The organism is Streptomyces sp. NPDC088766, from assembly GCF_044750845.1.
Taxonomy (GTDB): domain Bacteria; phylum Actinomycetota; class Actinomycetes; order Streptomycetales; family Streptomycetaceae; genus Streptomyces.
On sequence record NZ_JBIVKQ010000019.1, the window covers coordinates 57,672 to 113,111 of the forward strand.

Genomic DNA, 55,440 nt, shown 5'->3' on the forward strand with positions numbered 1-55,440 from the left:
TTGGTCAACTTCCGCAACGGACGTATGAGCCGAATCGCGATGATCGCGGTGATGGCGATGGTCACGGTGAGGACCAGGCTGGTGGTCCCCAGCACGCGCAGGGTTCCGGCCCTGGACAGATCGAAAACGGGAGTGGCTGTCTGGGAGGGGCTGGTGACGAACAGCAGTGCTGCCGGGGCGACATGGGGTGCCAGCTGTTCGCGCCGGCCCTCCTCCACGCAATCGTCGAGGCGGGAGGAGCCCTGCTCGAAGCCGGCCTGGCGCAACCGGAACCGCGTATCGATGGTCAGGGGTTCTTCGATGCGTATGCGGTTGCGGTCCGCGCAGGTTCGGACGAGCGCGGTGAGTTCGGTGAGAGCCTTCGCCTCGGTCGGGGTGGGGGCGGACAGGTCCTTGGTCGCGCAGGTCTGCGGGGTGACCGCTCCGGAGGGGACAGCCCGGATGGCGGGCCTGCCGCTGGGTTCCTCGACGATGTGCGTGCGCAGCCCGTGTGTGTCGTAGAGACAGGAGACCTCCTGACGGGCGAGTTGCCTCAGCTTCTTCCGTTCCGGGGTGGGAAGCAGGTAGGGGCCGACCGCCCGTGGGTCGATTCGGGAGACGTCCTCCGGCGGGCCGGCACCCTGGTCCGGGAGCGGACTGAGGTGCAGAGGATCGATGACAGCGCTCGCGTTGAGAGGTAGCCGGTCGGCGGCTGACCGGTCCGAGGCGGTGATGACCTCGCGTGCCCGCGTGGTGATGACGATGCCGCGCCCGGTTCTGCGGGCGAGATCCCGGACGGTGCGTTCGGCTCCGTCCCAGTTCGGGTGCGAGGCCGCGAAGCCTTCGAGCGTGTTCTGGATGGTGGTGTCGTCCGCCAGGATCTGGCCCCGTTCCTGTTTGAGGGCGAGCGTGGTGCTACGTGCCGTGAGCCAGGCTGTGGCGGCGATGGAGACCAGGGAGATCGCGAAGGAGGCGATCAGGAGGCGGAGCAGCAGGCTGTTGCGCAGCGGCACTTCAGGTGCCATGGTCGCCGCTGGCCAGTTTGTATCCGATGCCGTGGACCGTGAGTAGGTGCTGGGGTCTGCGGGGTGAGGTCTCGATCTTCTTTCGCAGGTTCAGTATGTGTACGTCCACGGTGCGCTCGGAGACGGGTCTGCCGTGATCCGTCAGCCAGTCCAGCAGTTGGGATCGGGTGAAGACCCGATCGGGTGAGGCAGCCATTGCGCTCAGTATGCGGAATTCGCCAGGGGTGCAGTTCACCGGGCGATCGTGGACGAATACCTGGTGCTGAGCCGCATTCACGGTTAGTCCGCCGACCGTGAGAACTGCTGGGCTCTCGGGCGCCGCAGGAGATACGGCGGCTACGGAGGCCGGACCGGCCGAGGGGCGGCTGCGGCGCAGCAGGGTGCGGATGCGTGCGACCAGTTCGCGCGGCCTGAAGGGTTTTGTCATGTAGTCATCCGCTCCGAGGTCCAGGCCTCGAAGGAGGTCGTCCTCGGTGGAGCGGGCGGTGAGCATGAGGATGGGCAACTCGCTGGCACCCCGCAGTCGCCGGCATATCTCCAGCCCGTCCAGGCTGGGGAGCATCCAGTCGAGGACGAGCAGGTCCGGTGGGCGGCGGGTGGCTTCCCCGAGCGCTGTCCTGCCGTCGTGCACGACGGATACCTCATGGCCGTCGTGCGCAAGGTAGCGGCGGATCAACTCCGCCTGCTTCCGGTCGTCTTCCGCCACCAGTACGTATGTGGACATGGCCAGATCATAAGCCTGTGGTGCACGGGTGGAAATGGAGGCAGTGGATCGGTTTCCCTGACAACTTCTTGACAATTGCGTGCTAGAGGCCGGCTCGCACGCAAGCGTTGATATTTTCCTGACAATCTCATGCCAGTCTGTGCCGCATGAGAACAGATCTGAGCGGTACCGGCTTCCGTCCGTTGCGCCTTTCACGTGAGAAGTTCCAGCTCGTTTTCGGCGCCGTGGTGGCGGTGATGCTGCTTGCGGGCTGCTCCGGCGCCGGTGGAAACGAGGGGCCAGGTGTTGATTCCGTCGAGGGGTCCACCGGAACGGCAGGCAAAGCGGAATCACAGACGGGGGATGGATCGGACGCGAAGTCGGATGACTCCGAGTCCGGTCGTCCTCAGCGCCGGATGGACACGTCGGCTGCCGAGGAGGTGCGGATGAGTCAGGGGTATTTCCAGTGCCTGAAAAGTCATGGTGTGAAAATCGGCGAGATCGGCTCAAAAGTGGAGGGAGTGGACCCCGACCTTCTGGGATGGGCCGGCGTGGACGTGTCGGTAGAACATCCGGACGCGGAGAAGAAGTGTCTGGGGAAGAAGCCTCTCCCGCCCGCGGAGACGGACCCGGAGAGAAATCCCAACTACATGTCTGATTACGCTGAATATATCCAGTGCATGAATGAGAAGGGGCTCAAAGTGGACCCCCTTCCTAATGGTGAGGGTTGGAACTACAAAGCGGGCACGACGCCACCCAGAAACGCTGATCAGATTGACCAGGAATGCATGATCGAGGCGTTCAGTGAATAGTGACCGCGATCATGCCGAGACGATGCCGCTGCGCGTGGCCGTTCAAGAAGAAGGCGGCGAGGTCCTTGACAATGAGGCGGACCTCTCTGAGCCGGCGGCGCGCGGCCGGAAGAAGGCGGTAGTTCTCAGTGTCGTCGCCGTGCTCCTGGTGACAGGAGTGGGAGCCGGGTTGCTGTGGGCGGGCGGTGGCGGAGACACCCCTGAACCCGAGGCCGGTCCGAAGATACGGCAGGTCGCCGTGGTCAAGACCGATATGTCCGGGGTCAGGGAGATGGAGGGCACGCTCGGCTACGACTCCGTACGCGCCATCCGGGGCGCCGGCGAAGGAGTGGTGACCTGGCTTCCGAAACAGGGTGCGACGGTCACACGAGGTAAGCAGCTGTATCGGGTCGACGAGCGTCCCACCGTGGTCTTCTACGGCAGTACCCCCCTGTACCGCAGGCTCGACACTCCCGGCAGTGTCGGCCGTGACATACGGGTCGTGGCCGACAACCTGAAGGCCGCCGGCTACGACATCGGGCAACAGCCGGCTGTGGGCACGGTCGTTCAGCAGCGGGCACCAGTGGATCAGCAGACGTCGGCGGACGCCGGTACTTCGACAGCGACCGGAGCGGATCGGGAGACCGCCGAGCCGGGCTCCGGCCCGCCCCCGTCGGCTCAGGGCGACGATGCCGGCCAGGAGACCGGAGCCGGCCAGCCGGCGGAAGACCGGACGGGGGCGGGCCAGTCGCCCACGCCCGTCCGGCAGGCCAAGGTCAAGGAGGGCGACGGTGTGCTCACGGAGAGCCTGATGGCCGCGATCAAGCGCTGGCAGAAGTCCGTCGACATCGAGCCGACCGGTGTTCTGGAGAGCTCCGACGTGGTGGTGACACGGTCGGCGGTCCGCGTCTCGGAGGTTTCCGCGCAGACGGGGGATGCGGCGGCGAACGACTTGCTGTCGGTCACCGCCACCACCAAGTCCGTGCGCATTCCGGTGGAGACGCTCGACCTCGGGACCATCAAGGCAGGTCAGACGGTCACCGTGATGCTTCCGGACGGGACCGAAACCGGGGGTGAGGTCGCCACGATCGGTACGACCATCAAGGCGGACCAGGAAGGAGAGAGCGGCGCGGGAGTATCCAAGATCAATGTCACCGTCTCGGTCGACGACGCGGAAGCCGTCAAAGGCATCGACGCCGCTCCCGTGCAGGTCAGGTTCGAGGGCGAGGCCAAGAAGGGGGTACTCGCCGTTCCGGTCGGGGCTCTGCTTGCTCTGCGCGAGGGAGGCTACGCGGTGCGTCTGGCCGAAGGCCGTGCCGCTGAGGGGCGTTCCGCCGGGGGCCGGCTCGTTCCGGTGGACACGGGCATGTTCGCCCGGGGACTGGTCGAGATCAGCGGCGAGGACATCGCCGAGGGCATGAAGGTGGAAGCCACGGCATGACCGAGGTCATCAGCGTCCTGGAGGCGAGCGTTGTCTACCCGCCCGAGGTACGGGCCCTCGACCGTGTCTCCCTGTCCGTCGCGCAGGGCGAGTTGCTCGCGATTCTCGGCCCTTCCGGCTCGGGCAAGTCCACCCTGCTCAACATCATGGGCACACTGGCCCCGCCGACCAGTGGGAGTGTGATCCTCGAGGGCTGTGACGTGGCGGAGCTGTCCGACCGTGAACTGTCCGCCCTGCGCGGGCGCCGCCTGGGCTTCGTCTTCCAGCATTTCCATCTGACGGACGGACTCACGGCGACGGAGAACGTGGCGACCGGTCTGCTGTACGCCGGCGTGCCGCGCAAGTACCGCAAGCGGATGGCCGTAGAAGCCCTGGCCCGTGTCGGTCTCGCACACCGCGCCGACCATCTCCCGCACCAGCTCTCCGGCGGCGAGCGCCAGCGGGTTGCCATAGCCCGCGCAGTCGTCCACGAGCCGGCCCTCGTCCTCGCCGACGAGCCGACCGGCGCGCTCGATACGGCGAACGGCGAGGCGGCGCTCGCCCTGCTGACCGAACTCAACGCGGCAGGCACCACGATCGCGCTCATCACCCACGACCGGGACATCGCGGACCAACTGCCGCGCAGGGTCCATATGCGCGACGGCCACAAGGTCGCGGACACCGCACTGACCGAGAGCCTCACATGACAGCCACCCCCTCCCGACACTCCCGTTCCAAGCGCTCCCGCTCCGAGCCGTTCCCCACCCAGCGGTCGACTGCCGTCTCCCCGCGCTCGCGCGGGTCCGCCACGAGCAGTGTCAAGCCCGTACGACTGGCCTTTCTGGATCTGTTGGGTCTGGGCATGCTCGGCCTGCGGACCCGCAAGATGCGCGCCATGCTGTCGGCGCTCGGCATCTCCATCGGTGTCGCCACGATGGTGGTGGTGACGGGGATCCCGGCCTCCAGTCACCGGGCGTTGATCGAAGAGATATCGGCATTGGGCCCCAACATGCTGCGGGTACAGCCCGTTGCCGGGCAGTCCAAGCCAATCCTGCTGCCCGAGGAGTCGGTCGCCATGGTGCGCCGTATCGGGCCGGTCACCGGGGTGAGCGCGGTGGCCAACACCAATACGGAGGTGCAGCGTTCCGATGTCACCTCGGGGGAGGACTTCTCCAGTGCGGGGCTGAGTGTTCTGGCGGCCCGGCGGGACCTCCTGGATGTCGTGGGGGGCAGGGTCCTGTCGGGAAGGTTCTTCAGCAGAGCCGATGAGGAGTTTCCCACCGCGGTCCTGGGTTACCAGGCGGCCAGCCGTCTCGGTATCGGGGAGATCCCCGCGGACGAGCCGGCTCCGGAGATACGGATCGGCAGATCGTGGTTCACCGTCGTCGGCATCCTCCACTCCGTACCCCTGGCCGAGGAACTCGACGTCGCCGTACTGACGGGATGGACCGCCGCCAAGAACACACTCCGGTTCAATGGAAACCCTACGGTGATCTACATCAAGGCAGGCGAGGAACACCTCGAAGACGTACGGAAGGTACTGCCCGCCACCGTGTTCCCGGAGCAGCCGGGACAGGTTCAGGTCAGCCGGCCGTCCGATGCCCTGGCCGCCAAGCGCGCAACGCAGAACTCCTTCTCCTCGCTCTTCCTCGGGCTGGCCGGTGTCGCCCTGCTGGTCGGTGGAATAGGCGTGGCCAACACCATGGTCATCTCGGTCCTGGAGCGCCGTAGGGAGATCGGGCTCCGTCGAGCGCTGGGTGCGACCCGGGGTCATGTACGGGTCCAGTTCTTCACCGAGTCGGTGGCGCTCTCGCTGCTCGGTGCCCTCGCCGGAACAGCGCTCGGCGTGCTCGCCGCTGTCGGCTACGCGACCTATCAGGGCTGGCCATCCGTCATCCCGCTGACCTCGGTCGTAGCCGGCTGCCTCGGTGCCGTGGCCGTCGGCATGGTGGCTGGGGTCTACCCCTCGGTCCGTGCGGCCCGGCTCCCCCCGACAGAGGCGCTGGCCTCGGCATGAACGACCTGCGGTCGTCCGAGTGACTGCGGGCGGGCCTGATGCGGGCCACCGGCCCCGGCGGGTCGTCCCGGTGGACCGTTTCCCGAACCACGGTCGAGCGGGGTCGGTGGGAACGGTTCCGCCGATGGCGCAGGCCGATCGTGTGCCGTGCGGAGCGAACCGCCCAGCGGTGTCTTATCGCGCCTCGCGATCACCGAGTGGGACGCTTGCGCGGCGGATTCACCGCCAGGCTGCACTCGGCCGTCGAGCAAGGTCAGGAGCCCACGCCGGTCAGCGCGGCTCCGCCGGGCGGGCGCCTCGCAGGAACTGTGTCACCGCTGTGCCCACGAGTCCTTCGAGCCGTGCGGGCTCGATCATGCCGCTGTTGATCATGGAGGCGATTCCCAGGACGGTCGCGTAGATGACGAGTCCGGTCTCTTCCGGGTCATCCCCCTCCAACTCGCCGCGCTCCTGGCCGTCTTCGATCAGGTCGCTGATCTGGCCGAACGCGGCTGCGGCGGCCTCGGTGACCGCCCCAGCTCCCGGGCGGTGCTTGCTGGAGTGCATCAGCCCGGTCAGCGCGGCGTTCTCGGTCGCGAACCGGACGTAGGCCGACGCGAACGCGTGCAGGCGGGCGGGGAGGTCGTCCTCGTCGCCGATCTCGTTCACCGCGGCCCGCAGCTGCTCGCCCAGGCGCTTGAAGCCCGACTCGGCGAGGGCGTCGAGCAGCGCGCGGCGGTCCGCGAAGTGGCGTCGGGGCGCCGCGTGACTCACGCCGACGTCCCGCGCCAGGTCCCGCAGGGAGAGCTGCTCGGCCCCGTGGGCCCTCAGGCTGCGCTCCGCCGCGTCGAGCAGGTCCGTGCGGAGATTCCCGTGGTGGTAGGGCCGCCGCCCGGTGGTGTCAGGCATGGGGGCAGCCTACCCAACTGAATGTTTTCATTGACAACAATGTTGCCAGTGCCTACTCTCGCGGTGTGTCCAGATCCTCTTTCGTCGGCCTGCCCGACCTGACCGGTCGCACCGCTGTCGTCACCGGCGCGAACAGCGGCATCGGGCTCGTCACGGCCCGTGCCCTCGCCGAGCGCGGAGCCCGGGTGGTCCTGGCCGTACGCGATCCGGAGAAGGGGGAAGCCGCGGCGGCGACCATGAAGGGGCCGGTCCAGGTCCGCGCCCTCGATCTCGCCGACCTCTCCTCCGTACGGGCCTTCGCCCGCGACCTCCCGGGCTCCGTCGATCTGCTGGTCAACAACGCCGGTCTCTCCCTGGGGCCGCTCTCCCGGACCGCGGACGGATTCGAGTTGCAGTTCGGGACCAACCACCTGGGCCACTTCGCCCTGACCAACCTGCTCCTCCCGCGCATCAGGGAGCGGGTCGTCACGGTGGCCTCCCTCGGGCACCGGATCGGCTCCCTGGACTTCACCGACCTCCAGTGGGAGCGCAGGCCCTACCGGCCCAACGCCGCCTATGCGCAGTCCAAGCTGGCCAACCTCCTGTTCGCCGCCGAACTCCAGCGCAGACTCACCCGCGCGGGATCACCCGTCATCTCGACGGCCGCGCACCCAGGCATCTCCTCGACAAACCTGATGCGAGCGGAGAAGAAGCCCTCCCTCGGTTTCCGCGTCGAGAAGTTCCTCGTCGGACTCGTCGCCCAAAGTGCCGAGGAGGGTGCTCTGCCCACTCTGTACGCCGCCACCGCGGACCTTCCGGGCGACAGCTATGTCGGCCCCGGCCGGCTCTGGGGCATGCGCGGTGCGCCGACGCCGGTCGGACGGTCCGCCCGAGCACGTGACGGCTCGGCGGCACGGCGGCTGTGGGAGGTGTCGGAGGACCTGACCGGCACGCGCTTCCCCCTGGATGCGCCCGCGACCCCCGCCTCGTGAAAGGACCCGCCCTCGTGATCCATCCCCCCGAAGACTCACGGAAAGACCAGCGGAAGAACCCTCGGGAGGCCGACGAACTCGTCGTCGTCTCCGGCGCCTCGTCGGGCATCGGAGCCGCGACGGCCCGTGCCCTCGCCGCGAAGGGCTACCACGTCCTCGCCGGGGTACGCACCGACAGCGAGGCGGACACCGTCCGGGCCGAAGGCATCGAACCGGTCACCCTGGACATCACCGTCCCGCACCATGTGGAGGCCCTCGCCCGGCGGATCGCCGACGACCCCGAGCGGCGCGCCCTGCGCGTCCTGGTCAACAACGCGGGCATCGAGATCAACGCCCCCGTCGAGGTGCTCCCCCTTGCTCTGTGGCGCGAGCAGTTCGAGGTGAATCTCTTCGGGCACATCGCCGTCATCCAGAAGCTCCTGCCCTTCCTGCGGCGGAGCCGGGGCAGAATCGTCAACATCAGCTCGGTGGGCGGGGTGGCCGCGCTGCCGGTCTTCGGGGCGTACGCGGGAACCAAGTTCGCCCTCGAAGCGGCCAGCGACTCCCTGCGTCGCGAGGTCTCGGCGCACGGCGTACAGGTGGTCGTCGTCCAGCCCGGCGGCGTCCGGACCGAGATGGCCGCCCGCAGTGGTGAGATCTCCCTCGATCTCGCCGCCGCGATGAGCACCGAGCACCAGCGTCTCTACAGCCACCTCATCGACGCGACGGTGGCGTCCAACACGGCCTTCCTCGAACGCGCCCTACCGGCGGCGAAGGCGGGGGCCAGGATCGCCAGGGTGGCGACCACGCCCCGTCCGCGCGCCCGGTACACCCTCGGCACGGACGCCGCCTTCATCATCCCCCTCAGCCGATTCCTGCCGGCCCGGCTGATGGACGCCATCCTCACCATGAGCCATCGGCCCCGGAGACCGAAAACCGCGTCCACGCCCGCACCCGAGTCCGCAGGAAGTCCCTCATGACCTTGCGCGCCGACCGCATCGAACTGATCGGACTGATCGGACTGATGGGCCGCTAAGCCGACATCGCCGGCATCGAGTACCTCGACAAGCTTCCCGCCCTTGGCTGCACAGACTCCGTGACCCTCGGCTTCTCCTCGGTCACCGGCCTGCCGCCCATGACCGTGCCGTTCGACGAGTACGTCCAAGTGCCGGGCCGAGCCTTCGCCCCCTTTCCCGCCACCCACCACACCATCACGGGTCACGTCGTCGAGACCGACGGCGACCGCGCGACCCTCCATGCGCACGTCCGCGCCGGACACAGGGTGCCGGAAGGGAGGGCGGGCGGCGGCCCGGACCGATGGATGGTCGCCGGTTTCTACGACAACGAGGCCATCCGGCCACCGCACGGCCGGCGCCTCAGCAGCGTCAGGCTCACCGCCACGCACCAGGAGAACGCCCACCTGTCAGGGCCTGCCCCAGTCATATGAGCACGCCGGCCGGCTCCTGGCACCACTTACACGGCTGACACAATGAGCGCAGTTGCCGGTAGGCGATCGGGCAGCACTCGCAGGGTGTGTCAGCTTGATCGCCCGTCTTGGCTGTTGAGGTTCAGCTGTTGGCCGGGGTGAGCCGGCCTTCGAAGGCGATCTGCAAGGCGTTGAGCGGTGCCTTCCAGCCCATGGTCTACCGCTTGCGGCCCTTGCCCGTCGGGCCCAGGCTCATCAGTCCCATGTAGACGCACTTCAGCGCCGCGGTCTCGCAGGGGAAGTGACCGCGAGCGCGAACTGCCTTGCGGATCCGTGCGTTGACGCTCTCGATCGCGTGCGTACTGCAGATGACCTTGCGGATCTCGACGTCGAAGGAGAGGAAGGGAGAGGAGGACCCGCTCGCCCGGCGGGGCCGACCCCCGTGAGGGGCGCGCCCGGTGGTGGTGCCACGCAGACGCGCCGTCGTCGGCGGGAAAGGGGCGGAATTCCGGGACGGGGCGCGCCGTGTGTGGTCAGCGGGTCACGGTGAACGCCGACGTGCGCGGGGCGAACGTCGTGTCCCCGTCCTTCGCGGTCGCCAGGGTCGCGACGTGCCAGGTGCCCGGCGCCAGTTCGGCCGCCTCCGCCTGCGTGACCTTCAGGGTGTAGGTGCAGCGGGAGGTGTCGGCCGAGGTGCTCCGGCAGGTCGCGCTCTCGACGGACCTCATCTCCGCCTCCGTCGGGTCCAGGTCGGAACTCGCGGGCCAGGCAAGGACCTTCAGGCCCCGGACGCCGGAGTCGTCGCTCACGTCCGCGGTGAAGGTGAGCGAGCCGGCCCGGGCGCCGGTCGGAGGGACGTAGCGGGTCGAGGCGTTCTCGACGGTCGGCTTCCCGGACGTCTGCGTGGAGGCCACGGCGAGACCGGCGGCGGTTCCGCCGAGGACGACGACACCGATGACCGACGACACGATGATGCGCTTGGACATGGAAATCCCCCTGGGATCGGTCGTGCAGGAGAGGTGGACACAGCTGGAGAGGTGCTCGAGCGGGTCGTCCGCAGAGCGCCTTCTCGATGTGATCGAGCCTATGAGCGGGACGACGCGCGGTCCTCGGGCAGCGGGATGATTGCCCGGTCGAACCGGAGATAGAGGCCCGCTCCGCGCCGCCGCCCTTTCTGCATCCCAGGGTGGAGGGCCGCATCCGCCTCCGGCTCGAGGACGCCGTGCGGCCGCGGCCATGGCCTTGGTGCGCCATGAAGCGAACCGACGACCGGCCGGCTCTGGTCCTGCTGACCCGCGTCCAGGCCGTGGTGTGGCCCGGGGCGGAGCTGGTGCGCGGGGACGTGCCGCCCGCGTCCGCACTCCTCGTGGCCGTGCTGGTCGCCGGACCGGTGACGGCCGCCCTCGCGCTCCGTCACGCGTGCCCCGTCGTCGCCCTCCTGCTCGTCTCCGCCGCCTGCGCGCTGGGCGCCGGGCCGTTGCCCGTCGGCGCGATGGCGGTCCTCGGGACCGCCGGCGTCGCGCTGGCCCTGTACACGGTGGCGACCGAGCGCGACACCTTCACCGCCGTCCTGTGCGTGGTCGCCCTCGCTTCCTGGCAGTTGCTCCAGAACATCAGCCTGCACGGACTCGGCGACCGCGACGGGCTCGACCTCGTCCTGACCGCCCTGCTGTACGCCACCGCCCGCGGCACCGGCCCGCTGGTGCGGCGCGTCCGCCGCGCACGGCGGACGGGGGAGCGGATGCTCCGGCGCGCCGAGACCGAGTGCCAACGGCTGCCCGCGGTCGAACGACGTTGCACGGAGAGGGAGTTGCACGAAGTCAGCGCTCATCACCTGACCGCCGTGGTGGTCGCCGGCCGATCCTTTCCCCGCCGGCCGGGCCACGTCCTCACCGACGTCGTCCCCCTCGTCCGCCCCGCGGTCCCCGCCGCCCCGCACGGGTGGGCGGTCGTGGTGAGCGTGACCGATGCCTGCGCGACGAGGAGCCACAGCCGCGACAGTCGGTTCAGCAGTGAGGCCGGGAAGGCGACGCGTTCGCGCAGGGTGACCACGCAGTCGAAGTCGACGAGCACGGCGGCCAGTTCGTCCTCGGTGCCGACATGCTCCGGGAACGGGACGATCTCCACCCGGTCGCCCGGCGGGGACCGGTCGGCGACGGTGGCCGCCGCGTTCTGGAAGTCGTCCAGCACGGCGCACCAGAAGGGCACGGCGGTTCCCTCCGGACGGGAACACGGACGGGGCGTCGCCGGTGATCATCCCCGTCGGCCGGGGAGGAGGGAAGGAGGACGCGGTGCGGACCCCGGCCGTTCACCTCCGCCGACCGGGACCCCCACACGCGTCCGGAACCGGCCACGGCGGCGTCACTCCCCCGAGAAACGCGTAGCACGCGCGCGCCGTCGGGCCGGATTCGATGTGATGATCACATCAAACTCCACCAACGAATCGCTAACATGTGGCCCACGGTTCTCCGTGGCGGCGGGGCCGTCGTCGCAGGTCGGCGGCGTGAGGCCCGCCGGGCGAGCGCGGAGGGCGGCCGCAACGGCGGCGGACTTCCGCGGGAACCGGCAGGGACGGGGTGGCGGAAAACGTCACCGTGCCGGGGCGGTGATCGGCAAGGACGGCGGGGTCCCGCCGGGGGACGCGTCCGGGACGGGCGCGCGGAAGGGCGAGGGTCGGCGTGATGCGGCAGTACGGGCTGCGGTTCGGACTGCTGGGCCCACCGGTCCTCTACGACGGCGACCCGGTCCCGTACGACGGCGACCCGGGCCGCCACGGCACCGCCGCGGACCCGTGCCGTACCGTCCCGGGCCGCCACGGCACCGCCGCTCCCGCCGCCCTCAGCGTTCACGGCGTTCACGGGGTCCGTGGCATCCGCAGCCCCAAGGCGCGCGCGCTGCTGGCCGCGCTGCTCCTCGACGCCGGCCGGACCGTCCCGGCCGAGTCGCTCAAGGAGGTGCTGTGGGGCGGCGCGCCGCCCGCCTCCGCGCAGGCCTCGCTGCACAACCACGTCACGCGGCTGCGGCACGTGCTCGACGACCCGGCGCGGCTGCGGACGGTGCCGCCCGGCTACCAACTGCGGGTCGGGCACGGCGAACTGGACGTCCACGTCTTCGAGTGCCACCTCGCCACCGCCCGCGGCGCGCATGCCGTCCACGACTGGGAGCGCGTGATCGACGCGTGCGCGGCGGCGCTCGCCCTGTGGCGGGGCACCCCCCTCGGCGGGCTCCCCGCCGAACTGGGCGGCTACGCCTTCACCCGGCGCCTGAAGGAGGCGCGTCTGCTGCTCCTGGAATGGCGCTACGACGCCGAACTCGGACTCGGCGAAACGCGAACCGCGCCCGTGTCCGGCCCCGCACCCGCGCCCGTGTCCGGCCCCGAGGTCAGGCCCGCCCCTGAGGGCAGACCCCACCCTGAGGCCGGACCCGACCGCCTCGTACCGGAGTTGACCGCACTGGCCGCGGAGCATCCGCTGCGCGAGTCCTACCACCGCCAGTTGATGCTCGCCCTGCATCGGAGCGGCCGCCGGGCGGAGGCCCTCGCCGTCCACCGTGACCTGCGCATCCGCCTCCTGGAGGAACTCGGCGTCGAACCGGGCCCGGCGGTACGCGACGCCCACGTGGAGATCCTGCGCGGCCGGGGAGCGGACACCCGGACCCCGACCTCGACCCGGACCCTGACCCGAGCCCCGGTCCTGACCCGAGCCCCGTCCCCCGCTCCGGCCTCACCCCACCTCTCACCCCGGCACCCGCCCCTCCACCCGCCCACCGGTCCGCCCAACTCCCTCCACCGCCGCCACACTTCACCGGCCGCGCCGCCACCCTCGGCTCGCTGTGCCGCAGTCTCACCACGGAGCCGCCGGCCGGTGCGGGACCCCTCGCCGTCCTCAGCGGCATGGCCGGCGTGGGCAAGAGCGCCCTCGCCCTGCAGGTGGCCCACACCCTGAAAGAACGTTTCACCGACGGTCAGCTCTACATCGACCTGCACGGCGCCACCCCGGGCATGACCCCCCTCACCGCGGCCCAGTCCCTCACCGCGCTCCTCCGCGACCTCGGCACCGACCCGCGCCACGTCCCCGAAGACCCGGACGCGGCCGCCGCGTCGCTCCGTACCCTGCTCGCTCCGACCCGCACGCTCCTGGTGCTGGACGGCGCCGCGCAGGTGCGCCCGCTGCTGCCGGCCGGCCCGGGCTGTGCGGTGATCGTGACCAGCCGTTCGCTGCTGACGGCCCTCGACGGCGCCCACCGTTTCCCCCTCGCGTCCCTGTCGGACGAGGAGAGCGCGGCCCTGCTGCGTGCCGCGTCGGGGCGCGACGGCCTCGGACCCGGCCATCCCCTCGTCGGCCTCACCGGCCGCCTGCCGCTCGCCCTGCGCATCGTCGCCGCCCGCCTCGCCGCCCGCCGGGCCCTCAGCCCGGACGTCCTGGCGGACCGACTGGCCTCCACCGGGGGCCGCCTGCACCACCTGGAGTACGACGACCTCAGCGTGCGCCGCTCCCTCGCGGCCGCGCACGACGCGCTCGCCGCCTCCGACCGCGAGGCCGACCGCGACGCCGCCCTCGTGCTCCGCCGGGTCGGCGCCCTCGACCTGCCCGCGTACGGCGTGCCGCTGCTGGCCCGTCTCACCGGCACCGACGAGCGCCGGGCCGAGGCCGCCCTCGACCGCCTCGTCGACGTGGCCCTCCTGGAGGAGACGGCGTACGGCCGCTACGCCCCCCACGATCTCGTACGGGACTTCGCGCGCGAGCTGGCGGAGAGCGAGGACGACGGCAGCCCCGGCACCGGTGAGGTCGGCCACGACGGCGCCGGTGCGCCCGGGGCCGGCGAGGACAGCCCCACCGCCCGGAGGAACACCGCCCCCGGGGCTACGCCGTGGGGGAGCTGCGGCACCTGCTCGCCGGGGCGCAGTGATCACTTGGCGTCGGCATAGCACTCCACGACCGCCGTGGTGAAAGGGAACCGCACCGGTGTCGGCCCGAACGTCAGCCGCCCGGCCAGCTCCGAGGCCTCCCGGATCGCGGCGACCACCGCTTCGGCCTCCTCCTCGGGACAGTGCACGATCACCTCGTCGTGCTGGAAGAAGACCAGCTCGGCCGCCATGTCCGCGCAGGTCTGCCGCAGCGCGGCGAGCAGCAGCAGGGCCCAGTCCGCCGCGCTGCCCTGGACGACGAAGTTGCGGGCGAAGCGGCCCCGCGCGCGGGCGTCGCCGGAGGCGTGGCCGGGCACCCACTGCCGGGCCTCGGACGGGGTCTCGTCCCCGGTCGGGATGCCCGCCTCCTCCGCCGCGTCCTCCCCGGCGCCGACCGCGGGCGGGCAGGTCCGCCCCAGCCAGGTCCGCACCAGCCGGCCCTCCTCGCCGGCCCGCGCCGCGTCGTCGACGTACGCCACCGCGCGCGGGAAGCGGCGGCGGAGCGCGGCGAGGTTCTTGAGTCCGTCGCCGGAGGTCTGGCCGTAGACCGCGCCGAGCACCGCGATCTTGGCCTGGGCGCGGTCGCCGGAGAACGCGCGCTCGGAGACGGCCTGGTAGAGGTCGCTCTCCCGGCCGGCTACCTCCATCAGTCCCGGATCGCGGGAGATCGCCGCCAGGACGCGGGGCTCCATCTGGTCGGCGTCGGCGACGACGAGCCGCCAGCCGGGATCGGCGACCACGGCGCGCCTGATCACCTTGGGGATCTGCAGGCCGCCCCCGCCGTTGGTCACCCAGCGGCCGGTGACGGTGCCCCCGGCCAGGAACTCGGGCCGGAAACGGCCGTCGCGCACCCAGTCGTGGAGCCAGGACCAGCCGTGCGCGACCCAGATGCGGTACAGCTTCTTGTACTCGACCAGCGGCTTCACCGCCGGATGGTCGAGGGACTCGATCTCCCAGCGGCGGGTGGACCTGACCCTGATGCCGGCCTGCGCGAACGCCTTGACCACGTCGGCGGGCAGGTCCGGCCGCACCCGGCGCCCGAAGGCCGCCGACACCGCGTCCGCGAGTTCCGCGAGGCGCCGGGGCTCACCCCCGCCCGCGTACCGCTCGCCGAGCAGGTCGTGCAGCAACTCGCGGTGGACGTCGGCGCTCCAGGGCAGGCCTGCGCGGTTCATCTCCGCGGCCACCAGCATCCCGGCCGACTCGGCCGCCGTCAGCAGCCGCATCCGCTCCGGGTGCTCCGCCCGGTCGTGCCGCCGCTGCTGCTCGGCGTAGACCGCGAGGAGGTCGGCCAGGGGGAGGGCGGTGGCCTGCGGCTCGAACAGGGGGGACTGCGCGCCGGGTTCGGCGGCGCGCTGCGGGGGATCCGGCGGGACGGCGCCGCCGCGCAGCCGGGCCAGGGCGGCGGCGGCCGAGCGGGGCTCGCCGTGCCGCCCCTCGTGGCCGAGGAGGAGGGTCTCGGCGTCCTCGACGTCGTAGCACCGCCCGACCCGCACCCCCGCGGCGAGCAGACGGGGGTACACCTCCGCCGTGGAGCGCCACACCCACCGGCTCACGTCCGGCCGCGCCCGGACCGCCGCCGTCAGGTCCGGCTCCCGGACGACGGGGCCCGCGGGCAGCCCGTCCGGACCGAGGGCGGCCAGCTCCGCGCCGCCGCCCTCGGCCGGGGCGAGTGCCCAGCGTTCGGCCATGCTGCGAGTGTCGCAGGCAGGTCTGACAGCAATAGGAGCATCAACGGCCTGAGCCCGGCGGATGCGCCCGTCCCGGTGTGCCCCGCCCCCGGTGTGCCCCCTCCTCGGACCTCGGGCACGTCTTCGGACCTCGGGCACGTCCTGAGACCCCCGACACGTCCTGAGACCTCCGGTGCGTCTCAGGCCTCCGGTGCGTCCTCCGGCCCCTGCGCGTCCCCCCGCTCCCGCAGGTCCTGGATCCGGGCCGGCGTCTCCTCGACGTACCGCTCGACGCCCGCCTTGTCGACGCCGAGCCCGCTGAGGACGCCCGCGTCGTTCTCGAACTCCAGCAGGGCCAGCAGGATGTGCTCGGTGCCGATGTGGTTGTGGCCCAGGCGCAGGGCCTCGCGGAAGGTGAGTTCGAGGACCTTCCTGGCGTCCGAGCCGTAGGGGACGAGTTCGGGCACCCCGTCGGCGGCGGGCGGCAGTGCGGCGGTCGCCGCCTCGCGCACGGCCTCCGGGGTGACGCCCTGCGCGGCCAGCGCCTTGACGGCGAGGCCTTCCGGCTCGGCGAGCAGGCCGAGCACGAGGTGGGCCGGCAGGCCCTCCGAGTTGCCGGCCGCCTTGGAGGCGCCGTGGGCGGCCATGACGGTGTTCCGCGCGCGGGGGGCGTACCGGCTGAAGCCCCGGCCGGGGTCGAGGCCGGCCGACTCCTTCGGCACGAACCGCTTCTGCGCGGCCTGCCGCGTCACGCCCATGCTCCGGCCGATGTCGCTCCAGGACGCCCCCGAACGCCGGGCCTGGTCGACGAAGTGGCCGATCAGGTGGTCGGCCACGTCACCGAGGTGCTCGGCCGCGATGATGGCGTCCTGGAGCTGTTCGAGGGGCTCCGGACGAACCTTCTTGATGGCGTCGATGAGGTCGTCGAGACGGATGGCGGAGGTGGGACCCCGTCGCGAAGTCATATGTCAACCGTAGGTTGACACTCGAGGAGGCCGTCAACTCGTGGTTGACGTTCACGTGCCGCTACGCGCGCGTGGCACGATCCATGGGTGAGCAGCACGCCCAGCACCGTCGAACGCGCCTTCCGGGCAGCCCTCTACGACGACACCGACACCGCCCTCGACACCGGCGCGTCCCTGCTGGCCGCCGACCCCGCCGCGGCCGCCGAACTCGACCGGCGAGGTCAGGACTTCCTGGCGACCGCCTGGCGCCGCGGCTGGCAGCCCGCGGACCTCGTACGGCTCGTGCGCCGCGACCTGGAGGACAGGCACGTACGACTGCTCGCGGCGCTGGTCCGCGCGCAGGCACCGCACGACCGGGCGCGCGGCCGGCGCTGGTCGGCCCAGCTGGAGGAACTGCCCACCGGCCCCGCACCCGGCACCGGCGACCGCTTCTCCCACGCCACGGCGGTCCTGGAGCTGTACCGGCTGCTGCTGCGGCTGCCCACCCTCGAACCCCTCCGGGAAGCGAGCGGACCACCGCGCTCCGACTCCCGCATGCTCACCCGCATCCGCGCGCTGCTCGCCAAGGCGGAGGCGACCGGGTTCCCCGAGGAGGCGGAGGCGCTCACCGCGAAGGCGCAGGAGCTGATGGCCCGGCACAGTGTCGACGAGGCGCTGCTCGACGCGGCGGCTCCGGCACCGGACGCGCCCGGCGCCCGCCGGATCGGCGTCGAGCCGCCGTACGAGCAGGCCAAGGCGGTGCTGCTGGACGCGGTCGCCGGCGCGAACCACTGCCGGGCCGTGTGGAACGAACCCTTCTGCTTCTCCACGGTCGTCGGCTTCGAGACCGACCTCGAGGTGGTGGAACTGCTCTACACCTCGCTCCTCGTGCAGGCCGGGACCGCCATGACGAAGGCGGAGGCGGCACAGCGGGCGGGCGGCCGCCGCCGTACGAAGACCTTCCGCCAGTCCTTCCTGGCCGCCTACGCCCACCGCGTGGGCGACCGCCTGGCCGCCGCGGCCGAGACCCCGGTCGGCGCCGACCTCCTCCCGATCCTGGCCTCCCGGGAGGTGGCGGTCGCCGCGGCCACGGACCGCCTCTTCCCCCGGACGACCACCACCCGCCTGCGCGGCATCACCGACGAAGCAGGCTGGACCGAGGGCGCGGAAGCGGCGGACCGGGCGCAAGTCCACTCACGACCGCATCTCCCGTGACCGGAGGCGCACGCCCCGGCGCGCCCGCGACCCCGTGCGCCCGCCCGGCAGCCTCACGCCCTGCCCGCCACGACCCGCCCACTTCCGAAAACCCCGCGACCGTGACCGCGGGCCGGCGTCGCGTCGTGAGACAGTGCCGCGCGCCGGGCCGTGTCGCCGTACCGAGGCGGCGACCTGTCCGCCCGCGACCTCGCCGTCCTGCCGCCGGGCCCCGGACGCGATCAGTCCCCCGCCGCCTGGAACGCGCTCACCGAAGCGTCCGGCTTGTCGCCGTCCTTGAGGGCGACCGCGCCGTACGACCAGTCCAGGCCCTCGGTGGCCGAGGCGTTCGCGAGGCCGCACTTGAGGGTCTTGGCGGCGAGGCTGCCCTCGCCGTCCTCGCCGCGGACGTAGGTGATCGTGAAGGAGGCGGTGGCCTGTTCGGCGAGAGGCAGCGACTGCGCCTCGGCGGCCTCGTCGTGGGGGACGGAGACGGTGGTCCCGTCGGCCTCCAGCTCGACCTTCGGGAAGCCCTCCAGGGTGCATTCCTTGCCGCCGTTGGTGACCGTGACGGTCACGTTGCCGGTGTCGCCGGCGGCGGGGGCGGCGTTCACGGCGCCGGCCGCCATGGTCAGGTCACCGGCGGCACAGGCGGTGCCGGAGGCGGAGGAGGCGGTGCTCTTCCCGTCGCCGGAGGCGCTGTCGTCCCCGCCGCCGCAGGCGGTGAGGAGGAAGGCGGCGGCGAGGGCGGTGACGGTGATCGGAACGGCGCGCATGAGTGGTCCCTACGGTGACGTGACGGTGCTCGGGAGGATCATCACGCATGAACGCCCTCTTCCGGCGCGCGGCCCCCGCCCCGGTGACCGCTTCGCTACCCCGGACCGGCCGTCGGCAGTCCGGAGGGCCACTGCCCGCCCTCCGCCTTGGTGTACGTCTCCCTGCCGGCCGCCCCGTCCCAGGTGATCTCGAGGCTCTTGCCGTCGACGGAGTCGACCGTGCCGGTCGTCCGGTCCTTCTTCCCGCTCGGGCAGGTGAGCCGGATCATCGTCATGTCCGACTCCTTGCCGGCGGTCCCGCTGCACACGGTTCCGCCGGTCGCGAAGAGGGCGGCCTGCTCACCGGTGACGATCAGGGCGACGGCCCGGCCGTCCGCGGTGGCGAGCCAACTGCCCTCCAGCTCGCCGGAGGACGTCACCGCACCGCCCGTACTACCGCCGCCCGTACCGCCGCCGCCCGCAGCGGACGTGACGCGCGGCGTGGCCGGGGACGAGCTTCCGGAGTCACCGGACCCGCCGTCGTCGCTGCACGCGGTCAGTGCGAGCGCCCCCGCCAGTGCGCCTGCCACGGCGGTGGCCCGCACCCCCCGGCGGGAGGCCCCGCGCGCGGGACGCGGGGTGGGCGAGGGGCGCGAGAAGTTCGCCGAAGTCACTGCGGGCTCCCAAGCTGTAGCCGGACGGCCGGGTCGACCGGAAGTACCGGTGAGAACCGGAAGGACCGGCAGCAAGCTACCAGCCGGGAAACAAGGAGGACCCGCCCGGAGGGAGGCGGGAGCCCGCCCCGACTTCACCAGGAAGCCTTGCGCACCCCCGGCAGATACCCCGCGTGCGCCTGCTCCCGCAGACTCACCCGGGACAGCCCGAACGCCCGGTGGTACCCGCGCGGCCGCCCGTCCACCTGATCCCGGTTGCGCACACGCGTGGCGCTCGCGTCCCGCGGCTGCCGGCGCAGTTCCCGCTGCGCGGCCAGCCGTTCCGCGTCCGTGGACGAGGGCCGGCGGACGATCTCCTTCAGCTCGGCCCGCCGCTCGGCGTACCGGGCGACGACCTCCTGTCGCTTCCCGTTCTTCGCGATCTTGCTCTTCTTCGCCATCAGACCCGCACCCCCCGCGCCCGGATCCGGGCGACGGCCGCCTCGACGCCGATCGCGTCGACCGTCCTGATCCCCTTCGTGCTGAGCCGCAGCCGTACCTGGCGGCCCTCGCTCGGCAGCCAGTACCGCTTGGTCTGGATGTTGGGGTCGAAGCGGCGCGGGGTGCGCCGGTGGGAGTGGGAGATGCGGTTGCCGAAGCCCGGCCGGGCGCCGGTCAGCATGCAGTGGGCGGACATGGGTGACGTACCTCTCCTCGAAGCTTGATGTTAATGGAATTCATTTTCAGTAAGGTAGCAGCATGGCACGCAACGAACTGCGCCCGGTCGTCAGGCTCCGCTCCACCGCGGGGACCGGCTACACGTACGTCACCCGCAAGAACCGCCGCAACGACCCGGACCGTATGACCCTGCGCAAGTACGACCCCGTCGCCGGCCGCCACGTCGACTTCCGAGAGGAGCGCTGACCAGCCATGCGCAAGGAGATCCACCCGCCGTACGGCCCCGTCGTCTTCCGTGACCGCGCCGCGGACCACGCCTTCCTCACCCGCTCCACCATGAGCAGCGAGAAGACGATCGAGTGGGAGGACGGCAACACCTACCCCGTCGTGGACGTCGAGATCTCGTACGTCAGCCACCCCTTCTACACCGGCACCGCCCGCGTCCTGGACACGGCCGGCCGCGTGGAGCGCTTCGAGCGCCGGTTCGGGAAGCGGGGCGACGCGTGAGCCTGCCGGTGGTGATCGTCGGCGGGCTGCACGCCGAGGCCCGCCGGACGACGGTCGCGCGGCTGCTCGCCGACGTCTCTGGCAGCGTGGCGCTCCACCACGACCTGGCGACGGCGGCGGCCGGCACGGTCGTCCGCACGATCAGGGACGCCGAGGGCGTCCTCTTCGCGGGCGAGACGCCGCTGGTCGACGACTGCGCCTGCTGCGCCCTGCGCGAGGACCTCGTGCCCGAGCTGCTCCGCCTCGCCGACGACCCCGCCACCCGACTCGCGGTCGTCGAGCTGTGGGACTCCGTCGAGCCCAGGGCGATGGCCGAGGTGATCGTCGCCGGCGGCCTCACGGTCACCGGCGTGATCACCGCGGTCGACCCGGCGCTCCTGCTGCCGTACCTCGGCAACGGGGACGACCTCGCCGAGCGCGGCCTGGCCGCCGCCGCCACCGACCGGCGCACGGTCGCGGACACCTTCGCGCGCCAGCTGGAGTACGCCCCCGTCCTGGCCGTGGCCGACTCCCCGGAGGCCGACGACGAGGACCACGAGCTGCTGGCCCAGCTCCATCCGACCGCCCGCCGGGTCCCCGTCCGAGGCGGCCACCTCGGGGACCCGGCGGGCACCTTCGCACGTGCAGGTGCACCGGAGACGGAGCCGGAGCCGGAGCCGGGGCAGGAGCCGGGGCCGCGCTCACCGCTCGTCGCCGCCGCCCTCGCGGGCTTCGACGTCGAGGCCGCCGCCGCGGCCCAGCACCCGGCCTGCGCCCTGCTGCCCGCCGAGGCCGACGCGCACGGCGTCACCACCTTCGTCTGGCGCCGCCGCCGTCCCTTCCACCCGGAGCGGCTGTACGCGGCGCTGGAGGACCTGACCTGCGCCGCCGCCCGCAGCCGGGGCAGGTTCTGGCTCGCCGACAAGCCGGACGTGCTGCTCCACTGGGACGCCGCCGGCGGAGCCCTGTGCGTGGAGTCCGCCGGCCCCTGGCTGGCCTCCCTGCCGGACGCGGCCTGGGAGATGCTCCCGCCGGTGCGCCGTGCCGCGGCCGCTCTGGACTGGCACCCCGAGCACGGTGACCGCCGCCAGCACCTGGTGTTCACCTCGCCCGGCCTCGACCGCGACGGACTCCACGAGCTGCTGGAGTCGTGCCTGCTCACCGACGCCGAGTACGCCGCCGGGCGCGATGCCTGGAAGCGGCTGCCGCCCGCCTTCGACACCCTCCTGGAGGTCTGACCCCGTGCCCCGCGAGAGCGAACGCAAGCCCGCCGGGAACCGGCCCAACCCGCTGGATGAGGCCGGGATCACCTACATCGACTACAAGGACACCGGCCTGCTGCGGAAGTTCGTCTCCGACCGCGGCAGGATCCGCAGCCGCCGGGTCACCGGTGTCTCGGCCCGGCAGCAACGCCGTCTGGCGCGGGCCGTGAGGAACGCCCGTGAGATGGCGCTCCTGCCCTACAGCACCCGCTGACACCCCGGCGGACCCCGGCCGCCGTCGTACGAAGGCTCCCCTCGTCGTCGTACGGCCCGACCGCCGTTCGGACGGCCAAAGGTGTGCCGGTCGTCCCGCCGGGCAGGCCGGACGCACCGCCCGGAGGTCCGCCGGTCGGCCGCCTCCGTGGACCTGCCGGAGAGGTGCCGGCCCTCGCCCCCGTGGATGATGCCTGTGTCATCCACGGGGGCGAGTCCGTTTCGCGCGGGGGAGGAGCGGCCCGGAGCCCCGGCCTGCTGGCGGCCGGGGCGGCGACGGCGCGACGGCTTCCGGGGCCCCGGTGCCGGGGCGGCCGGGCGTGTCCCGCGGGCCGGCCGGCGTGCCGAGCGGACGGCCGGCGTCCGCCCGGGCGGGGTTGATCCGGCCAGGTGTCGCGGCCCGCTCCGGATCCGGTATGCCGAACAGCGGCCGGGCCTGCGGAACATCGAGGGCACCCGGTGCGTCTCTTCCTGTGCACAAGTGGTTCGATCCGTACCACCTCTCGTGCCCGCACTGCCGCGGACCACCCGAAGGGGCCGGTGGCGCATGGGGAACGGGCTGTGGGGCAGACGCGGGAACAGGCCCCAGGACTGTCCGGGCTCGGTGAAGCAGGCGTCACAGCTGTAACCGCGTGGGCACCGCCCGTGCACGTGCATCTGCTCATGCAGACGCACGTGAACGGGGCTATGATCCGGAACAGTTGACCATGGCATCTATGGCCACACGAGCCAGTGCACCATCAGGGAGCGACCTGTGGACCACGACGTTGACGGGGGGCACGACGTGTACAACGGCATGGCGGCCACACAGTTGTACGGGGTTGCCTGGCAGAAGAGCCGGCACAGCAACAGCCAGGGGTCCTGCGTCGAGTTCGCGAGGCTGCCCGGCGGGGACGTGGCCGTGCGCAATTCGCGCTTCCCGGACGGTCCCGCGCTCGTCTACACCCGGGCCGAGATCGAGGCGATGCTCCTGGGTGTCAAGGACGGCGAGTTCGACCATCTGATCGCCGGCTGACGGAGGTCCGCTCCGGCGTGCGACACGCCGGGAAAACCGGTGCACAAGGGGCTGTGACGCGCGTAGAACCGCGGCACCGGAAGGCACCGCGGTCCGTCATCCGGCGGGTTTGTGCAGCCGGAACAGCGCCCAGACGACCTTGCCGCCCAGGTTCGGGGAGAGCGGTTGCCAGCCCCAGCCCTCGGTGAAGGAGTCGACGAGGAACAGTCCGCGCCCCGACTCCGCCGCGAAGTCGTCCACCTCGCGCGGCAGGGGGCTGTCCCGGCTGGGGTCGCGCACCGCGCACACCAGTCGCCCGGTCCACCGCAGCAGGTGCAGCCGCACGAGGGGCTGCCGGTCGGGCATGCCCGGAGCGGCGTCGGACGACATCCCGTGCCGCAGTGCGTTGGTCACCAGTTCCGAAACGACCAGACATATGTCGTCGGACCGCTCGCCCACCTCCCACTGGCCGAGGGTTCTCCTGGTGAACCGCCGCGCCTCGCGCACCGCTTCGAGGCGGGCCGGCAGGGCGCAGGAGGCCGCGTCGGACACGGCCGCGGGATCAAGCGGCGGAAGGCCCTGCCGTAACGGCTCGAGCATGGTCGATCCATTCGTCCCCATGCGAGGCACTCCCGGGATTCGCGGTCGTTGCGATGCAGCGGTGGCGCGAGACCATGGTTTCCGATGCGAAGAGCAGATGCAAGGGCAGATGCACGTGCACGTGACCGAAATGGACCTGCCCGTACCGCTTCTTGGCCATTTTTTCCGCCATCTTCTTGCAGTTGGCGGGCACTTCCCTCGCTTTCTCCCACCCTTCCCCGGTGCCGCGCCAGGGGTACCCTTTGGCTTTTTTCCGTCTCTGTAATCGGGCGAGTACTGCTCGAAGTGTTTTAGTGGCAGACTGCGGATCTGAGGACGGCTGGGGAGGCTGGCGAACGTGAGCGCGGGAGAGCCCGGATCGGTGGTGCGGCGGATGCTGCTCGGCTCGCAACTACGGCGACTGCGTGAAGCCCGTGGCATCACGCGCGAGGCGGCGGGATATTCGATCCGGGCGTCGGAGTCGAAGATCAGCCGGATGGAGCTGGGCCGGGTGAGCTTCAAGACACGTGACGTGGAAGACCTGTTGACGCTGTACGGCATCTCGGACGACGCCGAGCGCCAGGCGCTCGTCGGACTCGCCCGCGAGGCCAACGTGGCCGGCTGGTGGCACAGCTACTCCGACGTCCTGCCCAACTGGTTCCCCACCTACGTCGGCCTGGAGGGCGCCGCCGCCCTGATCCGGGCGTACGAGGTGCAGTTCGTGCACGGCCTGCTCCAGACCGAGGCGTACGCGCACGCGGTCGTGCGGCGCGGGATGAAGGGGGCGAGCGCGGCCGACGTCGACCGGCGCGTGGCCCTGCGCCTGGAGCGGCAGAAGTACCTCGTCGCCGAGAACGCCCCCGACTTCCACATCGTCCTCGACGAGGCGGCCCTGCGGCGGCCGTACGGCGACCGCGAGGTCATGCGCGAGCAGCTCCAGCACCTGATCGAGATCTCCGAGCGCCCCAACGTGCGGCTGCAGATCATGCCGTTCAGCTTCGGCGGGCACTCCGGTGAGTCCGGCGCCTTCACCATTCTGAGCTTCCCGGAGTCCGACCTGTCGGACGTCGTCTACCTGGAGCAGCTCACCAGCGCCCTCTACCTGGACAAGCGCGAGGACGTCGCCCAGTACGAGCAGGCGCTGAAGGAACTCCAGCAGGACAGTCCCGGCCCCGACGAGAGCCGGGACCTGCTGCGCGGACTGCTCCAGCTCTCCTAGCCTCCGCGCCGCTCGCACGGGGTTTCCCCTCGGACCGCCGCAGACTGCGCCAACTGTCCGACTGTGGCCCCAACTCCGTTGAAACACACATACGATGACGTGTAATCAGATCGTTGTGTCGATCGCAGTCGATCGCAGTCGGTCGCAGCCGGCCGCAGCAGGGGATTGAGGGATCACATGTCGTCGTACTTCACCGACCTGGCACAGCAGTACATCGACGGTAAGTGGCGTCCGGGGACGGGGTCCTGGGACATCATCGACTTCAACCCTTACGACGGCGAGAAGATCGCGTCGATCACGATAGCCACCGTCGACGAGGTCGACGAGGCCTACCGCGCCGCCGCCCGTGCCCAGAAGGAGTGGGCCGCGACCAACGCCTACGCCCGCCGCTCGGTCTTCGAGAAGGTGCTGCGGCTGGTCGAGGAGCGCGAGGCGGAGATCAGCGAGCTCCTCGTCGACGAGGCGGGCGGCACGTTCGGCAAGGCCGCCTTCGAACTCCACCTGGCCAAGGAGTTCCTGCGCGAGTCGATCCACCTGTCGCTGCGTCCCGAGGGCCGGATCCTCCCCTCGCCGATCGACGGCAAGGAGAACCGCGTCTACCGCGAGCCGGTCGGCGTCGTAGGCGTGATCAGCCCCTTCAACGTGCCCTTCCTGCTGTCGCTGAAGTCGGTCGCCCCCGCGCTGGCCCTCGGCAACGGGGTCGTGCTCAAGCCGCACCAGAACACCCCGATCTCCGGCGGTACCGTCATCGCCAAGCTCTTCGAGGACGCGGGTCTGCCCCCGGGCCTGCTGAACGTCGTCGTCACCGACATCGCCGAGATCGGCGACGCCTTCCTGGAGCACCCCGTCCCGAGGGTCATCTCCTTCACCGGCTCCGACAAGGTCGGCCGGCACGTCGCCACCGTCGCCGCCTCGCACTTCAAGCGGTCCATCATCGAACTCGGCGGCAACAGCGCGTTCGTCGTCCTCGACGACGCCGACGTGGACTACGCGGTCGACGCCGCCGTCTTCAGTCGCTTCGTGCACCAGGGCCAGGTCTGCATGGCCGCCAACCGCATCCTGGTCGACCGCTCGCTCGCCGACGAGTTCACCGAGAAGTTCGTCGCCAAGGTGAAGACCCTCAAGGCCGGCGACCCGCGCGACCCGCAGACCCTCATCGGCCCCGTCATCAACTCCTCGCAGGCGGAGGCCGTCTCCGGTGTCGTCGAGCAGGCCATCGGCGAGGGCGCGACCGCCCTCCTGCACGGCACGACGACCGACAACCTCGTCGAGCCCTCCGTGCTGAGCGGCCTGCCCGCCGACTCCGCCCTGCTCCGGCAGGAGGTCTTCGGCCCGGTCGTCTTCCTCGACACCTTCGACGGCGAGGAAGAGGCCGTACGCCTCGTCAACGACACCCCCTACGGGCTCAGCGGCGCCGTCCACACCGGCGACATCGAGCGGGGCGTCGCCTTCGCCCAGCAGATCGTCACCGGGATGTTCCACGTCAACGACGCCACGGTGCACGACGAGCCGATCGTGCCGTTCGGCGGCGAGAAGAACTCCGGCGTCGGCCGCCTCAACGGCGAGACGACCCTGGAGGCGTTCACGACGACGAAGTGGATCTCGGTGCAGCACGGGCGCAGCAGGTTCCCCTTCTAGCCCCTTCCGGACCCTCCTCCCGGCACGCCGCAGGCCGCCTTCCCGGCGTGCCGCGGGTCCGTCCTCCCGGTGTGCCGCGGAGTCGTCCCACGGTTCCGGCCGGTTCCCTCCTCGGGTCGCGGGTTCCGGCCGGTTCGCCCGCGGCTTCCGCCCGTCGTTCCCGCCCGCCGCTTTCGGCCGGTTCTCCCGGCGGGTTCCGGGCGGCCTAGTCTGGACGCCATGTCAGCGATCCGTCTCCTCGTGCTGGGCTCGGTGCGCCAGCACGGGCGGGCCCACGGCTACCAGGTGCGCAACGACCTGGAGTACTGGGGCGCCCATGAGTGGTCCACCGCCAAACCGGGCTCGATCTACCACGCCCTGAAGCAGATGGCGAAGCAGGGACTGCTGCACGCGCACGAGACCGCCCCGTCCACCGTCGGCGGCCCGCCCCGCACCGAGTACGAGATGACCGAGCGGGGCACCGAGGAGTACTTCCGGCTGGTGCGCGAGTCGCTGACCGCCTACGACCAGAAGACGGACGTCAAGTCGGCTGCCATCGGCTTCATCGTGGACCTGCCGCGCGCCGAGGCGGTGTCGCTGCTGAAGGAGCGGATCCGGCGCATCGAGGAGTGGCGTTCGGCCGTCACCGAGCACTACGTGCCGGAACAGGGCCCGGAACAGCTCGGGCACATCGGCGAGATCATGAACCTCTGGATCTACACGGCGGACGCCGAGGCGGAGTGGACCCTGGGGCTGATCGAGCGGATCGAGGGCGGGGCTTACACGTTCGCCGGCGAGGGCGAGCCGTTCGTCGGCGTCCTCGCGGACGACGCGGAGAACCCGTACGCGACGGGGGAACGGCACCCCGGGGACGATCACTGATCAAGTTTGACCAGCGTGGCCCGGCGCGTTACGTTGAGCTGGTAGTCAAGTTTGACTAGCTAGAGGATGCGGGGGTTCGTGACATGACCGACGCGGCGATCACCGTCGAGGACGTACGCAAGAGGTACGGCGACCGGCAGGCACTGGACGGGCTCGACCTCACCGTGGCCCGCGGCACGGTGCGCGCAGTGCTCGGTCCCAACGGCGCCGGCAAGACCACGCTGGTCAGGATCCTGTCCACGCTGCTGCGGCCCGACTCGGGCCGGGTCGAGGTGGCCGGGTACGACGTGGTGCGCAGGGCCCGCGAGGTCCGCCTGCGCATCGGCCTGCTCGGCCAGCACGCGGCTCTGGACGAAGGGCTGGGCGGCCGCCAGAACCTGGAGCTGTTCGGCCGCCTCCACCACCTGGGCGCCCGCCGTGCGCGCACACGCGCGGACGAACTGCTGGAGCGCTTCGAGCTCGGCGACACCGGCCGCAAGCCGGTGCGCGCCTACAGCGGCGGCATGCGGCGCCGCCTCGATCTCGCCGCGTCCCTGATCACGGAACCGGAGGTGCTGTTCCTGGACGAACCGACCACCGGGCTCGACCCGCGCGGCCGCGCTGAGGTGTGGTCCGCGGTCCGCTCCCTGGTCGGCGGCGGCACGACGGTCGTGCTCACCACCCAGTACCTGGAGGAGGCCGACCAGCTCGCCGACCGCATCTCGGTCGTGGACCGGGGCCGGGTCGCCGCCGACGGCACCGCGGACGAACTGAAGGCGCTCACCGGCGGCGACCGCATCGACGTCGTCCTGCGGGACGCGGGCCTGCTGGGCGCCGCGCTCGCCCTGCTGCCCATGGCCGAGGAGGAGATCACCGTCGATCCCGACCGCAGGCTGCTCAGCGCCCCGGTCACCGACCGCATGACCGCCCTCTCCGCCGTCGTCCGCGCCCTGGAGGAGGCCGGCCTCCAGGCCGAGGACGTGGCCCTGCGCCGCCCCACGCTGGACGAGGTGTTCCTGCACCTGACCGGGCAGGACGACCGCACGAAGGAGACCGTGTGAGTACGTACGCGCTGACCGATTCCTGGACCATGACCCGGCGCGAACTCGCACACTGGGCACGGCAGCCGGGCCGGCTGGTCGCCGGGCTCGTCTTCCCGGTGATGCTGCTGCTGATGTTCGCCTATCTCGTCGGCGGCGGCCGCGAGGTGAACGGCGACTACCTCGACTACCTGATCCCCGGCATGCTCACGCTCACCATGGCCTTCGGCCTGGAGGGCACGATGCTCGCCGTCACCCAGGACCTCGACAAGGGCGTCATCGACCGCTTCCGCTCGATGCCGATGGCCGACGGCGCGGTCCTGGTCGGCCGCTCGGCCGCCGACATGCTGCAGTCGGCGCTGGGCCTCGCGGTGCTGATCGGCGTCGGGTACGCCCTCGGCTGGCGCGCCCAGGGTGGTGCCGGTGCCTTCCTGGGCGCCGTGGGTCTCCTCCTGCTGCTCCGCTTCGCGATGCTGTGGATCGGCATCCTGCTGGCGCTGGTGGCCGGGAAACCGGAGATGGTCCAGGCCGTGCAGATCCTCATCTGGCCGGTCGGTTTCCTCTCCAACGCCATCGCCACTCCCGCGTCCATGCCCGGCTGGCTCGCCACGGTCGTCGAGTGGAACCCGATGTCCAGAACGGCGACCGCCGTGCGCGACCTGTTCGGCCCGGCGGGGGCGACCGACGCCCTCTGGCCGGCCGTCGTCTGCCCGCTGGTCCTGCTCGCCGTCTTCTTTCCGTCGGCGGTGCGGAGGTTCGGGCACATGAGCCGCTGACTCAGTGATGGAAGCCGGTGGCCGCCCCCTTGTCCCGGATCTGCGGGTGCGGCTGCCGGCGCAGCTCCGGAAGCAGCCGCGTCAGGTCGTCGATGAACAGGTCGGACAGGTCCGAGGAGAAGCCGTTGCGGCACACGATCCGCACGACGGACAGATCCTCGCGGTTCGGCGGGAAGGTGTACGCCGGCACCAGCCAGCCGTGCTCACGCAGCCGCCGGGAGACGTCGAAGACGTCGTACGACTCGACACCCGGGGCCGTGGTGAAGGCGAAGACGGGCAGCTGGTCGCCCCGGGTCAGCAGCCGGAAGTCGCCGAGCGCCTCCACCCGGTCGGCCAGCTCCCGGGTGACGGCCCGCGTGGACCGCTGCACTGCCTGGTAACCCGAGCGGCCCAGCCGCAGGAACGTGTAGTACTGCGCGACGACCTGGGCGCCGGGCCGCGAGAAGTTCAGCGCGAAGGTCGGCATGTCGCCGCCCAGGTAGTTGACGCGGAAGACCAGCTCCTCGGGCAGGGCGTCCTTGTCGCGCCACAGGGCCCAGCCGACACCGGGGTAGACCAGCCCGTACTTGTGCCCGGAGGTGTTGATCGACGCCACGCGCGCGAGGCGGAAGTCCCACACGAGGTCCTCGTCCAGGAAGGGCGCGATCATCGCGCCGGACGCCCCGTCGACGTGCACCGGCACGTCCAGGCCGGTGCGCTCCTGGAGGGCGTCCAGGGCCGCGCACAGCTCGGCGATCGGCTCGTAGGACCCGTCGAAGGTGGAGCCGAGGATGCCGACGACCCCGATGGTGTTCTCGTCGCACAGGTCGGCGGCGGCCTGCGGGTCCAGGTGGAAGCGCTCGCCCTCCATGGGCACCAGGCGGGCTTCCACCTCCCAGAAGTTGCAGAACTTCTCCCAGCAGACCTGGACGTTGCCCCCCATGACCAGGTTCGGCCGGGCGGTCGGGTCGGTGGTGCGTTTGCTCCACCGCCGCTTGAAGGCCATCCCGGCGAGCATGCACGCCTCGCTCGACCCGGTCGTCGAGCAGCCCACGGCCGCCGACGGATCAGGCGCGTTCCACAGGTCGGCGAGCATGGCCACGCAGCGGCGCTCCAGCTCCGCGGTGCGCGGGTACTCGTCCTTGTCGATCATGTTCTTGTCGCGGCACTCCGCCATCAGCAGCCCTGCCTGCGGCTCCATCCACGTGGTGACGAAGGTGGCCAGGTTCAGCCGTGAGTTGCCGTCCAGCATCAGTTCGTCGTGCACCAGCTGATACGCCGTCGAGGGCGGCGTCGGGCCGTCCGGCAGCCGGTGCTTGGGCGGCGCCTCGGCCATACCGCTGACCGGGTCCGCCTCGCCGTAGAAGGGGTTCACGAAGCGGGAGCGCTCGTCGGCCTTGGCGAGGCCTTTGTGCAGGGCCATGGGATTCTCCTGTCGGGGCTCGGGGCTCGGGGTCAGCGGTTGATGGTCGGCGGTCGGCGGTCGTGGGTGCGGGGTCGGCGTCCTCCCCGCTCCTTCATCGGATCGAAGGGCCTGATCGGTTCACCCGGTCGTCCTCCCGTCCTCCCGCAGCTGCATCTGCCGCCTGCCGGTCACCAGCAGCAGGAGCAGGCTCGCCGGCGCACCGACGATCAGGGCGGGCAGGACCGAGGGCAGCAACGCGCGCGCGGAGCTCGCCCGAGAGGGGGGCGCCTGTCGCACGGTGTCCTGAGCCACGAGCTCACGATAAGCGGATAAAACGGGCATCGCCTCGGGGGTGCTGCCTGCGGGGAGGGGGACGGGCTTGCACCTCACGTCGCGTGAGGGCCCACCTTGGAGGGCGAACCCAGAAGGGAGCGGACGAAGTGAGCTACTCCGTGGGACAGGTCGCCGGCTTCGCCGGGGTGACGGTGCGTGCCCTGCACCACTACGACGGCATCGGCCTGCTCCCCCCGAGCGAGCGCAGCCACGCGGGTCATCGGCGCTACAGCGACGCCGACCTCGACCGGCTGCAGCAGATCCTGTTCTACCGGGAACTCGGCTTCCCGCTCGACGAGGTCGCCGTCCTGCTCGACGATCCGGAGGCGGACCCGCGCGCGCACCTGCGCCGCCGGCTCGACCTGCTGACCGCCCGGATCGAGCAGCTGCAGAAGATGGCCGCGGCCGTGGAACACGCCATGGAGGCACGTGAGATGGGCATCGACCTGACCCCCGAGGAACGCTTCGAGGTCTTCGGGGACAAGGACCCCGAGCAGTACGCCGAGGAGGCCGAGCGGCGCTGGGGCGGCACCGGGCCGTACGCGGAGTCACAGCGCCGGGCCGCCCGCTACACCAAGGACGACTGGCAGCGCATGCAGGCGGAGGTGGCCGACTGGAGCGGACGCTACGACGCGCTCATGGCGGCCGGTGAACCGCCCACCGGCGAGCGGGCCATGGACATGGCCGAGGAGCACCGGCAGCACATCAGCGGCTGGTTCTACGCGTGCTCCTACGCACTCCACCGGTCCCTGGGCGAGATGTACGTCACCGACGAGCGGTTCAAGGCCTTCTACGACTCCACCCGCCCGGGTCTCGCCGAGCACCTCGAGCAGGCGATCGCCGCCAACGCGGCCCGGCACGAACCCGCGTAGGGTCGTGGCCCGGGGTCACTCCCGGGCCACGACCACCGCCGTCCCGTACGCGCACACCTCGGTGCCCACGTCGGCCGCCTCCGTGACGTCGAAGCGGAACGCGAGCACGGCGTTGGCGCCACGCGCGCGTGCCTGCTCCACGAGCCGGTCCATGGCCTGGTTGCGGGTCTCCACGAGCGTTTTGGTGAGGCCCTTCAGCTCGCCGCCGACCATCGACTTCAGCCCCGCCCCGATCTGGCTCCCGAGGTGCCGGGAGCGCACCGTCAGTCCGAAGACCTCACCGATGACCTGCTCGATCCGGTGTCCGGGTACGTCGTTGGTGGTGACGACCAGTACGTCCGGCCGGGGCCCCTGGCCGCCGCCGTAATCTTCGATGCCCATGTCCACAGGTTTGCCCGAGCGGGCTCACAGTGCATCCTGGGGACCCCCATGGAACCTGGGGCGGACACATGACGTTGATAGCTTTGTGCGGCCGTAGAAGGACGCTGAACTCCCTCACCCCCGTCAGGAGCCCGGAACCGTGACGACCCTTGCCCTCGGACCGAGCTGGCTGGACCCCGATTACCTACTGGACAGCTTCGGCATCTGGGGTCTGCTGCTCATCGTCTTCGCGGAGTCGGGCCTGCTCATCGGCTTCTTCCTGCCGGGTGACTCGCTGCTGTTCACGGCGGGCCTGCTGATCACGTCGAACCAGCTGGACTTCCCGCTGTGGGCGGCCATCGCCCTGATCTGCGTCGCCGCGATCCTGGGCGACCAGGCGGGCTACATGTTCGGCAAGAAGGTGGGGCCGTCCCTCTTCACCCGCCCGGACTCCCGCCTCTTCAAGCAGGAGAACGTCACCAAGGCGCACGAGTTCTTCGAGAAGTACGGCCCCAAGTCGCTGGTCCTGGCCCGCTTCGTGCCCATCGTGCGCACGTTCACGCCGATCATCGCCGGCGTCAGCGGCATGCGGTACCGGTCCTTCCTGATCTTCAACGTCCTCGGCGGCGTCCTGTGGGGCGCGGGCGTGACCCTGCTCGGCTCCTGGCTGGGCAACATCGACTTCGTCAAGAAGAACATCGAGCCGATCCTGCTCCTGATCGTCCTTCTCTCGGTGGTCCCGATCATCATCGAGTTCCTCCGCGCCCGCTCCCAGTCCAAGAAGAACCCCCCGCAGGCCGAGCCCTCCGCCCAGCCGACTCCGACCTCGGCCCCGGCCCCGGCCATGGACGACGCCACCACCCGGCTCCGCCGCATCGAGGACCACGACCCGTACGGCGATCCGGCCGGTGACCAGGGCCGCAACCAGTACCAGGCGGGCGACCGGTACCAGGCGGGCGACCAGGGCCAGAACCAGTACCAGGGCGAGTACCAGCCCGACTACTACGGCCAGCAGTACCAGCAGCAGTACCAGCAGCAGTACCCGCAGCAACAGCAGTACCCGCAGCAGCAGCAGCAGTATCCCCAGCAGCAGTACCCCCAGCAGGACTGGCAGCCCCAGTCCCAGCCGCCGCAGCAGCAGAACGGCCAGTACCCGCACAACCAGGGCTACTGAAACGCGACCGCGGGCACGGGAGATCCGCCGGGGCCCACCCCGGCGTCAGAATCCCCGTGTCCGCTTGGCGGCCCGCCGCTTCTCCGCGGACCCGATCCGCAGGAACAACCGCGAGATCTCCGACCCCAGGTTCACGCCGATGGCGATGGCCATCGCCAGCGCGGCCGCCTTGGTCAGGGAGACCAGCCCCGCGTCCACCTCGTTCTGCGCGATGGCCAGCAGCCCGAAGTACGTGGCCGAACCGGGCAGCAGGGGCCCGATCGCCGCGGTCGTGTAGGGCAGCGCGGACGCGAACCGGTACCGCGACAGCAGCTGCCCGAACAGCCCGACCACCCCCGCCGCGACGGCGGTGGAGGCCACCGGCGAGATGTCACCGGCATAGTGCATCGCGCCGTACACCGACCAGGCGACGCCCCCGTTCAGCGTCACGGCCAGCACGGTGGACCGTTCCTGCTGGAGCAGTACCGCGAAGGTCAGCGACAGCAGCATCGACGCGCCGATCTGCCACAGCGGCCGCTTGGTGATGCCCAGGTAGGCGTCGGGGTTGAGATGGGCTCCCAGCTGCACGCCGACATAGAGCATGACCAGCACGCCGACGACGATGCCGACGAAGAAGTACATGACCTCCAGCAGGCGGGCGGCGGCGGTGATGTAGAAGCCCGTCAGACCGTCCTGGACGCCCGCCACGAGGGCCCGTCCGGGCAGCAGCGCGAACAGCCCGCCGGTGATGACGGCGGACGCCTTCACGTCGACGTGTCCGAGCGTCAGCGCGATGCCTATCGCGGCGGGCGGCATCGCGGCCACCAGGAACTGGTAGAACTCCGGCAGCCCGCGTCCGGCGCACAGCCACGCCAGCCGGTCGCCGAGCATCGCGCCGATCGCCGCCGCCACGAACACGATCAGGTCGCCGCCGACGAGCACCGAGGCCGCGCCGGCCAGCAGTCCGCTCGCCGAGGTCAGCACCCAGGTCGGATACGGGTGCCGGTTGCGCCGCATCTCGGCGAGCCGCCGGTACGCCTCCTCCAGCGAGATGTGCGTCTCGGGGTCGCTGAGGTCGTCGACGAGGTGGAAGACGGCCGCCAGCCGGGTGTAGTCGGTGCCCCGGCGCCGCACGGTCCGTGAGGCCGTCACCGGGTCCTCGACCAGGGAGGGCTGGTACGAGATCGACAGCAGGGTGAAGGTGACGTTCGGCTCGCAGCGGTCGAGCCCGTAGGAGCGGCAGACCGCGAACATCGCGGCCTCCACGTCCTCGGCGCCCTCACCGCCCGCCAGCAGCAGCTCGCCGATGCGCAGGGTCAGGTCGAGCACACGCGGGACGGCCGGGCCGCCCTCCTCCGCCTTGGGCGGAGGCTCCGGCGCGGGCCGCTCGGCCACCGGCATGCGCAGCATCGTCCGCATCCGGTCCTGCCAGGGCACGTCCTTGGTCAGACTGACCACGGGAAAGCCCTCGGCGGGCGTGAAGGCGGGCGGGGCGTGCCGCGAGCTGTACGTCCTCGGCGGACTGAACGCCGACCCCTCGGACTCACCGCCGGCCGGCTGCGCGACGTCCAGGCCGACCGGAACGGCGAACTCCGACGTGGTCTCCGACTCGCCCGCGCCCCTGGGGACGGCCAGCCCCCGCGGGATCGCGAACTCGGAGGTGACCTCCGGATCGAACGTGCCCTTCGCCTCGTCCGACTGCGGCTTGCGGTCCTCCGCCTCCGTCACTGGGCAACGCTCCCTGAACGACACATTCCGTAGACCTCAGTATGCGCACCGACGTACGCGTACCACCGTGTGCGTACTGACGTGTGCCCAGGGACGCGGGCTTACCGACATCTGCGCCCGACACGCAGGAGGGCCGCACGTGTGCGTGCGGCCCTCCACGGCCCCTCGGGGCCGAGCGACTCAGTGACCGCCCTGGTCCTTGAAGCGCTTGTACGACCGCTCGATCTCGGCCTCGGCGTCGGTGCGGCCCACCCAGTCGGCGCCCTCGACGGACTTGCCGGGCTCCAGGTCCTTGTAGACCTCGAAGAAGTGCTGGATCTCCAGCCGGTCGAACTCCGACACGTGGTGGATGTCCCGCAGGTGCTCCACGCGCGGGTCGGTCGACGGGACGCACAGCAGCTTGTCGTCGCCGCCGGCCTCGTCGGTCATGCGGAACATGCCGATCGCGCGGCAGCGGATGAGGCAACCCGGGAAGGTCGGCTCGTCCAGGATGACCAGCGCGTCCAGCGGGTCACCGTCCTCGCCGAGAGTGTTCTCGACGAAGCCGTAGTCGGTCGGGTAGGCGGTCGAGGTGAAGAGTCGACGGTCCAGGCGGATCCGACCGGTCTCGTGGTCCACCTCGTACTTGTTCCGCGAACCCTTCGGGATCTCGATCGTGACGTCGAACTCCACCGGTGGCTCCTCCATGATCAGCACATAGTTCTGGTGGTTAAGTGTCCCTCACGCAGGTGTGTGATCGCGAAAGGGGCTGGTGATCGTGCCCGAGCTGAGGCCTTGGCGGGCCGCGAGACCGCACGTGGTGCGGGCCGCGGACGCCGTACGACCACGTCTGGCGCGGGTCGCAGGGGTCGTACGGCCACGTCTCGCGCGCGCGACGGCGGCCGCCGGGCCGCGGGTCGCACGGCTCAGGCAGGCGGCGAAACCGCAGCTCGCGCTGATCACGAGGCCGAGACCCGGCCGGACCTGGCAGTACACCGCGGGTGCGACGACCGCCGGACTGGCCCTGGCCGTCGGCGTGGCGACCGCCGCCGGCCCCTGGGACTCCTCGGGTCAGCGTACGGCCGAGCGGGACCGGGCCGCCGCACTGGAGCGGGTGGGTGGCGCAGATCACGGCCGCGGGACCGAAGCGTCCGATACGTCCGACACGGCGGCCGGGGCGCCGCGGCCCGCGCCCAGCGCCGCGTCCGTCCTGACGGGCCTCGGCGGCGCGACGACCGCCGTGAAGTCGGCCCCGGGCTCCGCCGCCCTCACGCGCGTCCTCGGCCCGCTCCTCGCCGACCCGGCCCTCGGCACCCGCCGCACGGCCGCCGTCGTCGACGTGACCACCGGCAAGCGGCTCTACGGCAGCGGAGCCGACGACGCGCTCACCCCGGCCTCCACCACGAAGATCGCCACCGCGGTCGCCGCGCTCACCGCGCTGGGCGCCGACCACCGCCTCACCACCCGCACCGCCCTGGAACCCGGCACCGGGGAGGTCGTCCTCGTCGGCGGCGGCGACCCCACCCTCACCGCCCGCGAGAACCCCGAGGGCTGGGCAGGCCTGCGCACCCTCGCCGCCTCCACGGCCACGGCCCTGAAGAAACGCGGCATCACCCGGGCGACGCTGTCGTACGACACCACCCTGTACGCCGGCACCGAAGTTCACCCGATCGGAGTCAACCCGAACCTGGCCCGGGTCACGGCCCTGACCGCCGACGAGGGCCGCGCGGACGGCTCGACGAGCGGCCCGGCGACCCGCGTGCCCGACCCGGCGGCGGACGCGACGAGGAAGTTCGCGGACTTCCTGGGGGCGTACGGGATCAAGACGTCCGCGCCCGGACCGTCGAAGGCCTCCGCGCGCGCGGAGACGCTGGCCACGGTCGCCTCGCCCCCGCTCGCCTCGCTCGTCGAGCGGATGCTGACCAACAGCGACAACGACATCGCCGAGGCGCTCGCCCGCCAGACCGCCCTCGCGACCGGCGTGCGCGCCGACTTCGCCGGCGCGGGCAAGGCGATCCGCACCCAGCTGGGACGGCTCGGACTGCCCCTGGACGGTGTCGACTTCAGGGACGGCAGCGGCCTCGACCGGAACGACCGCCTGACCGCGAACCTCCTGACCGCGCTCCTCGTCAAGGCCGGCGACCCCGCCCGCCCCGACCTGCGCCCCGTCCTCACCGGACTGCCCGTCGCCGGCTTCACCGGCACCCTCAGCACCCGCTACACGGACGGCGCTGCCGACGCCGCCGGTGTGGTCCGCGCCAAGACCGGCACCCTGACGGGCGTCAACACCCTCGCCGGTACGGTCGTCGACCGCGACGGCCACCTCCTGGCCTTCGCCGTCCTCACCGCGAACACCACCGACCCGGCCGCGGCCCAGACGGCCCTCGACCGAGCCGCCACGGCCCTGGCGGCCTGCGGCTGCGGCTGAAGCCGGCCCGTCCGGCGTCCGGTCACGCGCCCGCCCCGCCCCGACCGAGGGCCGCGCCGACCCGGACGCCGCCCCCACTCCATCCCTGAGGCGTCCCCCACTCCCGCCCCACGCCCTGCCCGCAACGGCACCCCTCACGTACGGTTGACGCATGACGAGCATCGGTGGTGCCTCTTCAGGGATGGTCGACTGGAACCTCGCGGTCGCGACCGCGACCCGCCTCGTGCGGCCGGGCCCGGAGGTGAGCCGCGACGAGGCCCGCGCCGTCGTCGCGGAACTGCGCCGGCACGCCAAGGTCTCGGAAGGACACGTCCGCGGCTTCACTCGTCTGGGCACCGAGGAGATGCACGACACCCCCGTCCTGGTCGTCGACCGTCCCGGCTGGATCCGGGCGAACGTGGCCGGCTTCCGGGAGCTCCTCAAGCCCCTCCTCGACAAGATGGAGGGACGCCGCAGCGGCAACGCGGTCCTCGGCGCGGTCGGCGGCAAGGTCACGGGCGTCGAACTCGGCATGCTGCTGTCCTTCCTGTCCTCCCGCGTCCTCGGCCAGTACGAGACCTTCGCCCCCGCCACCCGCGAACTGCCCGCGGGTGCCGACAGCGGCGGGCGGCTGCTCCTCGTCGCGCCGAACATCGTGCACGTCGAACGCGAACTCGACGTGAGCCCCCACGACTTCCGCCTCTGGGTGTGCCTGCACGAGGAGACGCACCGCACGCAGTTCTCCGCGGTGCCCTGGCTCCGCGACCACCTGGAGGGTGAGATCCAGTCGTTCTTGGCGGAGACGGACGTCGACCCCATGACGTTCCTGGAGCGGATCAGGGAAGCGGCCCAGTCCCTCGTCGGCGGACGTCCCGAGGGGGAGGAGGACGACGGCGGCCGTTCCCTGGTCGAACTGGTCCAGAGTCCCGCCCAGCGGGAGATCCTCGCCCGGCTCACCGCCGTGATGTCCCTCCTGGAGGGTCACGCCGACTTCGTGATGGACGGGGTGGGCCCGGACGTCGTGCCGACCGTCGCCGAGATCCGCGAGAAGTTCCAGCAGCGTCGCGCCAAGGGTGCCTCGCGGCTGGACATGGCCCTGCGCAAGCTGCTCGGCCTGGACGCCAAACTCAAGCAGTACAAGGACGGTGACCGTTTCGTGCGGGCCGTCGTCGACCAGGTCGGCATGGACGGCTTCAACCGTGTGTGGACCTCGCCGAACACCCTCCCCACCAAGGCCGAGATCGCGAAACCGGCGGACTGGGTCGCCCGGGTGCACCGCAAGGCGGACTCCTGAACCGCTGAGCCGGTGGCGAGCACGACGGCGGACGGGAACCGAAAATCGGCCGACGGCAGGAGAACGCCTCCGCAATCACCCGTCCGAGGGACCGTGAGTCCCCATCAGGCGTGCAATGCTCGGGGAACGGCCCGGTTCTGTCACCATCTACACACTCTGCGTGACCGATCTCGGGTTCAACCCCCGAAAATTTCATGAAGGGAACCGGACATGGGTCCCCATCCTGCGGTCGCGGCGATACGCCTGGCGGTCCGCCGCGTCCTCCACGACATCCTCACCGACCACCACAGCACCCCTGACGCCCTTGCGCACGAGCGTCCGCCCTCGCCGCTCGTGCTCGTGGCCTGCTCCGGCGGCGCCGACTCCATGGCGCTCGCCTCGGCCCTCGCCTTCGAGGCTCCCAGGCTCGGCGTCCGCGCCGGCGGCGTCACCGTCGACCACGGCCTCCAGGCCGGCTCCGACCTGCGCGCCGACGAGGTCGTCCTGCGCCTGCGCGAACTCGGCCTCGACCCGGTGGAGGCCACCGCCGTCACCGTCGGCCGCGAAGGCGGCCCCGAGGCCGCCGCCCGTGACGCCCGTTACGCCGCCCTCGATGACGCCGCCGACCGCCACGGCGCCGCCGCGATCCTCCTCGGCCACACCCGCGACGACCAGGCCGAGACCGTTCTCCTCGGCCTCGCCCGCGGCTCGGGCATCCGCTCCCTCTCCGGAATGGCCGCGGTCTCGGGGGCCGGCGGCCGTTACCGCCGGCCCTTCCTCCAGCTCGACCGGCAGACCGCACGCAAGGCCTGCATGGTCCAGTCCCTCCCCGTCTGGGACGACCCGCACAATACCGACCCGGCCTACACCCGCTCCCGGCTCCGCCACGAAGGGCTGCCCGCCCTGGAGAAGGCCCTCGGCAAGGGCGTCGTCGAGGCCCTCGCCCGTACGGCCCAGCTCTCCCGCGACGACGCCGACGCCCTCGACGCCTGGGCCGGCCGGGCCGAGGCCGCCGTCCGGGACAACGCCGGCCTGCTGGAGTGCGCCAAGCTCTACGCCCTGCCGCCCGCCGTCCGCCGCCGCATCCTGCGCCGCGCCGCCATCGAGGCGGGCGCCCCGGCCGGTTCGCTCTTCGCCCGGCACATCGAGGAGATCGACCGGCTGATCACCGGCTGGCGCGGCCAGGGAGTCATCAATCTCCCCGGCAAAGTCGTCGCCCAGCGGCAGGGTGGCAGACTGGTGATTCGGCAAGGCTGAATCCCGCCCCTCCACTCGGAGGGGCGGCGGCCGGTGGGACGACCGAAAGTGATGCGGGTGGACGCGAAAGACATGGGTGCCGACCTCAAGACGGTGCTCATCACCAAGGAAGAGATCGACGCCAAGCTGGCTGAGCTGGCGGCGAAGATCGACACGGAGTACGCGGGCAAGGACCTGCTCATCGTCGGCGTCCTCAAGGGCGCGGTGATGGTCATGGCCGACCTCGCGCGGGCGCTGTCCACCCCCGTCACCATGGACTGGATGGCCGTGTCCTCCTACGGCGCGGGCACCCAGTCCTCCGGTGTGGTGCGGATCCTCAAGGACCTCGACACCGACATCAAGGGCAAGCACGTCCTGATCGTCGAGGACATCATCGACTCCGGACTGACCCTGTCCTGGCTGCTGTCCAACCTCGGCTCGCGCGAGCCCGCCTCCCTCAAGGTGTGCACGCTGCTGCGCAAGCCGGAGGCGGCCAAGGTCGCGATCGACGTGGAGTGGGTCGGATTCGACATCCCCAACGAGTTCGTCGTGGGCTACGGCCTCGACTACGCCGAGAAGTACCGCAACCTGCCGTTCGTCGGTACGCTCGCGCCCCACGTCTACGGCGGCTGAGCCACAAGAGCGTCCTGTGCAGGACGATCGGGAACCCCAGCGGGTTCCGCGCCGTTGAAGCATGCAGACGGGTTCGCCAGGCTTCCCCGTGCGGCTTCGCACGACAATGCTGGGGTACCGTCAGAAGAACTGTCTTATCAAACTCACTATGGCAGGAGGGACGGGGCGGCACCGCTCCGTATGGATGGACGTGAAGCGATACTTCCGTGGGCCGGTCATGTGGATCGTGCTGGCCGTCCTTGCCGTGGTCGTGTTGATGCAGGTCGTCGGCTCGTCCGGCGGCTACAAGACGGTGGACACCGGCCAGGTCGTTGCAGCGATCAACGACAACAAGGTCGAGTCGGCCAAGCTCACCACCGGTGACGAGCAGACCATCAAGGTCACGCTCAAGGACGGCACAAAGGTCGAGGGCAGCTCGAAGATCCAGGCGAGCTACATCGGCGATCAGGGCGTGACCATCGCCAATACGCTGCAGACCAAGTACCAGGACAAGCAGATTCCGGACGGTTACACGGTCTCTCCGACGAAGCAGAACGCTTTCGTCGGGATCCTGCTGTCCCTGCTCCCCTTCGTCCTCATCGTCGTCGTCTTCCTGTTCCTGATGAATCAGATGCAGGGTGGCGGCTCCCGGGTCATGAACTTCGGCAAGTCCAAGGCGAAGCTCATCACCAAGGACACGCCGAAGACGACGTTCGCGGACGTCGCCGGCTCGGACGAGGCCGTCGAGGAGCTCCACGAGATCAAGGAGTTCCTCCAGGAACCGGCGAAGTTCCAGGCCGTCGGCGCCAAGATTCCCAAGGGCGTGCTCCTGTACGGGCCTCCCGGCACCGGCAAGACCCTGCTCGCGCGCGCCGTCGCCGGCGAGGCGGGCGTCCCCTTCTACTCGATCTCCGGTTCCGACTTCGTCGAGATGTTCGTCGGTGTCGGTGCCTCCCGGGTGCGTGACCTCTTCGAGCAGGCCAAGGCGAACGCCCCGGCGATCGTCTTCGTCGACGAGATCGACGCGGTCGGCCGCCATCGCGGCGCCGGCCTCGGCGGTGGTCACGACGAGCGTGAGCAGACGCTGAACCAGCTGCTCGTCGAGATGGACGGCTTCGACGTGAAGGGCGGCGTGATCCTCATCGCCGCCACGAACCGGCCCGACATCCTCGACCCGGCGCTGCTGCGTCCCGGCCGCTTCGACCGCCAGATCGCGGTCGACCGCCCGGACATGCAGGGCCGTCTGGAGATCCTCAAGGTCCACCAGAAGGGCAAGCCGGTCGCGCCCGACGTCGACCTGGCCGCCGTCGCCCGCCGCACCCCCGGCTTCACGGGTGCCGATCTCTCCAACGTGCTGAACGAGGCCGCGCTGCTCACGGCCCGCTCGGACAAGAAGCTGATCGACAACCAGATGCTGGACGAGGCGATCGACCGTGTGGTCGCGGGCCCGCAGAAGCGGACCCGGATCATGTCGGACAAGGAGAAGAAGATCACCGCCTACCACGAGGGCGGCCACGCCCTGGTCGCGGCGGCCTCTCCCAACTCCGACCCGGTGCACAAGATCACCATCCTGTCCCGCGGCCGCGCGCTCGGTTACACGATGGTGCTCCCGGACGAGGACAAGTACTCGACCACCCGTAACGAGATGCTCGACCAGCTCGCCTACATGCTGGGCGGTCGCGCTGCCGAGGAACTGGTCTTCCACGACCCGACCACCGGCGCCGCGAACGACATCGAGAAGGCCACTGCCACGGCCCGCGCGATGGTCACCCAGTACGGCATGACCGAGCGTCTCGGCGCCATCAAGTTCGGCGGCGACAACACCGAGCCGTTCCTCGGCCGTGAGATGGCCCACCAGCGCGACTACTCGGAAGAGGTCGCCGCGCTGGTCGACGAAGAGGTCAAGAAGCTCATCGAGAACGCGCACAACGAGGCCTGGGAGATCCTGGTCGAGAACCGCGACGTCCTCGACAACCTGGTGCTGCGGCTGCTGGAGAAGGAGACGCTGAACAAGGAGGAGATCGCCGAGATCTTCTCCGCCATCGTCAAGCGCCCGGCACGGCCCGCGTGGACCGGCTCCTCGCGGCGCACGCCGTCCACCCGCCCGCCGGTGCTCTCCCCCAGGGAGCTGGCACTGACCAACGGGGCCAACGGCGCGACGCCCGCGATCAGCACCGCCAAGTCCTCGGTGGTGGACCCCGCCCCGGTGGCCGATCCGGCCCCCGAGGAGCGTCCGGAGAGCTGACGCTTTGGGTCCCGGTGCTCCCACCAGGCCCGGAATGCATGCCGCGCCCCCCAGGTTCTAGCCTGGGGGGCGCGGCATTTCGGTTATGGCCGCACCGTCACGCGTCCACCACACGCGACCCGCACAGGAACGAGGCACCAGGATGACCGACCCCGTGACGCTGGACGGCGAGGGCCCCGTCGGCGAGTTCGACGAGAAGCGGGCCGAGAACGCCGTACGCGAACTGCTGATCGCGGTCGGCGAGAACCCCGACCGTGAGGGGCTGCGGGAGACGCCCGCGCGGGTGGCCCGCGCCTACCGGGAGATCTTCGCGGGCCTGTGGCAGCAGCCCGAGGACGTGCTGAAGACGACGTTCGACCTGGGTCACGACGAGATGGTGCTCGTGAAGGACATCGAGGTCTACAGCACCTGTGAGCATCATCTGGTGCCGTTCCGCGGTGTCGCTCACGTCGGGTACATCCCGGCCACCAGCGGAAAGATCACCGGCCTGTCGAAGCTGGCCCGTCTGGTGGACGTCTACGCCCGGCGCCCCCAGGTGCAGGAACGTCTCACCACGCAGATCGCGGACTCCCTGATGGACATCCTGGAGCCGCGCGGAGTCATCGTCGTCGTGGAGTGCGAGCACATGTGCATGTCCATGCGCGGGATCCGCAAGCCCGGTGCCAAGACCCTCACGTCGGCGGTCCGCGGACAGCTGCGGGACGCGGCGACGCGCAACGAGGCGATGAGCCTGATCATGGCGCGCTGAGACCGCTCACGACGGTCGCTGAAGGCGGGCTGGGACGGGGCGAGGCGGGGTGAGGCGATCGGCGGCGTTTCCACGCCCGGCTTCACGCCGCCGAGGCCGCCCCCGAGTTGTCGTCGTCGTCCTCGGGGAGCTTGCAGACGCGCTCCAGGAAAATGGCCGCCGCTATGACACCGATACCCGCCAGGACCGAGAAGCCGGCGTAGATCGCCTGGTCGCGGCGGGCGGGGATGTCGAGGGACTCCAGCAGGAAGACGCCGGCACCGCCGTACATTCCGGCCACGAGGGCGGCGACGAGCGCGCTGGCCTGGCCGAAGACGACCGCGCGGGCCGCCATCAGGGGATCGACGCCCTTGGCCTCGGGGCGGCGCTCGCGCTGTGCCTTGAGACGGGCACGGATCGAGAGCGCTGTGGCCAGCAGTACCACGGCGATCACGGCGAGGACGATGGGGGCGGCCAGTGGAACGCTCGGCAGGGTACCGATCGAGTTCCAGAGGCGGGCGCCGGCCCACGACACAACGCCCGCGACGACGAAGACGCCGGCCAGCATCCTGATGCGCAGCTCTCTCACGATGTCCCTTCGATTCCCCCGGGGTCCACGGCCGGTGGCCGTGGACGGTCGTCGTCCTGACCCTGACGACTACGTCGTCTCGACCTTAACGACTACTCGGGCAGCCGGAGTTCCAGGTCCTTGCGGGCGGCGACTCCCTCGCGGGTGACGGTGTCGAGCAGCTCGGCGATCGCGCCGCGCCCGGGTACCCGGGCGCCGGGATCCACGTCGTGCCACGGGGCGAGCACGAAGGCGCGTTCGTGGGCGCGCGGGTGGGGCAGGGTCAGCGACGGATCGTCGGAGACGACATCGGCGTACGCGACGATGTCGACGTCCAGGGTGCGCGCGCCCCAGCGCTCGTCCCGGACGCGGTGGAAGGCCTCCTCGACCGCGTGCGCCCGCTCCAGGAGGGACGACGGGGGCAGCGTGGTCTTCAGGACGACGATCGCGTTGAAGTAGGAGGGCTGGCTGCCCGGCTCCACGCCCCACGGTTCCGTCTCGTACACCGGGGAGACCGCCTTGACGCGCACGCCGGGGGTGTCCTCCAGGGCGTCGATGGCCCCCTGGAGGGTCTCCAGACGGTTGCCGAGGTTGGAGCCGATGGAGATCACGGCCCGCTTGGGGTTGTGGAGCGTGGTGTCGGCGGCGTCGACCTGCTCGACGACGGAGGCGGGCACCGGCTGTACGGTCGGGTCGCTCTGACCCCCGGCGAAGAACGCGGTCATACTCGGCTCCGGGTGATGGTGACGGTCACGTCGTCGAAGGGGACCGTGATCGGTGCGTCCGGCTTGTGGACGCAGACCTCGACCTCCTGGACCCCTTCGTGCTTCAGACAGGCCTGGGCGATGCGCGCGGCGAGCGTCTCGATGAGATCGACCGGCTCGCCCTGGACGACGGCCACGACCTCCTCCGCCACGATGCCGTAGTGCACGGTCTTCGTCAGGTCGTCGTCGGCCGCGGCCGGTCGGGTGTCCAGGCCCAGGACGAGGTCCACGATGAAGGTCTGGCCCTCCTCGCGCTCCCGGGGGAACACACCGTGGTACCCGCGGGCCTTGAGGCCGCGCAGCGCGACACGATCCACGCGAATCACTCCTGCAATCGTCGGGAACGGCCGGTCCCTACCGTGTGCGGACGGCACACCGGCCTCGGACGAATCTACCTGCGAGCACCGACACGGCCGGGCCGTGGGGGCGCCGGCCGGGTCGGAGCCGGGAGGATTCACCGGGTGTTTCCCCCGGGGAACCCGGTGGCTCACGGACTGGTGGCCGTCCTCGCCCCGGCGTTCGTGATCCCCACCACGTTCCGGACCCGGTGGCCCACCCGGCGCCCTTGTCGGCTACCCGCTCAGGAGGGGTTCTCCTCGTCCGGATCCTCGCCGTCCTCGCCGTTCTCGGTGGTCCCGGTGTTCTCGGCCATGACCGGGGACGCGTGGTGCGACCAGAGCTTCCAGCCGTCGGCGGTGCGGCGGAACACGTTCGTGGCGACCACCAGCTGGCCCACGAGAGGCCCCAGCTCCTCGCCGGCCTCCGGGGCGGGGCCGCCGCTGAGGATGTTCTCGGTGCAGGTCACCAGGGCCGTGTCGCCGGTGACGGACACATGCACGTCGGTCAGGAAGAACTGGATGTAGTCGGTGTTCGCCATGATCAGCGCGTACGACCGCAGTACCTCGCCGCGCCCGGTGAGCACCGGCCATCCCGGATGCACGCAGGAGACCACGCCCACGTCCGCCGGGTCGTGGAACTCCTCGTCGACGCCCAGGTCGGCAGGGGTGAGCCAGAGCGAGGACACCTCGTCGAAGTCGCCCCGTTCGAGCGCCTCGTAGAAGGCGGTGTTGGCGGCCTCGACCTGCTCGACGTCCGTGTGGGGGGCGCTCACCGGGCTCCTTCCGCGCCGTGCGGGGTGTGCGGAGTGCGCGGGAGGCGCGTGTCCTGCTGGGCGGGCGCGTCGGGTGTCCTCTGCGCCCCGTCCGCCCCGTCTGCCCCGTCTGCCCCGTCTGCCCCGTCTGCCCCGTCTGCCCCGTCTGCGCCGGGTGTCTGTGTCGCGGGCGCGTGCGTCGTGGGTGTCTGCGTGCCGGGCGCGTGCCTGGTGGGTCCGGCCGTGGCGGAAGGCGTCCGGGCCGACACGACCGTGCCCGGCGCGTGACTTTCTTCGCGCGCCCCTTCCACGGCGCGCGCGACGCGCACCGCGTCCGCCGTCGCGCGCACCTCGTGCACGCGCACCGCCCACGCGCCGGCCTGCGCCGCGAGCGCGGAGACGGCGGCCGTGGCGGCGTCCCGCTCGCGCGCGGGCGGGGGCGCGCCCTCCGGCCCCGCCAGCACCCGGCCGAGGAACCGCTTGCGGGAGGCGGCGACGAGCAGGGGGTGGCCCAGCCCGTGCAGCAGGTCGAGGCGGGCGAGCAGGGAGAGGTCGTGACCGGCCTCCTTGGAGAAGCCGAGCCCCGGGTCGACGACCACCCGGTCGGGGGCGATGCCGCCCGCCAGGACGGCGTCCACACGCTCGCGCAGTTCCTCGACGACTTCGCGTACGACGTCGTCGTAGACGCCCTTGACGTTGCCGCCCTCGAGGAAGCCGCGCCAGTGCATGACGACGAAGGGGGCGCCGGCGTCGGCGACGACCGGGATCATCTCGGGGTCGGCGAGGCCGCCGCTGACGTCGTTGACGAGGGCGGCGCCCGCGGCGAGGGCCCGGGCGGCTACGGAGGCGCGCATGGTGTCGACGGAGACGACGACGCCCTCGGAGGCGAGGCCGCGGACGACGGGGACGACCCGCCGGAGTTCCTCGGCCTCGTCGACGCGGGTGGCGCCCGGACGAGTGGACTCGCCACCCACATCGACCAGGTCGGCCCCCTCGGCGACCAGCGCGAGTCCGTGCTTGACGGCGGCCGTCGTGTCGAACCAGCGGCCGCCGTCGGAGAAGGAGTCGGGGGTCACGTTGACGACCCCCATGACCGCGCAGCGGTCCCAGTCCGGAAGGCCGGCGACGCGCCCTCGTCCGCTCTGCTTGCTCATACGTTCAGCGTAGGCCCAGCGGGGGGCCGCCATGCCGGGTGGCCCGGGCGGCAGCCCCGGGGCCGAGGGGCCGGGGCTGCCCGCCCGGGCCGGTCTCGGCGGTCTCCGGTTCGCTCCCTGCCGCAGGAGGTCCGGCTACGCCGCCCGTACGTCTCTGTCGGCCACCGTGCGCTCGGCCACCATGTGGGCACACGCGCGTGCCGCGGACGTACGGCCGCGCAGGAAGCGCGGCAGGGGCAGGGCGAGGTTGACGAAGCCCTCCGCCTGCATGGCGGCGAAGCCGATCCGGGGCAGGTCGGCGGAGGCGCGGTACACGACGAACCGGGGTTCCCAGCGGGGCTGGAACTTGGCGTTGAACTTGTACAGCGACTCGATCTGGAACCAGCGGGAGAGGAAGACCAGCAGCCCGCGCCAGGCGCGCAGCACCGGGCCGGCGCCGATCTTCTCGCCGCGGGCCAGTGCCGAGCGGAACATCGCGAAATTGAGCGACACGCGCGCGATGTCGAACTTGGGGGCGGCCTGGAGGGCGGCGACGATCAGGAGTTCGTTCATGCCCGGGTCGGCCGAGCGGTCGCGTCGCATCAGGTCCAGGGAGGCACCGTCCGGGCCCCAGGGCACGAAGTGCAGGATCGCCTTGAGGTCGCCGTAGGGACCCGGTTCGACGTCGGCCTTGTGGGCGGTGGCGATCAGGCAGTCCCCGTCGGTGGAATCGCCGATGCGGCCGAGTGCCATGGAGAAACCGCGCTCGGTGTCGGTGCCGCGCCAGTCCTCGGCGGCGCGCCGGATCCGCTCCAGTTCGCCTTCGCCGAGGTCACGGACACGTCGGACCCGGGTCTCGTAACCGGCGCGTTCGATGCGCTTGACCATCTGGCGCACGTTGCGCATCGCGCGGCCGGCCAGCGAGAAATCCGCGACGTCCACCACCGCCTCGTCGCCCAGTTCCAGGGCGTCCAGTCCGGTCTCGCGGGTCCACACCTCGCCGCCGGTCTCCGAGCAGCCCATGACGGCGGGCGTCCAGGAGTGGGCCCTGGCCTCGTCCATGAAGCGCTCGATGGCGCCGGGCCAGGCCTCCACGTCGCCGATGGGGTCGCCGCTGGCGAGCATCACGCCGGAGACGACGCGGTAGGTCACGGCCGCCTTGCCGCTGGGGGAGAAGACGACGGCCTTGTCGCGGCGCAGCGCGAAGTGGCCGAGCGAGTCCCGGCGGCCGTGCTTGGCCAGCAGGGCGCGCAGCCGGACCTCGTCCTCCTCGGTGAGGCGCGCGGCCGGGTGCTCCGGGCGGAAGGCGAGGTAGACGGTGGTGATGGCGGTGAGCAGGCCGAGGGCACCGAGGGAGAAGGCGACCGTCCAGGAGGCGTTGCCCTGGTAGTCGACCGGGCCCTCGAAGCCGAAGAGGCCGTACAGGACGTGGGTGATGCGGTCGGCGAGACTCGGGTCGCCGACCATGCGCCGCGGATGGGCGTTGACGATGACGAGGCCCAGACCGAGGGAACCGGCGCCCATGAGGACGAAGTTGGCCAGCGCGCGCCAGCGGCTGCGCGGGTCGGGCAGGGCCGCGAACTGGTCGCGGTGGCGCAGGAGAGGCACCAGGAGGGCGACGGAGATCAGCGCGCCGACGAGCGAGTGCCGGTAGGTGAACTGGGCGACGGCGCCCGCCGGGAGGAGGGCGACCGCCGCGCGCCACGCCCGCCGCTTGCTGCGCTTGAGGCCGTGCGCGAGGAGCAGCAGCAGGACGCCGGCGCTCAGCGACAGCGCCGCGGCGAACGGGCCGAGCGCGCCGGGGAGCACCTCGGCCATGGTGTGCATACGGCTGTGGCGGAACCGCGGGAAGACTCCGGCGGCGACGTCCAGCAGACCCACCAGGGCGCAGGCCCGGCCGACGAGGGCGGGCACGGCCTCGGGGCGCGGCCCCCTGATCAGCTGCCGCACCCGGCTTGATCGATTCGGAACCCCGACCGACATTTCCCCATCTTCCCTGACAGACATCGCATCCCGTAGTTCCGCGAGAGACTTTGAAATCCGGTGCCGATCGGGCATCCGGCGACATTGCGCCCTCTAGGACGGTGTCTCGGGGGGAGAGGTTCACTCATCTCTTCAAAGCCGCCGGAAAGGCCAGGGAAAGTCCGGGACAAGCCCTCGCGGGGAGCGAGGGTCACGGGAACCCGGACGGAGAGCGCAGGCAGGAACACCGATGGGTCTCACGAGCACAACCGTGCTGCTGCTGGCGGTCCTGTCCGCCGTACTGCTGTTCGTCGGCACCGTGTGGCAGTGGCCGCGTCTGGCCGGGCGGGGCTGGCGGGCCGTCGGCGCGCGCGTCGCCCTGCTGCTGGCCACCCAGCTGGCCCTCTTCGCGTCCGTGGGGCTCGCCGCGAACCAGGCCTTCGGGTTCTACGCCAGCTGGGCGGACCTGTTCGGCCAGGAGACCGAGCAGGGCGTCGTCGTCGACCACGCGGGCGGTGGGCCGCTGCGGGTGGTCGACACCCGGCGCGTGGAGGGCGGCGGCGGGCGGCCGGAGTTCGGCGGCCAGATCCAGAAGGTCGCCGTCGACGGCCGTACGACGCGTATCGCCTCGCCCGCCTTCGTGTACCTGCCGCCGGAGTACTTCGACCCGCGTCACAGCACGCGCACGTTCCCGGCGGTCGTCGTCCTCACGGGCTACCCGGGCACGGCGGAGGCCCTCGTGGACAAGCTGGACTACCCGCGCACCGCGCGCGGGCTCGCCGAGGACGGCCGTATGCAGCCGATGATCCTGGTGATGATGCGGCCGACGGTGGCACCGCCGCGGGACACGGAGTGCGTGGACGTCCCCGGGGGACCGCAGGCCGAGTCCTTCTTCGCCAAGGACCTGCCCGCCGCCGTGGCGGCCCACTACCGGGTGAACAGGGGGCCCGGCAGCTGGGGGGTCGTCGGGGACTCCACGGGCGGCTACTGCGCGCTGAAGCTGGCGATGCACCACCCCGAGGTCTACGGGGCGGGCGCGGGCCTGTCGGCGTACTACAAGGCGCCGAGCGACCCGACGACCGGCGACCTCTTCCACGGTGACGCGACGCGGCGCGACGAGGCCGATCTGCGGTGGTTCCTGAAACACCGGCCCGCGCCCGACACCTCGCTGCTCGTCACCAGCAGCAAGCTGGGAGAATCCAACTACAAGGCCACGCTGAAGTTCATCGAACTGGTGAAGGCCACGCACCGGACGAGGATCTCGTCGATCATCCTCGAAAGCGGCGGGCACAACTTCAACACCTGGCGGCGCGAGATCCCGCCGACCCTGGAGTGGATCAGCGGGCGGCTGGGCGGGGAGCCGGGCGGCCGGTGACGTCGGCGGATCGCCCGGTCGACCAGAAATGATCTTGATTTCCGGGGAATTCGACGACCGGCCGGTTTCCTGATGTCCCGTGAAGGCTTCGCCATGGCTGTGTTTTTACGGGGCGGGGCGCCAACATTCGCCTACGCGCGGTAAGTTTCTGGCCATGCCACGTGGACGTCACCGCCATTCCCCACCTTTGCACCGGCTGCTGCCTCCTTCGGCGATCGCAGGCGTCTCCCTCGTCTGCGCCCTGGGCCCCTGGGTGTTCACGGAGCCACTGGTGCTCCGAGGTCTGGCCGCCGCCGCGGCGGCGACGGCGGTCGGGAGCGCGTTCGTCATGCGCCGCTGGGACATCCAGGCCGGCAAGCAGGTGGCCGACCTCACGCGCGCGCGTGCCGGCGACGAGTGGCGCTACGAGGAGCGGGTCGCCGAACTGGAGGGCGACCTCGAGGAGTCGCGCGAGCTGCGCGGCAAGCTGGAGCAGCGGCTGCGGGCCAAGCGCGCCGAACTGGCCGGCCTGCGCAACGAGCACGCCTCCCTGCTGCGCCGCTACGCCACCGCGGAGACCGAGCGGGCGAGCGCCCTGGAGGGCCGCCGCCTGCTCGAGATAGAAGGCTCCGTCCCGTCGCTGGCGCTGCCCCCCGCGCGGGCCGCGCAGGACGACACGGCGGAGACGCGCGAGGGCGCCGTCGAGACGCGCGGGGCGGCCGAGGACGACGACGCCACGGAGGCCGTGGAAGCCACGGTGTCCGAGGCGTCCGAGGCGTCCGGGACCGCGAGCACGGAGGCCGGCTCCGTCGAGGAGGAGCCGCCGACCCCCGCGGTCTTCTCCCCGTCCGGGTCCAAGCTGTTCCTGCGGGCACAGGCGGCGCTGGACCGCTTCGGCACCGACGGACCGGAGCCGGTGAGGAGCACGGCGGCCGACGACGGACCCGCCGAGACCGAGCCCGTCCGGGCCGCCGCCCCCGCCGAGTCCGGCGGCGACGCGGAGGCCGCGCGGGAGGACGAGGCCGAGGGGAAGCCCGAGGCGGTCGACGAGCACGCGCGCGCGACCGCCGCCCACCTGACCGCCGAGGCGAACGGCACTCCGCAGGGGACGGAGGCCGCCCCGCAGGAGGCCGCCCCGGAGGAGCCCGCCGCGCGGACGAGGACCGGGGAGGCCCCGCACACCGGGGCGACCGGGGCGGCCGAGACCCCGGAAGCGCCCGTGAGGGCTCCCTCCGCCGACATCGGCGGACTCGCCCCGCGTCCCGCCGCCCCTGCGCAGCGCCCCTCCGGCCATTTCACGGTCCCGACCGCCGTCGCCGTCGTACCGGCCACGCAGCCGGTACGGCGTCCCACGGCCGAAGGCGGTTTCGACTTCTTCGGCACGCAGAAGGAGCCGGCGTCCGCCGCGCTGGAGGCCGTGCAGAACGAGGACCTCGCCGACGTCGTCGGCCAGGAGGCGCTCGCACTGCACAAGGCCGAGGCGGAGGCGGAGTTCAAGCCGGCCGACGAGCACGCGCGCGCCGTCGGCCAGGTCATCGACCTCACCGAGCACGACGAGACCGAGCACATCGACGTCCAGCGACTGCGCAGCGCCGCCTCCTGAACGCCCGGCAGTCCCGGGCCGCAGCCCGACGGCTGACGACCCGAACGCCCGACGATCCGAAGGCCAGGTCCGGCCCGACCTGTCACACCCCGGCCGGTCACACCCCGGCCGGTCGCGCTCCCGGCCCGTCGCGCTCCCGGCCCGTCGCGCTCCCGGCCCGTCGCGCCCACGCGGGCGCGGCGGGCCGCGGCGCGTCCGGCGGTCACGCCATCCACCGGTCGGACCGCGCGTCGCGGCGCCCGGTCCGGGACCGGTCCGCCTGGCCGTGCAGCAGCTCCGCCGCCTCCTGCGCATCCCGCAGCCGCGCCGTCACCGTCTTGTTCGCTCCCGTGTCCACATGGACGTCGGCGAGCCGCCACAGCCGCCTCCAGGGCCCCTGGGACAGGCGCACGCTCTGCACCTTGGCGTGCGGCACGAGCGCCACACTGCGGCGCAGCAGCCCGTGCCGGGCGACGAACACCGTGTCCGCGACCGTGATGCCGTAGCCCCGCCACCACAGCGGGACGCACCGGCCGGCCCGGCGCGGCGGCCGGGACAGGGCGGCCGCCGCCGGCACCCGCACGCCGGGCAGCACGCGTGCGATGACGGCCTCGGCCGCCGCGCGCGGGGCGACGGGCACCAGAACGGAGTTGGCCGAACCGGCCACGTCCAGTTCCACCCGCACCCAGTCGCGCCGCCGCCACAGCAGCGGTTCGACGACGCGTACCGTCTGCACGCGGCCGGGCGGCACCGTCTCGTGCGTGCGGTCGAGGAGGCCGTGGTCGATCCGCAGCCCGTCCGGCGACTCGCCGACCGTCCAGTCGTACTCGCCGGCGAACCGCCCGGCGCTGCGTGCGCCCGCCGCGCCCAGCAGCGGCACGCCGGTGGCGAGGACCGTCCACACGCTGTGGGTGGCCAGCCACAGGACCGGGGGCACGACGAGCGCGGCGGCGAACGCGCCCCAGGTGGCGCCGGTCAGCATCAGCGCGACCGCCAGTTCGCGCGGCGGCACCCGCAGCAGTTCGCGCGCGGGCGCCTCGCCCACCTCGTGCGCCGTCTCGGGCGCGAAGCCCGCCGCGCGCGCGAGCAGCTCCGCGCGCAGGGCGCGCGCCTCCGACTCGCCGAGGAAGGCCAGTTCGTCCTTCTTGTCGGCGCCGACGACGTCCAGCCGGAGCTTCGCGACGCCCGCGATCCGTGCGAGCAGCGGCTGGGTGACGTCGACCGCCTGGAGGCGCTCGAGCCGGATGTGCACGGTGCGCCGGAACAACAGGCCGGTGCGGATGCGCAGTTCGCTGTCCGTCACCGAGAAGTGCGTGAACCACCAGGACAGGAACCCGTAGAGCGAGGCCGCCGGCACGACCACCGCGAGCGCGATGACCAGGGTCGTCGTGGTCAGCCGGGTCAGCTGCTCCTGCGCCTGGTTCGGATCGTGCGCCGCCCACCCGGCGACCACGGCGACGGGCGCCCACGCCCGCCGGAACGGCGTCACCGGATGCAGCCGCCGCTCGACGACGACCCGCTCCGGCCGTATGCCTCCCTCGACGCCCGGTGCCGTCACAGCCCCGCCGATCGGGCCTCGCCCAGCGCGGTCAGCCGGTCCCGCAGCCGTTCGGCCTCGGCCGGGTCCAGCCCCGGGATCGTCGCGTCGGTCGCCGCGGCCGCCGTGTGCAACTGCACGCTGGCCAGCCCGAAGTGCCGCTCGACGGGACCGGAGGTCACCTCCACGAGCTGCATCCGCCCGTACGGCACGACCGTCTCCTCGCGCCAGAGCACGCCCCGGCTGATCAGCAGGTCGTCCGCCCGCTCGGCGTACCGCCAGGAGCGCCAGTTGCGGCCGAGTCCGGCCCAGCCCCAGACGGTCCCCGCCAGGGGCAGCAGCGCGAACGCGGCCCACGCCGGGCCGGCGAACAGGCCGAGCAGCACTCCGACGGCCACGGTGGCCGGCCCCAGCCACACCACCAGCAACAGCCTCCGCATGCGCAGCAGGCCCGGCGGCAGCCCGGTCCACCGCGGTTCGGCCTCCGTCGTCGTCCCGGCGTCCGCCGTGCTCCCCGTCTCCATGCGGCCAGCGTACGTAGGGGAGACTGGGTCCATGACTCCTACGACGGAGACCACGGTCGGGATCGGCGGTGCCGCGGAGAGCACCGACATGGTGCTCAACATCGGCCCCCAGCATCCCTCGACGCACGGCGTGCTGCGGCTCAGGCTGGTGCTGGACGGCGAACGCATCCAGCAGGCCGAGCCGGTGATCGGCTATATGCACCGCGGCGCGGAGAAACTGTTCGAGGCCCGCGACTACCGCCAGATCATCATGCTGGCCAACCGCCACGACTGGCTGTCGGCCTTCTCGAACGAGCTGGGTGTGGTCCTCGCCGTGGAGCGGATGCTCGGCATGGAGGTGCCCCCGCGCGCGGTGTGGACGCGGACCCTGCTCGCGGAGCTGAACCGGGTGCTCAACCACCTGATGTTCCTGGGGTCGTATCCGCTGGAGCTGGGCGGGATCACGCCGGTCTTCTACGCCTTCCGCGAGCGCGAGGTGCTCCAGAACGTCATGGAGGAGGTGTCCGGCGGGCGCATGCACTACATGTTCAACCGCGTCGGCGGCCTCAAGGAGGACCTTCCGGCCGGCTGGGCGTCCCGCGCGCGCGCTGCCGTCGCCGCCGTGCGTTCGCGCATGGACGTCTACGACGACCTCGTGCTCGGCAACGAGATCTTCCGGGGCCGCACGCGCGGGGTGGGCGTCCTGACCCCGGCGGCCGTGCACGCGTACGGCGTGAGCGGACCGATCGCGCGGGCGTCCGGCGTCGACTTCGACCTGCGCCGCGACGAGCCCTACCTCGCGTACGGCGACCTCCAGGACACCCTGAAGGCGGTGGGCCGGACCGAGGGCGACTGCCTCGCCCGCTTCGAGTGCCTCCTGGAGCAGACGCACAACGCGCTCGACCTCGCGGACGCCTGCCTGGACCGCCTCGGGGACCTGCCGCCCGGCCCGGTCAACCAGCGGCTCCCGAAGGTCCTCAAGGCGCCCGAGGGGCACACGTACGCGTGGACCGAGAACCCCCTCGGCATCAACGGCTACTACCTCGTCAGCAAGGGCGAGAAGACGCCGTACCGGCTGAAGCTGCGGTCGGCCTCCTACAACAACATCCAGGCGCTCACCGAACTGCTGCCGGGCACGCTGGTCGCGGACATGGTGGCGATCCTGGGGTCGCTGTTCTTCGTCGTCGGGGACATCGACAAGTAGGCCGCGCGGCTCACTCGGGGGCCGGACCGAGCGGGTGGGCGATGCCGACCGGCCGGAGGAGCCATCCGAAGTCCCCGAGCCCGCCCCGCGCGGTCAGTTCGGCCGCCTCCCCGGCGCCGGCGAGGGCCCGCACGTACGCGGCGGGATCCGTGGCGGCGAGCGTGAGCGCCGGGCGGTCGCCCGCCACCCCGAGGGCGCGCAGGGCGGCGCGTTGGCGGAGGAGGAGCGGGCGCCCGGGCGTGTGCGCCGGGGTGCACGCCTGCGCACATGCATCCAGTGCCACATGCGCCGTGATGTCGCACGTGCCGTCCGGGACAGGAGTCGTCTCGCGGCCCTCCCGGAAGCCGGTGAGGGTGCCGAACGGAGGGCGCGCCCGTGCCGTGTGCGC

57 protein-coding genes and 2 pseudogenes (2 of these 59 running past the window's edge) are annotated in these 55,440 nt (G+C 71.7%); 31 read left to right on the forward strand and 28 right to left on the reverse strand.

Going from position 1 to position 55,440, the window contains the following annotated elements; all coding sequences use genetic code 11:
• Both ACIP5W_RS24515 and ACIP5W_RS24520 read right to left on the reverse strand, forming a co-directional pair.
• Nucleotides 1–1,004 carry the 5' portion of a sensor histidine kinase gene (locus ACIP5W_RS24515; protein WP_401477383.1) on the reverse strand. It extends 781 nt beyond the left edge of the window, so the window shows 1,004 of its 1,785 coding nt (coding positions 1–1,004); the start codon lies at nt 1,002–1,004; its stop codon lies off the left edge, out of view.
• Nucleotides 994–1,728: a response regulator gene (locus ACIP5W_RS24520; RefSeq protein WP_401477386.1), complete on the reverse strand. Its 735-nt coding sequence runs from the start codon at nt 1,726–1,728 to the stop codon at nt 994–996. The genes ACIP5W_RS24515 and ACIP5W_RS24520 overlap by 11 nt, the downstream gene beginning before the upstream one ends.
• 146 nt (nt 1,729–1,874) lie before the next feature.
• Between ACIP5W_RS24520 and ACIP5W_RS24525 the strand changes: the two genes are divergently transcribed.
• Genes ACIP5W_RS24525 through ACIP5W_RS24540 form a run of 4 tightly spaced genes read left to right on the forward strand, consistent with a single transcriptional unit; the run spans nt 1,875 to nt 5,935 of the window.
• Nucleotides 1,875–2,519, forward strand: a complete 645-nt coding sequence (locus ACIP5W_RS24525) for a hypothetical protein (RefSeq protein WP_401477389.1) — start codon at nt 1,875–1,877, stop codon at nt 2,517–2,519.
• Nucleotides 2,512–3,939 (forward strand): peptidoglycan-binding protein, encoded by a 1,428-nt coding sequence (locus ACIP5W_RS24530; RefSeq protein WP_401477392.1) that lies wholly within the window; start codon nt 2,512–2,514, stop codon nt 3,937–3,939. The genes ACIP5W_RS24525 and ACIP5W_RS24530 overlap by 8 nt, the downstream gene beginning before the upstream one ends.
• Complete coding sequence (locus ACIP5W_RS24535; protein WP_401477395.1) at nt 3,936–4,625, forward strand: ABC transporter ATP-binding protein; 690 nt, start codon at nt 3,936–3,938, stop codon at nt 4,623–4,625. Before ACIP5W_RS24530 ends, ACIP5W_RS24535 begins: the two co-directional genes overlap by 4 nt.
• A complete protein-coding gene (locus ACIP5W_RS24540; protein WP_401477398.1) occupies nt 4,622–5,935 on the forward strand; it encodes an ABC transporter permease in 1,314 nt (437 codons plus the stop codon). The genes ACIP5W_RS24535 and ACIP5W_RS24540 overlap by 4 nt, the downstream gene beginning before the upstream one ends.
• Nucleotides 5,936–6,205: 270 nt before the next feature.
• Here the strand turns inward: ACIP5W_RS24540 and ACIP5W_RS24545 are convergent, their stop codons facing one another.
• Entirely contained in the window at nt 6,206–6,823 is a 618-nt protein-coding gene (locus ACIP5W_RS24545; protein WP_401477401.1) for a TetR/AcrR family transcriptional regulator, read from the reverse strand.
• A gap of 65 nt (nt 6,824–6,888) precedes the next feature.
• Here ACIP5W_RS24545 and ACIP5W_RS24550 point away from each other — a divergent pair, with 65 nt between their 5' ends.
• The 3 genes from ACIP5W_RS24550 (at nt 6,889) to ACIP5W_RS24560 (ending at nt 9,220) form a co-directional block, all read left to right on the forward strand.
• The gene (locus tag ACIP5W_RS24550; protein ID WP_401477404.1) at nt 6,889–7,794 is read left to right on the forward strand and encodes an oxidoreductase; all 906 of its coding nucleotides are present in this window, start codon (nt 6,889–6,891) and stop codon (nt 7,792–7,794) included.
• Nucleotides 7,795–7,808: 14 nt separating this feature from the next.
• Nucleotides 7,809–8,753: an SDR family NAD(P)-dependent oxidoreductase gene (locus ACIP5W_RS24555; protein ID WP_401477407.1), complete on the forward strand. Its 945-nt coding sequence runs from the start codon at nt 7,809–7,811 to the stop codon at nt 8,751–8,753.
• Nucleotides 8,754–8,869: 116 nt separating this feature from the next.
• A complete protein-coding gene (locus tag ACIP5W_RS24560) occupies nt 8,870–9,220 on the forward strand; it encodes a nuclear transport factor 2 family protein (RefSeq protein WP_401477410.1) in 351 nt (116 codons plus the stop codon).
• A gap of 199 nt (nt 9,221–9,419) precedes the next feature.
• Here ACIP5W_RS24560 and ACIP5W_RS24565 read toward each other — a convergent pair.
• The 4 genes and pseudogenes from ACIP5W_RS24565 to ACIP5W_RS24580 form a co-directional block, all read right to left on the reverse strand.
• A pseudogene (locus ACIP5W_RS24565) lies at nt 9,420–9,605 on the reverse strand (transposase); the annotation flags it as partial.
• A gap of 127 nt (nt 9,606–9,732) precedes the next feature.
• A complete protein-coding gene (locus ACIP5W_RS24570; protein ID WP_401477413.1) occupies nt 9,733–10,185 on the reverse strand; it encodes a DUF5707 domain-containing protein in 453 nt (150 codons plus the stop codon).
• A 98-nt stretch (nt 10,186–10,283) separates the two neighbouring features.
• Nucleotides 10,284–11,084: a hypothetical protein gene (locus ACIP5W_RS24575; RefSeq protein WP_401477416.1), complete on the reverse strand. Its 801-nt coding sequence runs from the start codon at nt 11,082–11,084 to the stop codon at nt 10,284–10,286.
• Complete coding sequence (locus tag ACIP5W_RS24580; RefSeq protein WP_401477419.1) at nt 11,030–11,407, reverse strand: hypothetical protein; 378 nt, start codon at nt 11,405–11,407, stop codon at nt 11,030–11,032. The genes ACIP5W_RS24575 and ACIP5W_RS24580 overlap by 55 nt, the downstream gene beginning before the upstream one ends.
• A gap of 473 nt (nt 11,408–11,880) precedes the next feature.
• On the opposite strand from ACIP5W_RS24580, the gene ACIP5W_RS24585 reads away from it, so the two are divergent.
• Together ACIP5W_RS24585 and ACIP5W_RS24590 are read left to right on the forward strand one after the other, a co-directional pair.
• A complete protein-coding gene (locus tag ACIP5W_RS24585; RefSeq protein WP_401477421.1) occupies nt 11,881–13,143 on the forward strand; it encodes a BTAD domain-containing putative transcriptional regulator in 1,263 nt (420 codons plus the stop codon).
• Complete coding sequence (locus ACIP5W_RS24590) at nt 13,029–14,126, forward strand: AAA family ATPase (RefSeq protein ID WP_401477668.1); 1,098 nt, start codon at nt 13,029–13,031, stop codon at nt 14,124–14,126. The genes ACIP5W_RS24585 and ACIP5W_RS24590 overlap by 115 nt, the downstream gene beginning before the upstream one ends.
• On the opposite strand, the gene ACIP5W_RS24595 is transcribed toward ACIP5W_RS24590, so the two are convergent.
• Both ACIP5W_RS24595 and ACIP5W_RS24600 read right to left on the reverse strand, forming a co-directional pair.
• Nucleotides 14,108–15,796: a bifunctional 3'-5' exonuclease/DNA polymerase gene (locus ACIP5W_RS24595; RefSeq protein ID WP_401477424.1), complete on the reverse strand. Its 1,689-nt coding sequence runs from the start codon at nt 15,794–15,796 to the stop codon at nt 14,108–14,110. The genes ACIP5W_RS24590 and ACIP5W_RS24595 overlap by 19 nt on opposite strands.
• A 179-nt stretch (nt 15,797–15,975) precedes the next feature.
• Nucleotides 15,976–16,740 (reverse strand): Clp protease N-terminal domain-containing protein, encoded by a 765-nt coding sequence (locus ACIP5W_RS24600; RefSeq protein ID WP_401477427.1) that lies wholly within the window; start codon nt 16,738–16,740, stop codon nt 15,976–15,978.
• Between the two features lie 87 nt (nt 16,741–16,827).
• Here ACIP5W_RS24600 and ACIP5W_RS24605 point away from each other — a divergent pair, with 87 nt between their 5' ends.
• Nucleotides 16,828–17,934, forward strand: coding sequence for a DUF2786 domain-containing protein (locus tag ACIP5W_RS24605; protein WP_401477430.1), 1,107 nt, complete (start codon nt 16,828–16,830; stop codon nt 17,932–17,934).
• 221 nt (nt 17,935–18,155) lie between these two features.
• On the opposite strand, the gene ACIP5W_RS24610 is transcribed toward ACIP5W_RS24605, so the two are convergent.
• From ACIP5W_RS24610 to rpmB, 4 genes are all read right to left on the reverse strand, one after another.
• Entirely contained in the window at nt 18,156–18,689 is a 534-nt protein-coding gene (locus tag ACIP5W_RS24610) for a DUF4232 domain-containing protein (RefSeq protein ID WP_401477433.1), read from the reverse strand.
• A gap of 95 nt (nt 18,690–18,784) precedes the next feature.
• Nucleotides 18,785–19,342 carry a hypothetical protein gene (locus tag ACIP5W_RS24615; RefSeq protein ID WP_401477436.1) on the reverse strand — a complete coding sequence of 186 codons (558 nt, stop codon included), beginning with the start codon at nt 19,340–19,342 and terminating at the stop codon, nt 18,785–18,787.
• A gap of 134 nt (nt 19,343–19,476) precedes the next feature.
• The gene (gene rpsN / locus ACIP5W_RS24620) at nt 19,477–19,782 is read right to left on the reverse strand and encodes a 30S ribosomal protein S14 (RefSeq protein WP_401477439.1); all 306 of its coding nucleotides are present in this window, start codon (nt 19,780–19,782) and stop codon (nt 19,477–19,479) included.
• Complete coding sequence (rpmB, locus tag ACIP5W_RS24625) at nt 19,782–20,018, reverse strand: 50S ribosomal protein L28 (protein ID WP_401477442.1); 237 nt, start codon at nt 20,016–20,018, stop codon at nt 19,782–19,784. Before rpmB ends, rpsN begins: the two co-directional genes overlap by 1 nt.
• 62 nt (nt 20,019–20,080) lie before the next feature.
• On the opposite strand from rpmB, the gene rpmG reads away from it, so the two are divergent.
• From rpmG to ACIP5W_RS24650, 5 genes are all read left to right on the forward strand, one after another.
• Nucleotides 20,081–20,245, forward strand: coding sequence for a 50S ribosomal protein L33 (rpmG, locus tag ACIP5W_RS24630; RefSeq protein WP_043502886.1), 165 nt, complete (start codon nt 20,081–20,083; stop codon nt 20,243–20,245).
• Nucleotides 20,246–20,251: 6 nt separating this feature from the next.
• Entirely contained in the window at nt 20,252–20,506 is a 255-nt protein-coding gene (locus ACIP5W_RS24635; RefSeq protein WP_401477446.1) for a type B 50S ribosomal protein L31, read from the forward strand.
• Entirely contained in the window at nt 20,503–21,723 is a 1,221-nt protein-coding gene (locus ACIP5W_RS24640; protein ID WP_401477449.1) for a CobW family GTP-binding protein, read from the forward strand. Before ACIP5W_RS24635 ends, ACIP5W_RS24640 begins: the two co-directional genes overlap by 4 nt.
• Nucleotides 21,724–21,727: 4 nt before the next feature.
• Entirely contained in the window at nt 21,728–21,961 is a 234-nt protein-coding gene (gene rpsR / locus ACIP5W_RS24645) for a 30S ribosomal protein S18 (protein WP_401477452.1), read from the forward strand.
• Nucleotides 21,962–22,714: 753 nt separating this feature from the next.
• Nucleotides 22,715–22,975, forward strand: coding sequence for a DUF397 domain-containing protein (locus ACIP5W_RS24650; RefSeq protein WP_401477455.1), 261 nt, complete (start codon nt 22,715–22,717; stop codon nt 22,973–22,975).
• A gap of 96 nt (nt 22,976–23,071) precedes the next feature.
• Here the strand turns inward: ACIP5W_RS24650 and ACIP5W_RS24655 are convergent, their stop codons facing one another.
• Nucleotides 23,072–23,554, reverse strand: a complete 483-nt coding sequence (locus ACIP5W_RS24655) for an ATP-binding protein (protein ID WP_401477458.1) — start codon at nt 23,552–23,554, stop codon at nt 23,072–23,074.
• A 373-nt stretch (nt 23,555–23,927) separates the two neighbouring features.
• Here ACIP5W_RS24655 and ACIP5W_RS24660 point away from each other — a divergent pair, with 373 nt between their 5' ends.
• From ACIP5W_RS24660 to ACIP5W_RS24680, 5 genes are all read left to right on the forward strand, one after another.
• Nucleotides 23,928–24,752 carry a helix-turn-helix domain-containing protein gene (locus ACIP5W_RS24660; protein WP_382782557.1) on the forward strand — a complete coding sequence of 275 codons (825 nt, stop codon included), beginning with the start codon at nt 23,928–23,930 and terminating at the stop codon, nt 24,750–24,752.
• A gap of 177 nt (nt 24,753–24,929) precedes the next feature.
• A complete protein-coding gene (locus ACIP5W_RS24665) occupies nt 24,930–26,390 on the forward strand; it encodes an aldehyde dehydrogenase family protein (protein WP_401477461.1) in 1,461 nt (486 codons plus the stop codon).
• A 219-nt stretch (nt 26,391–26,609) separates the two neighbouring features.
• Nucleotides 26,610–27,251: a PadR family transcriptional regulator gene (locus ACIP5W_RS24670; protein ID WP_401477464.1), complete on the forward strand. Its 642-nt coding sequence runs from the start codon at nt 26,610–26,612 to the stop codon at nt 27,249–27,251.
• Between the two features lie 83 nt (nt 27,252–27,334).
• Complete coding sequence (locus ACIP5W_RS24675; protein WP_401477467.1) at nt 27,335–28,291, forward strand: ATP-binding cassette domain-containing protein; 957 nt, start codon at nt 27,335–27,337, stop codon at nt 28,289–28,291.
• A complete protein-coding gene (locus tag ACIP5W_RS24680; RefSeq protein WP_401477470.1) occupies nt 28,288–29,046 on the forward strand; it encodes an ABC transporter permease in 759 nt (252 codons plus the stop codon). Before ACIP5W_RS24675 ends, ACIP5W_RS24680 begins: the two co-directional genes overlap by 4 nt.
• Nucleotide 29,047: 1 nt before the next feature.
• Here the strand turns inward: ACIP5W_RS24680 and ACIP5W_RS24685 are convergent, their stop codons facing one another.
• Together ACIP5W_RS24685 and ACIP5W_RS24690 are read right to left on the reverse strand one after the other, a co-directional pair.
• Nucleotides 29,048–30,448, reverse strand: coding sequence for a glutamate decarboxylase (locus ACIP5W_RS24685; RefSeq protein WP_401477473.1), 1,401 nt, complete (start codon nt 30,446–30,448; stop codon nt 29,048–29,050).
• 120 nt (nt 30,449–30,568) lie between these two features.
• Entirely contained in the window at nt 30,569–30,742 is a 174-nt protein-coding gene (locus ACIP5W_RS24690; RefSeq protein WP_401477476.1) for a hypothetical protein, read from the reverse strand.
• 128 nt (nt 30,743–30,870) lie between these two features.
• On the opposite strand from ACIP5W_RS24690, the gene ACIP5W_RS24695 reads away from it, so the two are divergent.
• Nucleotides 30,871–31,635 (forward strand): MerR family transcriptional regulator, encoded by a 765-nt coding sequence (locus ACIP5W_RS24695; RefSeq protein WP_401477479.1) that lies wholly within the window; start codon nt 30,871–30,873, stop codon nt 31,633–31,635.
• A gap of 15 nt (nt 31,636–31,650) precedes the next feature.
• Here ACIP5W_RS24695 and ACIP5W_RS24700 read toward each other — a convergent pair whose 3' ends face one another.
• The gene (locus ACIP5W_RS24700; protein ID WP_401477482.1) at nt 31,651–32,016 is read right to left on the reverse strand and encodes a YbjQ family protein; all 366 of its coding nucleotides are present in this window, start codon (nt 32,014–32,016) and stop codon (nt 31,651–31,653) included.
• A 139-nt stretch (nt 32,017–32,155) separates the two neighbouring features.
• Here ACIP5W_RS24700 and ACIP5W_RS24705 point away from each other — a divergent pair, with 139 nt between their 5' ends.
• The gene (locus tag ACIP5W_RS24705) at nt 32,156–33,169 is read left to right on the forward strand and encodes a DedA family protein (protein WP_401477485.1); all 1,014 of its coding nucleotides are present in this window, start codon (nt 32,156–32,158) and stop codon (nt 33,167–33,169) included.
• A 45-nt stretch (nt 33,170–33,214) separates the two neighbouring features.
• On the opposite strand, the gene ACIP5W_RS24710 is transcribed toward ACIP5W_RS24705, so the two are convergent.
• A complete protein-coding gene (locus tag ACIP5W_RS24710; RefSeq protein WP_401477488.1) occupies nt 33,215–34,876 on the reverse strand; it encodes a threonine/serine exporter ThrE family protein in 1,662 nt (553 codons plus the stop codon).
• A gap of 180 nt (nt 34,877–35,056) precedes the next feature.
• Complete coding sequence (locus ACIP5W_RS24715; RefSeq protein ID WP_007452023.1) at nt 35,057–35,548, reverse strand: inorganic diphosphatase; 492 nt, start codon at nt 35,546–35,548, stop codon at nt 35,057–35,059.
• Nucleotides 35,549–35,627: 79 nt separating this feature from the next.
• Here ACIP5W_RS24715 and dacB point away from each other — a divergent pair, with 79 nt between their 5' ends.
• From dacB to folE, 6 genes are all read left to right on the forward strand, one after another.
• Nucleotides 35,628–37,283: a D-alanyl-D-alanine carboxypeptidase/D-alanyl-D-alanine-endopeptidase gene (gene dacB, locus ACIP5W_RS24720; RefSeq protein ID WP_401477491.1), complete on the forward strand. Its 1,656-nt coding sequence runs from the start codon at nt 35,628–35,630 to the stop codon at nt 37,281–37,283.
• Between the two features lie 151 nt (nt 37,284–37,434).
• On the forward strand, nt 37,435–38,556 hold the full coding sequence (locus ACIP5W_RS24725; protein ID WP_401477494.1) for a zinc-dependent metalloprotease: 1,122 nt from the start codon (nt 37,435–37,437) through the stop codon (nt 38,554–38,556).
• A 210-nt stretch (nt 38,557–38,766) separates the two neighbouring features.
• The gene (gene tilS, locus ACIP5W_RS24730; protein ID WP_401477497.1) at nt 38,767–39,792 is read left to right on the forward strand and encodes a tRNA lysidine(34) synthetase TilS; all 1,026 of its coding nucleotides are present in this window, start codon (nt 38,767–38,769) and stop codon (nt 39,790–39,792) included.
• 51 nt (nt 39,793–39,843) lie between these two features.
• On the forward strand, nt 39,844–40,404 hold the full coding sequence (gene hpt, locus ACIP5W_RS24735) for a hypoxanthine phosphoribosyltransferase (RefSeq protein WP_363092831.1): 561 nt from the start codon (nt 39,844–39,846) through the stop codon (nt 40,402–40,404).
• 184 nt (nt 40,405–40,588) lie between these two features.
• Entirely contained in the window at nt 40,589–42,628 is a 2,040-nt protein-coding gene (ftsH, locus tag ACIP5W_RS24740; protein WP_401477500.1) for an ATP-dependent zinc metalloprotease FtsH, read from the forward strand.
• Nucleotides 42,629–42,770: 142 nt separating this feature from the next.
• Nucleotides 42,771–43,376: a GTP cyclohydrolase I FolE gene (folE, locus tag ACIP5W_RS24745; protein WP_401477502.1), complete on the forward strand. Its 606-nt coding sequence runs from the start codon at nt 42,771–42,773 to the stop codon at nt 43,374–43,376.
• 82 nt (nt 43,377–43,458) lie between these two features.
• Here the strand turns inward: folE and ACIP5W_RS24750 are convergent, their stop codons facing one another.
• The 6 genes and pseudogenes from ACIP5W_RS24750 to ACIP5W_RS24775 form a co-directional block, all read right to left on the reverse strand.
• The gene (locus ACIP5W_RS24750; RefSeq protein WP_401477505.1) at nt 43,459–43,944 is read right to left on the reverse strand and encodes a DUF3180 domain-containing protein; all 486 of its coding nucleotides are present in this window, start codon (nt 43,942–43,944) and stop codon (nt 43,459–43,461) included.
• Between the two features lie 92 nt (nt 43,945–44,036).
• Nucleotides 44,037–44,648 (reverse strand): 2-amino-4-hydroxy-6-hydroxymethyldihydropteridine diphosphokinase, encoded by a 612-nt coding sequence (gene folK / locus ACIP5W_RS24755; RefSeq protein ID WP_401477508.1) that lies wholly within the window; start codon nt 44,646–44,648, stop codon nt 44,037–44,039.
• Complete coding sequence (gene folB, locus ACIP5W_RS24760) at nt 44,645–45,004, reverse strand: dihydroneopterin aldolase (protein WP_401477511.1); 360 nt, start codon at nt 45,002–45,004, stop codon at nt 44,645–44,647. The genes folK and folB overlap by 4 nt, the downstream gene beginning before the upstream one ends.
• 263 nt (nt 45,005–45,267) lie before the next feature.
• Nucleotides 45,268–45,798, reverse strand: coding sequence for a nuclear transport factor 2 family protein (locus ACIP5W_RS24765; protein WP_401477514.1), 531 nt, complete (start codon nt 45,796–45,798; stop codon nt 45,268–45,270).
• Nucleotides 45,799–46,067: 269 nt separating this feature from the next.
• Nucleotides 46,068–46,931, reverse strand: a pseudogene (folP, locus tag ACIP5W_RS24770) (dihydropteroate synthase); the annotation flags it as partial.
• Nucleotides 46,932–47,066: 135 nt separating this feature from the next.
• Nucleotides 47,067–48,893: a phosphatidylglycerol lysyltransferase domain-containing protein gene (locus ACIP5W_RS24775; RefSeq protein WP_401477517.1), complete on the reverse strand. Its 1,827-nt coding sequence runs from the start codon at nt 48,891–48,893 to the stop codon at nt 47,067–47,069.
• 229 nt (nt 48,894–49,122) lie between these two features.
• Between ACIP5W_RS24775 and ACIP5W_RS24780 the strand changes: the two genes are divergently transcribed.
• Nucleotides 49,123–50,247, forward strand: coding sequence for an alpha/beta hydrolase (locus ACIP5W_RS24780; RefSeq protein WP_401477520.1), 1,125 nt, complete (start codon nt 49,123–49,125; stop codon nt 50,245–50,247).
• 154 nt (nt 50,248–50,401) lie between these two features.
• Complete coding sequence (locus tag ACIP5W_RS24785; protein WP_401477522.1) at nt 50,402–51,829, forward strand: hypothetical protein; 1,428 nt, start codon at nt 50,402–50,404, stop codon at nt 51,827–51,829.
• Between the two features lie 202 nt (nt 51,830–52,031).
• On the opposite strand, the gene ACIP5W_RS24790 is transcribed toward ACIP5W_RS24785, so the two are convergent.
• A complete protein-coding gene (locus ACIP5W_RS24790) occupies nt 52,032–53,366 on the reverse strand; it encodes a PH domain-containing protein (protein ID WP_401477525.1) in 1,335 nt (444 codons plus the stop codon).
• Complete coding sequence (locus ACIP5W_RS24795; protein ID WP_401477528.1) at nt 53,363–53,869, reverse strand: PH domain-containing protein; 507 nt, start codon at nt 53,867–53,869, stop codon at nt 53,363–53,365. Before ACIP5W_RS24795 ends, ACIP5W_RS24790 begins: the two co-directional genes overlap by 4 nt.
• A gap of 31 nt (nt 53,870–53,900) precedes the next feature.
• Between ACIP5W_RS24795 and ACIP5W_RS24800 the strand changes: the two genes are divergently transcribed.
• Nucleotides 53,901–55,052 (forward strand): NADH-quinone oxidoreductase subunit D, encoded by a 1,152-nt coding sequence (locus ACIP5W_RS24800; RefSeq protein ID WP_401477531.1) that lies wholly within the window; start codon nt 53,901–53,903, stop codon nt 55,050–55,052.
• A 10-nt stretch (nt 55,053–55,062) separates the two neighbouring features.
• Here the strand turns inward: ACIP5W_RS24800 and ACIP5W_RS24805 are convergent, their stop codons facing one another.
• Nucleotides 55,063–55,440 carry the final stretch of an SAM-dependent methyltransferase gene (locus ACIP5W_RS24805; RefSeq protein WP_401477534.1) on the reverse strand. The gene runs 642 nt beyond the window's last position, so the window shows 378 of its 1,020 coding nt (coding positions 643–1,020); its start codon lies off the right edge, out of view; its stop codon occupies nt 55,063–55,065.

Coding starts and splice junctions, on each gene's coding strand:
- ACIP5W_RS24775 (WP_401477517.1), bottom strand. CDS start 48,893: ATGTCGGTCGGGGTTCCGAATCGATCAAGCCGGGTGCGGCAGCTGATC.
- ACIP5W_RS24725 (WP_401477494.1), top strand. CDS start 37,435: ATGACGAGCATCGGTGGTGCCTCTTCAGGGATGGTCGACTGGAACCTC.
- ACIP5W_RS24525 (WP_401477389.1), top strand. CDS start 1,875: ATGAGAACAGATCTGAGCGGTACCGGCTTCCGTCCGTTGCGCCTTTCA.
- ACIP5W_RS24545 (WP_401477401.1), bottom strand. CDS start 6,823: ATGCCTGACACCACCGGGCGGCGGCCCTACCACCACGGGAATCTCCGC.
- ACIP5W_RS24685 (WP_401477473.1), bottom strand. CDS start 30,448: ATGGCCCTGCACAAAGGCCTCGCCAAGGCCGACGAGCGCTCCCGCTTC.
- tilS (WP_401477497.1), top strand. CDS start 38,767: ATGGGTCCCCATCCTGCGGTCGCGGCGATACGCCTGGCGGTCCGCCGC.
- ACIP5W_RS24635 (WP_401477446.1), top strand. CDS start 20,252: ATGCGCAAGGAGATCCACCCGCCGTACGGCCCCGTCGTCTTCCGTGAC.
- hpt (WP_363092831.1), top strand. CDS start 39,844: ATGCGGGTGGACGCGAAAGACATGGGTGCCGACCTCAAGACGGTGCTC.
- folE (WP_401477502.1), top strand. CDS start 42,771: ATGACCGACCCCGTGACGCTGGACGGCGAGGGCCCCGTCGGCGAGTTC.
- ACIP5W_RS24780 (WP_401477520.1), top strand. CDS start 49,123: ATGGGTCTCACGAGCACAACCGTGCTGCTGCTGGCGGTCCTGTCCGCC.
- ACIP5W_RS24660 (WP_382782557.1), top strand. CDS start 23,928: ATGCTGCTCGGCTCGCAACTACGGCGACTGCGTGAAGCCCGTGGCATC.
- ACIP5W_RS24800 (WP_401477531.1), top strand. CDS start 53,901: ATGACTCCTACGACGGAGACCACGGTCGGGATCGGCGGTGCCGCGGAG.
- ACIP5W_RS24520 (WP_401477386.1), bottom strand. CDS start 1,728: ATGTCCACATACGTACTGGTGGCGGAAGACGACCGGAAGCAGGCGGAG.
- ACIP5W_RS24655 (WP_401477458.1), bottom strand. CDS start 23,554: ATGCTCGAGCCGTTACGGCAGGGCCTTCCGCCGCTTGATCCCGCGGCC.
- ftsH (WP_401477500.1), top strand. CDS start 40,589: ATGGACGTGAAGCGATACTTCCGTGGGCCGGTCATGTGGATCGTGCTG.
- ACIP5W_RS24585 (WP_401477421.1), top strand. CDS start 11,881: ATGCGGCAGTACGGGCTGCGGTTCGGACTGCTGGGCCCACCGGTCCTC.
- folK (WP_401477508.1), bottom strand. CDS start 44,648: ATGACCGCGTTCTTCGCCGGGGGTCAGAGCGACCCGACCGTACAGCCG.
- ACIP5W_RS24535 (WP_401477395.1), top strand. CDS start 3,936: ATGACCGAGGTCATCAGCGTCCTGGAGGCGAGCGTTGTCTACCCGCCC.
- ACIP5W_RS24595 (WP_401477424.1), bottom strand. CDS start 15,796: ATGGCCGAACGCTGGGCACTCGCCCCGGCCGAGGGCGGCGGCGCGGAG.
- ACIP5W_RS24700 (WP_401477482.1), bottom strand. CDS start 32,016: ATGGGCATCGAAGATTACGGCGGCGGCCAGGGGCCCCGGCCGGACGTA.
- rpsN (WP_401477439.1), bottom strand. CDS start 19,782: ATGGCGAAGAAGAGCAAGATCGCGAAGAACGGGAAGCGACAGGAGGTC.
- ACIP5W_RS24610 (WP_401477433.1), bottom strand. CDS start 18,689: ATGCGCGCCGTTCCGATCACCGTCACCGCCCTCGCCGCCGCCTTCCTC.
- rpmG (WP_043502886.1), top strand. CDS start 20,081: ATGGCACGCAACGAACTGCGCCCGGTCGTCAGGCTCCGCTCCACCGCG.
- ACIP5W_RS24600 (WP_401477427.1), bottom strand. CDS start 16,740: ATGACTTCGCGACGGGGTCCCACCTCCGCCATCCGTCTCGACGACCTC.
- ACIP5W_RS24665 (WP_401477461.1), top strand. CDS start 24,930: ATGTCGTCGTACTTCACCGACCTGGCACAGCAGTACATCGACGGTAAG.
- ACIP5W_RS24795 (WP_401477528.1), bottom strand. CDS start 53,869: ATGGAGACGGGGAGCACGGCGGACGCCGGGACGACGACGGAGGCCGAA.
- ACIP5W_RS24670 (WP_401477464.1), top strand. CDS start 26,610: ATGTCAGCGATCCGTCTCCTCGTGCTGGGCTCGGTGCGCCAGCACGGG.
- ACIP5W_RS24785 (WP_401477522.1), top strand. CDS start 50,402: ATGCCACGTGGACGTCACCGCCATTCCCCACCTTTGCACCGGCTGCTG.
- ACIP5W_RS24570 (WP_401477413.1), bottom strand. CDS start 10,185: ATGTCCAAGCGCATCATCGTGTCGTCGGTCATCGGTGTCGTCGTCCTC.
- ACIP5W_RS24540 (WP_401477398.1), top strand. CDS start 4,622: ATGACAGCCACCCCCTCCCGACACTCCCGTTCCAAGCGCTCCCGCTCC.
- ACIP5W_RS24675 (WP_401477467.1), top strand. CDS start 27,335: ATGACCGACGCGGCGATCACCGTCGAGGACGTACGCAAGAGGTACGGC.
- rpmB (WP_401477442.1), bottom strand. CDS start 20,018: ATGTCCGCCCACTGCATGCTGACCGGCGCCCGGCCGGGCTTCGGCAAC.